Annotated in this window: 50 protein-coding genes (2 of these 50 running past the window's edge); 7 read left to right on the forward strand and 43 right to left on the reverse strand. The window is 56.9% G+C overall.

The window, feature by feature from the left end; all coding sequences use genetic code 11:
• The 19 genes from smc to ttcA form a co-directional block, all read right to left on the reverse strand.
• Nucleotides 1-2126, reverse strand: the 5' portion of a protein-coding gene (gene smc, locus G411_RS0101870) for a chromosome segregation protein SMC (RefSeq protein ID WP_022957469.1). 1372 nt of this gene lie to the left of the window's left edge; only the first 2126 of its 3498 coding nucleotides appear in the window; the start codon lies at nt 2124-2126; its stop codon lies beyond the left edge, outside the window.
• A 109-nt stretch (nt 2127-2235) separates the two neighbouring features.
• Nucleotides 2236-3465, reverse strand: coding sequence for a c-type cytochrome biogenesis protein CcmI (gene ccmI, locus G411_RS0101875; protein ID WP_022957470.1), 1230 nt, complete (start codon nt 3463-3465; stop codon nt 2236-2238).
• On the reverse strand, nt 3462-3953 hold the full coding sequence (locus G411_RS0101880) for a cytochrome c-type biogenesis protein (RefSeq protein ID WP_022957471.1): 492 nt from the start codon (nt 3951-3953) through the stop codon (nt 3462-3464). Before G411_RS0101880 ends, ccmI begins: the two co-directional genes overlap by 4 nt.
• Nucleotides 3953-4504 carry a DsbE family thiol:disulfide interchange protein gene (locus G411_RS0101885; RefSeq protein ID WP_022957472.1) on the reverse strand — a complete coding sequence of 184 codons (552 nt, stop codon included), beginning with the start codon at nt 4502-4504 and terminating at the stop codon, nt 3953-3955. Before G411_RS0101885 ends, G411_RS0101880 begins: the two co-directional genes overlap by 1 nt.
• Nucleotides 4491-6476, reverse strand: a complete 1986-nt coding sequence (locus tag G411_RS0101890) for a heme lyase CcmF/NrfE family subunit (protein ID WP_022957473.1) — start codon at nt 6474-6476, stop codon at nt 4491-4493. Before G411_RS0101890 ends, G411_RS0101885 begins: the two co-directional genes overlap by 14 nt.
• The gene (gene ccmE / locus G411_RS0101895; protein ID WP_028968052.1) at nt 6473-6943 is read right to left on the reverse strand and encodes a cytochrome c maturation protein CcmE; all 471 of its coding nucleotides are present in this window, start codon (nt 6941-6943) and stop codon (nt 6473-6475) included. The genes G411_RS0101890 and ccmE overlap by 4 nt, the downstream gene beginning before the upstream one ends.
• Before the next feature lie 17 nt (nt 6944-6960).
• Entirely contained in the window at nt 6961-7152 is a 192-nt protein-coding gene (gene ccmD, locus G411_RS0101900) for a heme exporter protein CcmD (protein ID WP_022957475.1), read from the reverse strand.
• Nucleotides 7142-7906, reverse strand: a complete 765-nt coding sequence (gene ccmC / locus G411_RS0101905; protein WP_022957476.1) for a heme ABC transporter permease CcmC — start codon at nt 7904-7906, stop codon at nt 7142-7144. Before ccmC ends, ccmD begins: the two co-directional genes overlap by 11 nt.
• Nucleotides 7907-7940: 34 nt before the next feature.
• Nucleotides 7941-8630, reverse strand: coding sequence for a heme exporter protein CcmB (gene ccmB, locus G411_RS0101910; RefSeq protein ID WP_051151229.1), 690 nt, complete (start codon nt 8628-8630; stop codon nt 7941-7943).
• Nucleotides 8627-9256, reverse strand: a complete 630-nt coding sequence (gene ccmA, locus G411_RS0101915; RefSeq protein WP_022957478.1) for a cytochrome c biogenesis heme-transporting ATPase CcmA — start codon at nt 9254-9256, stop codon at nt 8627-8629. The genes ccmB and ccmA overlap by 4 nt, the downstream gene beginning before the upstream one ends.
• Nucleotides 9257-9388: 132 nt before the next feature.
• Nucleotides 9389-10144, reverse strand: coding sequence for an Hpt domain-containing protein (locus G411_RS0101920; protein WP_022957479.1), 756 nt, complete (start codon nt 10142-10144; stop codon nt 9389-9391).
• Between the two features lie 113 nt (nt 10145-10257).
• Complete coding sequence (locus G411_RS0101925; protein WP_028968054.1) at nt 10258-10650, reverse strand: response regulator; 393 nt, start codon at nt 10648-10650, stop codon at nt 10258-10260.
• 80 nt (nt 10651-10730) lie between these two features.
• Nucleotides 10731-11555: a MinD/ParA family protein gene (locus G411_RS0101930; protein ID WP_022957481.1), complete on the reverse strand. Its 825-nt coding sequence runs from the start codon at nt 11553-11555 to the stop codon at nt 10731-10733.
• Entirely contained in the window at nt 11552-12094 is a 543-nt protein-coding gene (locus G411_RS0101935; protein WP_022957482.1) for a hypothetical protein, read from the reverse strand. The genes G411_RS0101930 and G411_RS0101935 overlap by 4 nt, the downstream gene beginning before the upstream one ends.
• Nucleotides 12095-12103: 9 nt before the next feature.
• A complete protein-coding gene (fliN, locus tag G411_RS22495; protein WP_022957483.1) occupies nt 12104-12511 on the reverse strand; it encodes a flagellar motor switch protein FliN in 408 nt (135 codons plus the stop codon).
• Nucleotides 12508-13470, reverse strand: a complete 963-nt coding sequence (gene fliM, locus G411_RS18970; RefSeq protein ID WP_022957484.1) for a flagellar motor switch protein FliM — start codon at nt 13468-13470, stop codon at nt 12508-12510. Before fliM ends, fliN begins: the two co-directional genes overlap by 4 nt.
• A gap of 15 nt (nt 13471-13485) precedes the next feature.
• Nucleotides 13486-13866 carry an Hpt domain-containing protein gene (locus G411_RS0101950; RefSeq protein WP_022957485.1) on the reverse strand — a complete coding sequence of 127 codons (381 nt, stop codon included), beginning with the start codon at nt 13864-13866 and terminating at the stop codon, nt 13486-13488.
• Nucleotides 13863-15200: a flagellar motor switch protein FliG gene (locus G411_RS0101955; protein ID WP_211218286.1), complete on the reverse strand. Its 1338-nt coding sequence runs from the start codon at nt 15198-15200 to the stop codon at nt 13863-13865. The genes G411_RS0101950 and G411_RS0101955 overlap by 4 nt, the downstream gene beginning before the upstream one ends.
• A gap of 125 nt (nt 15201-15325) precedes the next feature.
• On the reverse strand, nt 15326-16225 hold the full coding sequence (gene ttcA / locus G411_RS0101960) for a tRNA 2-thiocytidine(32) synthetase TtcA (protein WP_022957487.1): 900 nt from the start codon (nt 16223-16225) through the stop codon (nt 15326-15328).
• 288 nt (nt 16226-16513) lie between these two features.
• Between ttcA and G411_RS0101965 the strand changes: the two genes are divergently transcribed.
• Nucleotides 16514-17494 (forward strand): malate dehydrogenase, encoded by a 981-nt coding sequence (locus G411_RS0101965; RefSeq protein WP_022957488.1) that lies wholly within the window; start codon nt 16514-16516, stop codon nt 17492-17494.
• Nucleotides 17495-17585: 91 nt separating this feature from the next.
• Here the strand turns inward: G411_RS0101965 and rpoS are convergent, their stop codons facing one another.
• The 11 genes from rpoS to G411_RS0102020 all read right to left on the reverse strand — a co-directional run bounded on the left by rpoS (nt 17586) and on the right by G411_RS0102020 (nt 27648).
• Entirely contained in the window at nt 17586-18554 is a 969-nt protein-coding gene (gene rpoS, locus G411_RS18975; RefSeq protein ID WP_022957489.1) for an RNA polymerase sigma factor RpoS, read from the reverse strand.
• Between the two features lie 72 nt (nt 18555-18626).
• The gene (locus tag G411_RS0101975) at nt 18627-19409 is read right to left on the reverse strand and encodes a peptidoglycan DD-metalloendopeptidase family protein (RefSeq protein WP_022957490.1); all 783 of its coding nucleotides are present in this window, start codon (nt 19407-19409) and stop codon (nt 18627-18629) included.
• A 168-nt stretch (nt 19410-19577) separates the two neighbouring features.
• Entirely contained in the window at nt 19578-20507 is a 930-nt protein-coding gene (locus tag G411_RS0101980) for a DUF368 domain-containing protein (protein WP_245542362.1), read from the reverse strand.
• Entirely contained in the window at nt 20500-21138 is a 639-nt protein-coding gene (locus tag G411_RS0101985; RefSeq protein WP_022957492.1) for a protein-L-isoaspartate(D-aspartate) O-methyltransferase, read from the reverse strand. Before G411_RS0101985 ends, G411_RS0101980 begins: the two co-directional genes overlap by 8 nt.
• Nucleotides 21139-21194: 56 nt before the next feature.
• The gene (gene truD, locus G411_RS18980; protein WP_022957493.1) at nt 21195-22217 is read right to left on the reverse strand and encodes a tRNA pseudouridine(13) synthase TruD; all 1023 of its coding nucleotides are present in this window, start codon (nt 22215-22217) and stop codon (nt 21195-21197) included.
• Nucleotides 22207-22692, reverse strand: a complete 486-nt coding sequence (gene ispF, locus G411_RS0101995) for a 2-C-methyl-D-erythritol 2,4-cyclodiphosphate synthase (protein ID WP_028968058.1) — start codon at nt 22690-22692, stop codon at nt 22207-22209. The genes truD and ispF overlap by 11 nt, the downstream gene beginning before the upstream one ends.
• 5 nt (nt 22693-22697) lie before the next feature.
• The gene (gene ispD / locus G411_RS0102000) at nt 22698-23420 is read right to left on the reverse strand and encodes a 2-C-methyl-D-erythritol 4-phosphate cytidylyltransferase (RefSeq protein WP_022957495.1); all 723 of its coding nucleotides are present in this window, start codon (nt 23418-23420) and stop codon (nt 22698-22700) included.
• Between the two features lie 4 nt (nt 23421-23424).
• The gene (gene ftsB / locus G411_RS0102005; RefSeq protein WP_022957496.1) at nt 23425-23703 is read right to left on the reverse strand and encodes a cell division protein FtsB; all 279 of its coding nucleotides are present in this window, start codon (nt 23701-23703) and stop codon (nt 23425-23427) included.
• Nucleotides 23704-23759: 56 nt separating this feature from the next.
• Complete coding sequence (eno, locus tag G411_RS0102010) at nt 23760-25043, reverse strand: phosphopyruvate hydratase (protein WP_022957497.1); 1284 nt, start codon at nt 25041-25043, stop codon at nt 23760-23762.
• Nucleotides 25044-25107: 64 nt separating this feature from the next.
• Nucleotides 25108-25959, reverse strand: a complete 852-nt coding sequence (kdsA, locus tag G411_RS0102015) for a 3-deoxy-8-phosphooctulonate synthase (protein ID WP_022957498.1) — start codon at nt 25957-25959, stop codon at nt 25108-25110.
• A 63-nt stretch (nt 25960-26022) separates the two neighbouring features.
• Nucleotides 26023-27648 (reverse strand): CTP synthase, encoded by a 1626-nt coding sequence (locus G411_RS0102020; RefSeq protein ID WP_022957499.1) that lies wholly within the window; start codon nt 27646-27648, stop codon nt 26023-26025.
• Between the two features lie 187 nt (nt 27649-27835).
• On the opposite strand from G411_RS0102020, the gene suhB reads away from it, so the two are divergent.
• A complete protein-coding gene (suhB, locus tag G411_RS0102025) occupies nt 27836-28639 on the forward strand; it encodes an inositol-1-monophosphatase (protein ID WP_022957500.1) in 804 nt (267 codons plus the stop codon).
• A 75-nt stretch (nt 28640-28714) separates the two neighbouring features.
• Here the strand turns inward: suhB and secF are convergent, their stop codons facing one another.
• The 3 genes from secF to purL all read right to left on the reverse strand — a co-directional run bounded on the left by secF (nt 28715) and on the right by purL (nt 35459).
• Nucleotides 28715-29638 (reverse strand): protein translocase subunit SecF, encoded by a 924-nt coding sequence (secF, locus tag G411_RS0102030; RefSeq protein ID WP_022957501.1) that lies wholly within the window; start codon nt 29636-29638, stop codon nt 28715-28717.
• Nucleotides 29639-29651: 13 nt separating this feature from the next.
• On the reverse strand, nt 29652-31523 hold the full coding sequence (secD, locus tag G411_RS0102035; protein WP_022957502.1) for a protein translocase subunit SecD: 1872 nt from the start codon (nt 31521-31523) through the stop codon (nt 29652-29654).
• A gap of 63 nt (nt 31524-31586) precedes the next feature.
• Entirely contained in the window at nt 31587-35459 is a 3873-nt protein-coding gene (gene purL / locus G411_RS0102040) for a phosphoribosylformylglycinamidine synthase (RefSeq protein ID WP_022957503.1), read from the reverse strand.
• Nucleotides 35460-35637: 178 nt separating this feature from the next.
• On the opposite strand from purL, the gene mltF reads away from it, so the two are divergent.
• On the forward strand, nt 35638-37041 hold the full coding sequence (gene mltF / locus G411_RS0102045) for a membrane-bound lytic murein transglycosylase MltF (RefSeq protein WP_084495201.1): 1404 nt from the start codon (nt 35638-35640) through the stop codon (nt 37039-37041).
• Nucleotides 37042-37161: 120 nt separating this feature from the next.
• Here mltF and G411_RS0102050 read toward each other — a convergent pair whose 3' ends face one another.
• The 6 genes from G411_RS0102050 to G411_RS0102075 form a co-directional block, all read right to left on the reverse strand.
• Nucleotides 37162-40077, reverse strand: a complete 2916-nt coding sequence (locus tag G411_RS0102050; RefSeq protein WP_022957505.1) for a hypothetical protein — start codon at nt 40075-40077, stop codon at nt 37162-37164.
• 341 nt (nt 40078-40418) lie between these two features.
• The gene (locus G411_RS0102055) at nt 40419-41183 is read right to left on the reverse strand and encodes a crotonase/enoyl-CoA hydratase family protein (RefSeq protein WP_022957506.1); all 765 of its coding nucleotides are present in this window, start codon (nt 41181-41183) and stop codon (nt 40419-40421) included.
• A 45-nt stretch (nt 41184-41228) separates the two neighbouring features.
• Nucleotides 41229-42011, reverse strand: coding sequence for an enoyl-CoA hydratase/isomerase family protein (locus G411_RS0102060; RefSeq protein ID WP_022957507.1), 783 nt, complete (start codon nt 42009-42011; stop codon nt 41229-41231).
• 63 nt (nt 42012-42074) lie between these two features.
• Nucleotides 42075-43100, reverse strand: a complete 1026-nt coding sequence (locus G411_RS0102065) for a phosphotransferase family protein (RefSeq protein WP_022957508.1) — start codon at nt 43098-43100, stop codon at nt 42075-42077.
• A gap of 13 nt (nt 43101-43113) precedes the next feature.
• Nucleotides 43114-44340, reverse strand: coding sequence for an acyl-CoA dehydrogenase family protein (locus tag G411_RS0102070; protein ID WP_022957509.1), 1227 nt, complete (start codon nt 44338-44340; stop codon nt 43114-43116).
• Nucleotides 44341-44378: 38 nt separating this feature from the next.
• Complete coding sequence (locus G411_RS0102075; RefSeq protein WP_022957510.1) at nt 44379-45038, reverse strand: histidine phosphatase family protein; 660 nt, start codon at nt 45036-45038, stop codon at nt 44379-44381.
• A 98-nt stretch (nt 45039-45136) separates the two neighbouring features.
• Between G411_RS0102075 and G411_RS0102080 the strand changes: the two genes are divergently transcribed.
• Nucleotides 45137-46036, forward strand: coding sequence for a LysR family transcriptional regulator (locus G411_RS0102080; RefSeq protein WP_022957511.1), 900 nt, complete (start codon nt 45137-45139; stop codon nt 46034-46036).
• A 26-nt stretch (nt 46037-46062) separates the two neighbouring features.
• Here the strand turns inward: G411_RS0102080 and G411_RS0102085 are convergent, their stop codons facing one another.
• Together G411_RS0102085 and G411_RS0102090 are read right to left on the reverse strand one after the other, a co-directional pair.
• Entirely contained in the window at nt 46063-48210 is a 2148-nt protein-coding gene (locus G411_RS0102085; RefSeq protein ID WP_022957512.1) for a 3-hydroxyacyl-CoA dehydrogenase NAD-binding domain-containing protein, read from the reverse strand.
• 53 nt (nt 48211-48263) lie between these two features.
• Nucleotides 48264-49472, reverse strand: coding sequence for an acetyl-CoA C-acetyltransferase (locus G411_RS0102090; RefSeq protein WP_022957513.1), 1209 nt, complete (start codon nt 49470-49472; stop codon nt 48264-48266).
• A gap of 156 nt (nt 49473-49628) precedes the next feature.
• Between G411_RS0102090 and G411_RS18985 the strand changes: the two genes are divergently transcribed.
• The 3 genes from G411_RS18985 to G411_RS0102105 all read left to right on the forward strand — a co-directional run bounded on the left by G411_RS18985 (nt 49629) and on the right by G411_RS0102105 (nt 55049).
• Nucleotides 49629-50663, forward strand: a complete 1035-nt coding sequence (locus G411_RS18985) for an AraC family transcriptional regulator (RefSeq protein WP_022957514.1) — start codon at nt 49629-49631, stop codon at nt 50661-50663.
• Nucleotides 50664-50764: 101 nt separating this feature from the next.
• Complete coding sequence (locus G411_RS0102100) at nt 50765-52306, forward strand: long-chain-fatty-acid--CoA ligase (protein WP_022957515.1); 1542 nt, start codon at nt 50765-50767, stop codon at nt 52304-52306.
• Nucleotides 52307-52961: 655 nt separating this feature from the next.
• On the forward strand, nt 52962-55049 hold the full coding sequence (locus G411_RS0102105; RefSeq protein WP_022957516.1) for a putative bifunctional diguanylate cyclase/phosphodiesterase: 2088 nt from the start codon (nt 52962-52964) through the stop codon (nt 55047-55049).
• Between the two features lie 67 nt (nt 55050-55116).
• On the opposite strand, the gene G411_RS0102110 is transcribed toward G411_RS0102105, so the two are convergent.
• Nucleotides 55117-55521, reverse strand: coding sequence for a nuclear transport factor 2 family protein (locus tag G411_RS0102110; RefSeq protein ID WP_022957517.1), 405 nt, complete (start codon nt 55519-55521; stop codon nt 55117-55119).
• Between the two features lie 49 nt (nt 55522-55570).
• Nucleotides 55571-57671, reverse strand: partial view of a TonB-dependent receptor gene (locus G411_RS0102115; protein ID WP_022957518.1) — the 3' portion only. Its footprint extends 89 nt past the window's final position; only the last 2101 of its 2190 coding nucleotides appear in the window; its start codon lies beyond the right edge, outside the window; it ends in the stop codon at nt 55571-55573.

The following is a 57671-nucleotide window of genomic DNA, read 5'->3' on the forward strand; positions in this document are numbered from 1 at the left end:
CTCTGACGACGACCGTGAGCCTGAATTTCCCGCTGGGCGGCATCGCGCTCGTCCTCCCATTGACGAAGCTGTTCACGTCGGGTTTCCAACTGTTCGCCCAAGGCTTCAACCTGGGCTTCGCCGTCATCCAGCGCCGCCTTCAACTCCTGCAATTCCTCCTGACGCTGCAATACACCGCCCTGAGCGGTGTCACCGCGCCGCACGCGCAGCCAATCTTTGCCCAGCCACAATCCTTCCGGTGTCACTAATGACTCGCCAGTAGCCAGATCACTGCGGCGAGACAGCGCATCCGTCAGGTCTTCAGCCAACTTCACGCGGCTCAACACATCTTGTAGTGCTGCTGACCCACTGACTTTGCTCGCCAGAGAGTTGTCACTCACGGCGTTGCCGGCATCGGCCTGCACAAAGCAGAGCTGACCCTGATTCAGCTCCGCCAGCAGTGGAGCCAGACTATCAAGGCTGTCGATATTCAGGGCCTGCAACTGTTCGCCCAGCACGGTTTCAACGGCCGTCTGCCAGCGCTCTTCTACCTGCAGCGACTCCGCCACGCGGCTCGCCGAGGCCAGACCGTGACGTTCAAGCAATTCGCTCAGTACCTTGTCACCGTCGCCGAGTGCTGCCTGTTGCAGCGCTTCCAGTGACGCCATGCGACCGCGCATGCGTTGCATGTCACTGCGGCGCTGGTCCAGTTCTTCCGACAGCCGATTGATCTGCTCGCGACAGTCACTGATCTGCGGCAGCAACTGCTCGTGTTTCTCTTCCAGCGCCTCTCCTTCCAGCTCCAGCACGGCCGCCTGCTCCTGCAAGCCGTCGACATCCCCCTCGTCACCGTCGGGCTGCAGCTCGCGACGTTCCGCTTCAGCCTTTTCAATACGCTCTTTCAAGCGTTGCAGGCTCAGCTCCAAGTGCTGAATCCGCGACTGCTCTACTTCGGCACGCTGACGTGGTCCCGCTGCAGTCTGGTTGAATTCGTCCCAGCGCTGCTGCCAGCTCTGCATGGCCTCTTCCGCCACCATCAGCGATTCGGCGGCACTCTCTTCCTCAGCCTGAGTGATTTCCAAATCCGGCTCGATACCGCCAATCTCCTCCTCCCAGAGACGAATTTTTTCACGATCGCTGTCGAGGTGGCGGGCGGTTTCCTGAATATTGACTTCGAGACGCTGCAAGTCCGAATCGAGCTGCTGACGGCGCTCCTGCTGGTGGGAAATACTTTGCTCGACGCGAGCGATATCAGCGCCAATGCTGTAGTAACGCCCCTGAATCTCATTAAACTCGTCGTTGAGCTGGGTATGCTGATCTCGCGCCTGTTCGATATTCGTACCCAGCGATACCTGCTCGGTAACGATGCTCTCGCGCTCCAGTTCAAGTTCGCGAATCTGCGCATCTTTTTCTGACACCTGACCGTCCAGCGCCTTCCATTGCAGAACCTGGAGCTGCGCTTTCAGCAGTCGCTCTTCTTTCTTGTATTCGGTGTATTTCTCTGCAGCGGCGGCCTGACGCTGCAGATGCTGTAACTGACGTTCCAGTTCATCTCGCAGATCGGTCAGGCGCTCCAGGTTTTCCAGAGTGCGGCGCATGCGGTTTTCAGTTTCGCGGCGGCGCTCCTTGTATTTGGAGATACCCGCCGCTTCCTCGATAAACACCCGCAGCTCTTCCGGTTTGGACTCGATGAGCCGGGAAATCATCCCCTGCTCGATAATCGCGTAGCTGCGCGGGCCGAGGCCAGTACCAAGAAAGATATCGGTGATATCGCGGCGGCGACATTTAGTGCCGTTGAGGTAATATTCAGAGGTGCCCTCTCGGGTCACTTTGCGACGAATGGCAATCTCGTTGAATCGCGCATACTCCCCGCCCAGCTTACCGGCGGTATTGTCGAAAACCAGCTCGATAGAGGCTTGTCCGACCGGCTTGCGGTTCACCGAGCCATTAAAAATGACGTCGGTCATCGATTCGCCACGCAGGTTCTTGGCTGAGCTCTCACCCATTACCCAGCGTACCGCATCAATAATATTCGATTTTCCACAGCCATTGGGCCCAACCACCGCAGACAAATTGCTGGGGAAATGAGCGGTGGTGGGGTCAACAAAAGATTTGAAACCCGCCAATTTTATACTTTTCAGACGCATAGAAACCGTAACCAAGCCTGGTGGGCAGCCCGCGAAGTTATTGCCTGCGGGCGCCAGAGTGCGCAAAGCGCCGATTATAGCCTGTGAATACGGTTACATCAGCAGAAAATCAGCGAGGGCCCAGAGGGGCTGATGAGAGTTTGTGGTCGATCACCAACTGCGCAGCCGAATCAAGCTGATCGGCCGTCACATTCACCGACGAGGAAACCAGGTCATCCTGGCGTCGCATCGCGGTGCCAGACAGGCTGATATGCGCGGACAATTGCAGATTGTCGAAATCAGTCAGTTGCTGCCCCTGGCGAATCACATCGCTATCGGTCAGATAAAGACGCTGAGGCAGACTCTGCACCCCGTCTATCAGCGGTAAGCGAAGTGCTGCGACCGGCATAGGATTGCCATCACCGGCTCGCGCTACGACAAACAGTACCGCCTGTGGCGGTGCTGTCATCGTCTCGGCGAGACTGACATCTACCGCAAGGCCAGACAGGCTGCCCGCCTCCAGCGCCCGCTTCTTGGCTTCATTGAGCCCTGAGGCGATCACCATGGCCTCGCTGGAATCGCCCGGCAAGCTGCTGAGCAGTCGTTGCCAAATAGCAACCGCATTGGCATATTCGCCAGCGGCAAAGGCATCGATGCCCACCACGCCCAGCGCCGTTGCCTGGCGTGGATTAATCGACAATGCCTTATCCAGCAAACGCCGGGTTTCTTCATCCACTTGCCGCTGCGCGGCCAAATACCGTGCCTGGGCCAGCTGGGCCAGCACATCCGCATCATCTGGGTACAGGTCTACCAGGCGCTGGTAATAGGGAATCGCACCGGCATAGTCGCCCTGCTGACGACGGATAGATGCCATCATCACCAGCAACTCGGCGGTATCCGGGCGTCGCTGGAGGATATCTTCGACCAGCGATTCGAAGGCCTCGATATCGCCCTGCTGAGGCTGCTCGCTGGTAAACAGCTTTTGCTGCAGGGCGCGCAGCGCCAGCTCCTGATGATAACCCTGTGCGTGATACAGCCCGACAGATGCCAACACCAACAGCACCAGCGAGGCGATCAACGGCCAGGATTGACGGCGGCCGGGCGCCCCGGAAAACTCGCTGTTTTCCTCCAATAGCTGCTTGTCCAGCTCTGCGCGAAGCTCACTCAACTGCTGGTCATCAATCAACCCCATATCGGCATCGGCCTGCAGTTCGCGCTGTCGCTGCTGATAAAAATCGCGCTGCGCAGCCCGGTGACGCTGCTGGTCATCATCGTCAACTCGGCGCGAACGAAACGCCAGTACACAGAGCCCCAGAGCGATTGCCAGCAATAGCGCCAGACCAATATACAGAGCGCTCACTGATCACCTCCGCGGGACGTATCTTCCTCCGACAACAAACGCTGCAAGCGCTGACGATCCTGTTCACTCAAGACGTCACCGTCGCCATTCTCGGGTACCGCGCTTTTGCGCCGTCGGGAAAGCATGGCCCAGATCCCCAAGCCAAGTACCAACAAGACGACGGGGCCCAGCCATAGCACCGCTGTCGCGGCATTAAAACGAGGACGGTATAAAACAAAATCACCGTAGCGGTCGACCATATACTGGGTAATTTCGATATCGGACTTACCCGCCATGATCATCTGGTGAATCTGGCGGCGCAGATCCTGAGCAATAGCCGAATCAGAACCGGAGAGATTTTGGTTCTGGCATTTCGGGCAGCGCAACTCCTCAATGAACGCATTGTAGCGCTGGCGCTGAAGCTCCGTGTCGAACTGATAGGTCTCAATTACCGCCATCGCTGGCAGCGCCAACACTAACAGCATCAGCAAGCTCAAACGACGCAACATCAAGGCGTGCCTCCCAGATCCAGCTCCGCAATCAGTGGTTGAAACTCTTTCTCCCAGACGCGCTCATCCAGCGCACCCTGGTAGCGGAATCGAACAATACCTTCTGCATCGATCAGGTAGGTTTCGGGAGCGCCAGTCACCCCCAGATCCAGACCGAGCGTGCCTTCGACATCGAATACGGTCGCAAAGTAGGGATTGCCCTTTTCGGCCAGCCAGCGCAACGCCGGATCGCGCTTGTCCTTGTAGTCCACGCCGAGAATCGGCACGCCGCGCTTTGACAGCTCAACAAGAAAAGGGTGCTCGTAATGACAGGTCGGACACCACGTCGCCCAGACATTGACCAGCAACCACTGTTTGGGCAAGTCAACATGACTGAGCTGCCCGCCCTCCAAGGTGGGCAGATCAAACGCCGGCATCGGGCGATTGAGTAACGCCGAAGGCAATGCCGTGGGACTGTACTCCCCCTCCTGCACGCGGCGCTGAACACCAAAAAACATCGCCGCCAACAGCACAAAAATAATCAGCGGCAAAAACAACTTAAGCCTGCCCATAATGACCTCCCTGGGTGTTCCTCGCCTTGGATGAGGCCCCGCGCCGATAGCGCTTATCCAGAATCGCCAGCAAACCACCGGCCGCCATCAGAATGCCGCCCAACCAGATCCAGCGTACAAAGGGCTTAATGTGCACACGAACAGCCCAGGCGTCTTCGCCTACTGGCTCGCCCAGCGCAATATAAACGTCCCGCCAAAGGCTGGCATCGATGGCCGCTTCAGTCATCACCTGACCGGAGCGAGCATGATAGCGGCGTTTCTCCGGATGCAGCTTGGCGATCAACTGCTCGCCCTCGTATAGGCTGAAGTGCCCCTGTTGTCCCTGATAATTAGGCCCGGTCACCGCCTCGATGGCATCGAAACGCACGTGATAGCCAAATTCGGTGTCGACGCTCTCGCCCACGGCCATACGCATGTCACGCTCGTCTTCAAAGCTGGTCACCATGGCCACACCGAGAATCGCCGCTGCCAATCCGAGGTGGGCCAGCAGCATCCCGTAGTACGAAGGCGTCAGGCGACGAAGACCGGCAATTACCGTGCGGGCATTGCGGGTCTTGTCGCGAAGATTGACCAGCGTGGTCGCGACAATCCACACAAACAGCACCGCACCCACGCTGGCACCGAGGTGCAGACTGCCACCATACAGCCAGGGGAATATCAGACCCAGCAACAGCGACACCAGCAGTGCGCCTATCATCGCGGACAACCAACGATGGGTATTGCTGGTCTTCCACTGAGAACTGGGACCAATACCCACCAGCAATGCAATCATCGCGCTGATCGGAACAAACAGTGCATTAAAATAGGGCGGCCCCACGGAATATTTTCCGCCACCGGCAAAGTCCATAATCAGCGGGAACAGCGTGCCCAGCAACACGGTCAGCGCCGCCACAATCAGCAGAATATTGTTGGCGAGCAACAGTGCTTCACGGGACAGCAGGCCGAAGCCCTTGTTTCGGCTCTGCTCCGGGGCTTTCAGCGCATACAGCGTGAGTGAACCGCCGACAATCAGCACCAGGAAGCCGAGAATAAACATGCCCCGAGTAGGGTCAGCCGCAAAGGCGTGTACCGAGGTCAACACACCGGAGCGCACCAGGAAGGTTCCGAGCAGGCTGAGTGAAAAAGCGAAGATCGCAAGCAGCAATGTCCAGGACTTAAACGTGCCTCGCTTCTCTGTCACCGCCAGTGAGTGAATCAGCGCGGTACCCACCAGCCAGGGCATAAACGAGGCATTTTCCACCGGATCCCAGAACCACCAGCCACCCCAGCCAAGCTCGTAGTACGCCCACCAGCTGCCCAGCGTGATACCGATGGTCAAAAACAACCAGGCGATATTCGTCCAGGGACGCGACCAGCGTGCCCAACTGGCGTCCATTCGGCCACTTAACAGGGCCGCAATCGCAAAGGCGAAGGCGACGGAAAAACCCACGTAGCCGACGTAGAGCATCGGCGGATGTATCACCATACCCGGATCTTGTAACAAGGGGTTCAGGTCCTGCCCCTCGGCTGGCGGATTAATAATATTCTGTTCAAAGGGGTTAGAGGTGAAGAGCGCAAAGCTGAAAAAACCAATCGCGACAACGCCCATCACCGACAGCACACGCGCGAGGATATCCAGCGGCAGCTGACGTGAGAAAACCGCAACCGCCACCGTCCACAACGTCAGAATTTCCAGCCAAAGCAGCAGCGACCCCTCGTGACCGCCCCAAAGTGCACTGAACTTATACGCCATGGGCAGGGCTGTATTGGACTGCATGGCAACGATATTGACAGTAAAGTCATCGGTCAGAAAAGCGTAGAAAAGGCAGGTAATAGAGATTGTGGTAAACAGGCACTGGGCAATCGCCAGGGTGCCACCCGCCACCATGGATCGCCGGTCACCACGCCACACACCGTACATGGGAACCACGGCCAGCAACAGTGCGAAGCACAGGCCGAGAATCAGCGAGAAATGTCCCAGTTCAACAATCACGAGCCTGTTTTCTCCCCATCATATGCTGCACCGGCACGAGCCTCTTCAGACTTTTTCAACGCCTCGCTCACCTCCGGCGGCATATAGTTTTCATCGTGTTTGGCCAGTACCTCTGAGGCCTGGAAAACACCGTCCTGACCCAACGTGCCAGTCACGACAACCCCCTCACCCTCGGCAAACAGGTCAGGCAATATACCTTCGTAAGCCACCTCAACGCTGGCTGAGTAGTCAGTCACCTTAAAACGTACCTTCAGGCTGTCGCTGGCGCGCTGCACAGAGCCCTCTTCCACCATACCGCCCGCACGAATCTTGCGATCCAGCGGCGCCTTGCCAGCCGCAATGTCAGCGGGTGGATAGAACAGATTGATATTCTCGCGCAGCGCAAAGCCCAGAAACGCGGCCGCGGCCGCACTGGCCAACAAGATAAATACTACGATGCCTAAGCGCTGCTTGCGCACTGGGTGCATGGCCATACTGCCTCCGATTAACCGGCTTTCTGTTGTTCCGCACGACGACGGCGCGCGGCCGCCGCAACCATCTGCCGGGCAGCGCGGTTGCGGCGGCGGGATTCAACGACTAACAGCGCGAGCACTGCCGCACTGATACCAAAGCTGAACCATACATACGGCCCGTGGCCGTGCATCTGCCAGAATTCAGCCAGCGAATTAAACGCCATGTCGGCCTCCTGTCTTTGCCTCGACCAGCGTCTGAACCCACCGGGTGTTACGCTCACGTTCAAGAATCTCAGCGCGGGTGTAAAGCAATACCAGCCAGCCGAAAAACAGATACATGCCCGAGAGGGTCGCCATCAGGGGCCTGAGCATTACCGGGTGAATAGTCGATTCCCCGATAAACTTGATACTGGCGGGCTGGTGCAGGCTGTACCACCACTCCACCGACCAGTAAATGATTGGAATATTCACCGCGCCAACCACCGCCAGTACAGCACAGGCCTTGGCGGCAGCGTCCTGATTCTCAAACGCACTGTACAGCGCCATCAACCCTAAATAGAGAAAGAACAACACCAACACCGAGGTAATACGCGCATCCCATACCCACCAGGTTCCCCAGGTCGGCTTGCCCCAGACCGCACCGGTAATCAGCGCCAGAAAGGTCAGTGCGGCGCCGATCGGAGCAATGGATTTCATGACCATGGCCGCCAGCTTCATGCGCCAGATCAGATGAATGGCTGCCGCCGTCGCCATCATCATATATGCGCCCATAGACACGGCCGCCGCAGGCACATGAATATAGATGATGCGGAAGCTGTTCCCCTGCTTGAAGTCCTCGGGTACAAATGCCAAGCCCCAGATACAGCCGCCGATTAGCAGCAGCACACCGGGCACCGCCAGCCAGGGCATGAGCCGCCCGCTGAAGTCATAAAACCAGCGCGGCGAACCCCACTTGTGAAACCATTGCCATTTCGACAAAACCTAGCCTTCCTTCCAATTCATCAGATGCATCTTACTGGTCCACACTGATCCGCAATGCGCCGCCAATCGCCAATGGCGCGAGCGCCAGTGCTGCCATCAACAGCGCCGCCAATATTGCCAGCGGCGCCTGGTAAGACAAGCCCTCAACAGCATTGCTGACCGCCGCACTGCCGAAAATCAGCACCGGAATATACAGAGGCAAAACGATCAACGATAGTAACAAGCCGCCACGTCTTAGCCCCACCGTCAGCGCTGCACCAATCGCGCCGATCATGCTCAGCACAACACTGCCCAGCAGCAGGCTCAGCATGAGCACGCCATACCCTGCTGGGGGCAGTTGCAACAACATGCCCAAGAGCGGCGACAGCAGGCTGAGCGGTAATCCGCTGAGCATCCAGTGAGTCAGCGTCTTTGCCAATACCAGCGGATACAATGGCGCCGGGCTGAGCAACAGTTGCTCCAACGTGGCATCGTCGTGGTCACCGCGAAACAGACTGTCTGTTGCCATCATCGATGCCAACAGGGCTACCACCCATATGACCCCGGGCGCCAGCGCCGCAAGCTGCTCGCGTTCGGGACCAACACCCAGCGGAAACAGGGTGCAGACCATAACGAAAAATAACAGTGGGTTACTCCACTCGCTGCCGCGACGCAGGGCGGACTGAAGGTCCCTGCGAACCATCGCCGCCATCATGGAGAAGGTCGACAGACGCTGCATCATCCCTCCCCCAGTTCAATACGGCGCAAGGGGCGCGGCAGTTTAAGCACATGGTGCGTCGTCAGTACCACGCTGCCACCCGCATCGGCGAAGTCGCCAATCCACTGTTCAATTTCCGCGACACCGCGCTGATCGATCGCCGTAAACGGCTCATCTAGCAACCACAGAGAAACACTGCTGCAAAACAGTCTGGCGAGATTCACCCGGCGCTGCTGGCCCGCCGACAGGCCATAGCAAGGCTGCTGCTCAAAGCCCGTCAGCCCCACCCGCGCCAGCGCAGTAAAAAGCCGCTCGTCATCCACGGCGTCACCGCGAAGCGCACAGCTCCAGCGCAGGTTTTCAAGGGGAGTAAGTTGGGGTTTGATACCGGCGCCATGGCCGAGATAAAGGACCTGCTGGCGAAAATCACTCAGGGTTTCAGCCAGAGGGTGGCCCTGCCAGAAAATATCGCCTTCGTAGCGCGTAGAGAGACCCGCCAAAATGCGCAGCAAGCTGGTTTTTCCGCTGCCGTTCGCGCCAGCCAATTGCACGATTTCTCCGGCCCCGACAGACAGAGACAGTCCAGCAAACAGCACGCGCTCATTGCGCTCGCTGTATAACTGCCGTACTTCTAGGCCCTGAGTCGCCAACTGCCGCTCCTGAAATCATACGGCCCACACACGAAGGGGCCACAGCCAAAAATGCGGCCAAGTATATACGATTTACGGGTAAATTCGTGGACTGCCGGACACTGCGACAATGTGTCGCAGCCCGGAGTGATATCAGGACGTCTTGCCGTCCGGGCGATTGGCGACCCAGCGCTCCATATCCTGAGTCACCAGGTCAAGGTAGGCGAGCGCTTTGTTGAGCTTTTCATCGTGCTGTTCACCACGAAGCCCCATGAGCCGGTTGCGGACCCAGGACAATTCACTGACCAATTCGGTGATAGTCGGGGACGGCGCAGTGACCGCTGCCGGGCGAACTGCCGTCAAGGTCTGCGTGTCACTGGCAATCGGTTGTCTTCCCGGGGGCTGCCCCTTGCCGTAGAGGCTGTCGAGCAGGTTTTCAAATTCGCGATCGGTCATTTCATCGCTGTCCGGTGTTTTTGCCACCGCTTGCGCTGGCAGCGACTTGCCCAGCGATCCCGTCTCCTGCCCCATTGCGCGCGTGAGGCGAAGACGCAAATCCTCCGGAATAGCCCGCACACTTTGGTGGTTCATCATCCGGCTCAGCATCACCTCAAGCGCACTGGTGGCACCGACAATCAAGGACACCAGACTCGGACTCAAGGATAATCGACGAGTACGCAGGCGCTCCAATACGCGTTCGGCCAGTCTCGCGCACTCGCTCAACTCCTCGAGCTTCAGTACCGACGCGCCGCCGTACAAAGTATGAAAACCCCGGTGGATATCATCGAGGATGCGTTGCCCGTCATAGCCGTACTGCAATTCTTCCAGCTGGACAAACAGACCTCGCACAATTTCCTCTGCCTCTGAAAGGAAAATGGCGAGTATGCCTTCATGCTCGTTCGCGTCCACGGACTGTCAGCCCTCCGTCAGCACTCAAAAATGAAATCATTTACATCCTCAATGACAATGATTATCAAACAAACTTCCGCTGGTCACTGCCACGCGGTTCACAAAGTGGAGGTTTAATCCTGGGTTTCCAGCTGAGAATTCAAACGCCGGAATATCTGACGAATCTTGCTGTCGAGTACCGCCGCGGTGAATGGTTTGACGATATAGGCGTTGACGCCGGCATGCGCCGCTTCAATGATTCGCTCTCGTTTGGCGTCTGCGGTCACCATCAACACGGGCGTTGAACAGAGCTGGCGGTCTGCTCGAACCGCACGCAACAGCTCCATGCCGCCCATGGTCGGCATGAGTAAATCGGTAATCACCAGATCGACCCGCTGATTGTGCAAGAGCGTCAACGCCGCCATCCCGTCATCGGCTTCGCAGATATTGCCGTAACCGAGATCCTGAAGCAGGTTGCGAATAACTCGCCGCATTGTCGCAAAGTCCTCAACAATGAGGATGCGCATGTCACGCGGCGATGGCAGCGAAGCTGAAGTCTTTTCGAGAGGCTCATAGCCTGCAAAAGGGTCTGGAGAGTACTCGTCGCTCATGCCGTCTGTTCTCCAACACGCGCCGCGACCAGGCTTTCCACAAAGAACTGAAGATGCCCATCGGCTCCCTGAGCAACAGGCCAGCTTAGCAGCTCGTCAGCCAGTCGATGAAAGGCCAGGGACGACGGTGCACTTGGCGCGTATTCGCTCACTGCCCGCTGCGCTTTGACGGCCTCTCTCAGGCGATGATCAAAGGGAATGGCACCGGCATAGCGCAAGCTCACATCGAGAAACTGGTCGCAGACACTGGCCAGCCTCTCAAGCAGTTGCCGCCCCTCCTCGTCATCGGCAACCATGTTGGCTACCACGCGAAAACGTCGTCGAGCAAAGTCCCGGTTCATCAACTTAATCAGGGCGTAAGCATCTGTGAGTGAGGACGGCTCGTTGCATAACACCAGCAATAATTCCTGCGAGGCATTCGCAAAGGTCAAGACGGTGTCGGCGATCCCCGCAGCGGTATCGACCAGCAACACGTCAATCTGCGATGAAAGCTCACTGAACGCTCGAATCAAGCCCGCTTGTTCCAATGAGGTCAGTCGGGTAAGTCTGCGTGCACCTGACGAGGCCGGAATAATGCGAATACCATGAGGTCCGGTCAGTAGAATATCGCTGAGCAGGCACTCTCCATCTAACAGTTGCTCAATCGTCTTGTTCGCTGACAACGACAGCAATACGTCGACGTTGGCCAGGCCAAAATCCGCATCGAGGATAGCAACCCGCTTCCCGCGACTCGCGAGCGCTACGGCCGTGTTAATCGCCACATTGGTCTTACCCACACCACCTTTGCCCCCGGTAACGGCGACAACCTGAACCGGCCTCATATCGCCCCGACCTCCAAGCGATTCTGAGGAAAGCGGTAGCTTCCCGCATATCGCAGGGTTTGAGAAAGATACTGCCAGCCACAATCAGCCATCTGACGCCGCAGCATGCGCTCGCACTCGGGCGGCACGGCAACAGCCACCAATCGTGCACCCAGCTCCAATTGGTCCTGCCAGGCTTGATATTCCGGATTGATACGCATCAGTCCCAGCAGACCTCCAAGCCAGGCACCAAATGCCACGCCAAACACCGGTAATCCGTAAAGCACTGGAGCGCGCATAGGACTGCTGCCAAGCAACGGCAGCAAGACCGCCAAACACAGGAGTACAAAGAACACCGACCACAGTCCCGCCCGCCAAGACAGCCCGACGATATCGCTGCGAGTCATGATTCCTGTCGCGGCCAGTCGCGGATGGCGCTGATCTTCAGCATGCTCGCTAAGCAGGGTGTAGCGCCCCAGGGACGCTACCGGCGACGACAGAACCGCACGCAGTTGAGCAAGTGGTTCGCGATCGTGTGCCAGAAAATACAGTTTCTTCACGGACGATCCTCAACGCAGTGACTGCAAACGCTCGGTGGCACTCACCACCTCTGTCAGGCGGATTCCCAGTTTGTCTTCGACCACCACCACTTCACCGCGGGCGATTAATTTGCCATTTACCAACACATCCAGCGGCTCACCGGCGTGGCGATCCAGCTCAATAACGGCGCCTTGCTGCAATTGCAGCAGGTCGCGAATCGGCATTTCACGGCCACCGACTTCCAGCGTGACACGCACCGGGATGTCCATGACCATTTCCAGGTCGGGAGACGGTGTATCCCGCTGTCGCAAACGCGCCGCATGTGCACCGGCATTGGCCTGCTGCCCCGCATCCTCGGCTTCAATTTGTTGGCGAAGCCTTTCCCGCTCGCGTCGCAAATCGTCTCTCTCGGTCACATCGCCTCCTCTGGCATTCATTTACGCCCCTTGACGGTAAACCGCATGACATCTCCTTCAAGCTGCAACACCGCGCGCAACAACGGCAGTCCGGCAACCCGGATTTCTGCCAGATCAGCCGAGCCAAGGGGAATAACATCACCGACCTCCAGCGCAGCGAGTTCGCCTAAACGCAGGGTTTTCTCGGCGAGAACATAGCGCGTCGCCACCGGGGCATTCAAACTCGCATCCACCATCGCCTGCTGCCACTGGGGGTCAGGCGCGCGAGTCTCAGCAAGTTCACTGCGCGACAGACTCTCCCGAATCGGCTCCAGCATGGCTGCCGGGCAACAGATATGGAATTCACCGCCACCGCCGCCCTCTGCATCAATCTGAAAACGGCAGACCACGACCGGGTCCGCCGCTCCGACAATGGTTGCCAGCGATGGATTGAGTTCGCTGCCCAAGGCCTGGCAGTGCAGCTCGCAAACCGGTTGCCAGGCCTCAGCCAGGTCCGCCTGCGCCCGAGCAATCAGTTTGTCGACAAGGCGCCGCTCTGCAGAACTGAAGTCGCGACCATCAGGCACGCCCGCCGCATGACTGCCACCAAAGAAAACTTCGACAAGGCGAAATACCAGGCGGGCATCAAATACCATCATCGCCGTCCCCTCAAGTGGAGCCAAGCGCATTAAATTCAGACTGGTTGGCAGGTACAGCGAATGCAAATAATTGGCGTAGGGCGTGAATTGAATTTCCAGCAGACTGATATCCACATCGTGGCCGAGCACGGTATTCAGACTTTGGCGAAAATGCTCGGCAAAGCGTCTGCTAAGCTGTTCCAGTCCCGGCAAACGCTTGCGAGTGACCGGATTGCGACGGGCGAGATCAAACTGAGCCGCCTCCGCTTGCGGCGCCACCTTGGCGGCTTTAGGCGGGGCATCGCTCTGCTGCACGGCAAGCAACAGGGCATCAATTTCTGCCTGCGAAAGCACGTTATTCATTGCCAATTCCTGCCATCACATCACGCTCCGCGCGGCGTACCACTGCTCAAGTGCCGCCACAACACCGCGGAGGTCACTCTTTAAACTGACAAGCAGGCTCGGCGCCAAAGCCAGGTCGTCATTTCGACCCAGCTCTTCCATCGCCCGGCACTGCGCTGCGTAGCCACCCGCGCCGACCCCCAGCGCACCGCCTTTCAGGGTATGAGCAGAGCGCCGCAGCTCCTCAGCATCTCCCGCGTCAATAGCGTCATTAATCCGCTGCAGGCGCAGCTCTGCATCCTGCTGAAAACTCGAAAATAAAATCTGCATATCGTCAGGCATAATGCTGAATATCTCTTCCAGCACCGCTTCGTCCAGCACCTCGACCGGCAACCGCGCCGTCGTATGATCATTCACTGTGCCACCACCTTTGCGGCCGGTGAGAGCGGACGCCGCTCCAATACAATTTCACCTACCTGAGCCAGACGCTTGGTTGCCACCAGCAACTCCTGCTGCGCCCGCTTGATCTGCGCCAAATCAGCTCTTCCGGCCACCGCTCGGTAATCCGGATAAACCTCCTGTAACACCGCCAACATCCTCTCACGCAATTCACCGCTACTGCCTTGTACAGCGAAGTGGATCGTCTCCGCCTCGAACTGTTCCAACACGGTTCTCAGGTCGTCGTCACTGAGACGCGTAAGTTGGTCAAAGCTGAACATCCGCTCTTCAACGCGCTCGGCCAATGCCGGGCGCCGCTGGCGAAGTCCCTCAAGCAGCTGGCTTTCACTGCCCATATCCAGTTCATTGAGCAGCGCAGCAGCCAGACTCTCACCTGCCATGGGCTGTCGTCCGCGCCCTACATTCTGCAGGTGTTCTTCGATCAGGTAATCCAGCTCTTCCAGTGCTGCGGGCGACAGCGACTCCAGCGCAGCCAGCCGCGCCAGCAAGTCCTCCCGCTTTTCACCGGTAAAAGACATCAACACTTCCGCCGCCTGCGATGACTCCAGGCAAGCGATCAGCACCGCCTGAATCTGCGGGTGTTCACGACGCAGCATGTCAACAATCGCCTGGGCACTTAACCACTTAAGCTTTCCAATTTGCCCGGACTGCCCGTGCGGCGCCAACTGACGACGCAGCAATGCGGCCTTGTCCTCACCCAACGCGTCTGACAGCAGATCCCGAACCTGATCGGCCCTGCCGTTTGCGACCAGCGATACCTGTAAACTGTCCCGCTCAAACCGCTGCAATATCTGCGTGAGGCGCGATGCATCAGGAGCGTTGAGGCGAGACATCAATTCTGCAGCGCGCTGGACATGCTGCGGGCGCAGCTCCCGCAACACTGCGGCCGCCCGCTCCGATGACAAGGCGGTTAACAATACCGCCGCCTGTTCCGCGTCGCCGCTATCGGCCTCGTTATCGGCAATCAGGGTCCCCTCGGTCAGCCATGCCCCCAGAACCGCAGCCACCCTTCCAGGTTCTTCATCCGCACTGCGCTGAAGATGATGCAGCAAGGAGCGATAATCGGCCGGAGCAGACACTGCTTCGGGTCGCTGCCGGGAGCCAAGCTGCTGAAGAAACAATGACAATCCCAGGCCAGCGGCAATGCACAAGGCCGCAATGCCCAACTCCGAGGATATCGGCAGGAGAAGGCAAAACAATGCACACAGAATCAATGCCAGCAGCAGTAAAAGCTGCCAGGCAATGCCCTGAGAAAAACTGTCATTTTTTTGACTATCTACCACAATGCTCACAAAATTTGTCACTTTTTTGACAAAAGCCCCTCAAAAAGCTCTGCTTATACGCGCTATCGAGCCCACAGTGAGGAATGTAGCAGGATACGGGCCAGCTCCTGACAAGCCGACACGCAAGAAGGAGGTTAGCGTTTCAGCTCGACAAAGGGCAATGCTGTTGGCCCGCCCACATCCACGGTTTGGGAGGCATCAAAAGGATGGGGTTCTCGATCCAGACTTCGGTCGATATCCAGGTTGGCAAAATCGAATAAGGCCGTATCTGCCAACTGCGATGGCGCAATGTTCTGCATGGACGAGAAGATTTTTTCAATGCGGCTGCCGTCCTGCTTTTCCCACTCCAGCAGCATCTTGCGGATATTTTGTCGCTGCAGATTTTCCTGCGAACCGCAGAGATTGCAGGGAATGATCGGGAACTGTTTATAGGCCGAAAACTTCTCGATATCCGCCTCGCGACAATAGGCCAGCGGGCGGATGATGATATTGCGTTTGTCGTCAGACAGCAGTTTGGGTGGCATCGCCGCCATACGCGAACCGTAAAACATATTCAAAAACAGCGTTTGCACCATGTCGTCTTTATGGTGACCCAGCGCGATTTTATTGGCCCCGATCTGCTCTGCAAAACCGTAGAGCGTCCCCCTTCGCAGGCGGGAACACAGGCCGCAGGTGGTTTTTCCTTCGGGGATTTTTTCCTTAACAATGGAATAGGTGTCGCGGTTGACGATGTAATACTCAATACCCAGCCCATCGAGGTATTCTGGCAGCACATGCTCTGGAAAACCCGGCTGCTTTTGATCCATGTTGACGGCTACCAACTCAAATCGAACCGGCGCACTTTTTTGCAGGTTCATCAGGATATCGAGCATCGTGTAACTGTCTTTCCCACCTGACAGACAGACCATGACGCGATCGCCGTCTTCAATCATGCGATAGTCTTCAATCGCCTTACCGGTATGACGCCGCAGCCGCTTTTGCAGCTTGTTGAATTCAAGCTTGGGCATTGCCTGATTGTCGGAAGCGGGAAACATATCGCCTACCTGCCTGTCGTCGGGATTACGGAAGCGCCGCATTATATAGAGTTGACCAAATCTCAGCCAGCGACGGTAAAAAATCCGGCAAATCCTGCTGAAAGCGACGCCCTGACTGGTAATCCGGCGCCCAGCTGTCTATCATTAGCGCGCCAAAATCTGCTGGCATGAGGTGTTATCTACACGGCCAGACCCCGGCACGGGTGCATGCCGGATTGTGTAATCCACATCCGGTCGCACCCGCTCACAAAGGCTTACACCAAACAATCACCAGAAAGGGAACGCTCCATGAAACAACCCGTTCGTGTCACCGTTACCGGTGCAGCAGGCCAGATCGGCTACGCACTGCTTTTCCGCATCGCCTCAGGCGCCATGCTGGGCGACGACCAGCCCGTCATTCTGCAACTGCTGGACATTACTCCTGCTCTGGACGCGCTTGAAGGCGTCAAGATGGAACTTGAAGACTGTGCCTTCCCGCTGCTGAGCGGCGTGGTGTGCACTGACGACCCGAACGTCGGCTTCAAAGACGCCGATTACGCCCTGCTGGTTGGCGCGCGCCCCCGCGGTCCCGGCATGGAGCGCAAAGACTTGCTGGAAGCCAATGCGGCAATCTTCTCCGTTCAAGGTAAAGCCATTGACGAGAACGCCAGCAAAAACATCAAAGTCCTGGTCGTTGGCAACCCCGCTAACACTAACGCTCTGATCACTCAGCGCAACGCGCCGTCAATCAGCCCCCGCAACTTCACTGCGATGACTCGTCTGGACCACAACCGTGCCATGACACAAATCGCGCAGAAGACCGGCAAGACGGTTAACGACGTGACCAACATGACCATCTGGGGTAACCACTCAGCGACTCAGTACCCTGACCTGTTCAATGCCAAAGTCGACGGCAAAACAGCGTCAGACCTGGTTGACCAGGACTGGCTGGAAAATGACTTTATCCCGACCGTGCAACAGCGCGGCGCCGCCATCATTAAAGCCCGCGGCGCGTCTTCTGCCGCCTCTGCGGCCAACGCGGCTATCGACCATGTACGCAGCTGGGCGCTGGGCACTGACGGCGACGACTGGGTATCTATGGGCGTATACAGCGACGGCAGCTACGGCATTCAGGAAGGCCTGATCTACTCCTTCCCCTGCCGCTGCAAAGATGGCGAGTGGGAAATTGTGCAAGGCGTTGACGTTAACGACTTCAGCCGCGCCAAAATGGAAGCCACTGAGCAAGAACTGGCGGAAGAGCGCGACGGCGTTAAGCACCTGCTGCCGTAAGTACTATTTTGCGTACTATCTTGCTATAGCAAAAAGGCGACCCCAGGGTCGCCTTTTTTATTGCCCGTCTGTTACGCGTGACAGCAAACCGTCAGTTGTTTTCCTCTGCAAACAAGGCCTGCGCACTCAAGCCGTTGCTTTCAAACATGCCACGCAGACTTTTCAGTGCCTCGACCTGAATTTGCCTCACGCGCTCCCGGGTAAGACCGATCTCGCGCCCGACCTCTTCCAGCGTCGAGGGTTCGTGCCCGCGCAGACCAAAGCGCCGCAATACCACCTCGCACTGCTTCTCTGTCAGCTCATCCAGCCAATGGTCAATACAGTCAGAGATATCTTCGTTTTGAAGAATCTCGCTGGGATTCAGCGCCTGATTATCGGCAATGGTATCAAGCAGAACTTGATCAGAGTCCTGAGCAAGGGGCACATCGACGGACCCTACCCGCTCTTTCAGGCTGCACAGACGCTTGGCCTCGGCTACGGGCCGGTCTAGCTCTCGAGCCATTTCCTCAGGAGAAGGCATGTGGTCGAGCTTCTGACTCAGCTCGCGCTCGGCGCGCAAATAACTGTTCAGCTCTTTGACCACATGTATCGGCAGACGAATGGTGCGGGTCTGATTCATAATTGCCCGCTCAATGGTCTGGCGAATCCACCACGTCGCATAGGTAGAAAAACGAAAGCCTCGCTCTGGATCAAATTTTTCAACCGCTCTAATCAGGCCGAGGTTCCCCTCTTCCACCAGATCCAAAAGAGTCAGCCCGCGATTGAGATAGCGTCGGGCGATTTTCACCACCAAGCGCAAGTTGCTCTCAATCATGCGCTTGCGTCCCGCCTCGTCACCCTTGCGCGCCAGACGGGCAAAGTGGACCTCTTCTTCAGCAGTTAATAGCGGAGAGTAGCCAATTTCGTTTAGATACAGCTGGGTTACATCCAGCTCGGTTTGATGCCGACTGCGCTTCAGTCGACTGATTCCGGGTTCCACGCCTTCCTTTGCGTCGATATCTGTGCCCGCGAGAGGTTTTACGGAACGCTGTTTCTGCTTGTTCGATTGATCTAACCGCATCGTCGAATCCTTATCACTAGGTTTGTTATTTTTTTCGACTTTGGCGGGCCTGCCCTGCTTGCGCTCCGGCAATCAACGCTGAGGCAATAATTTAAGCGGGTCCACCGGTTTTCCGTTTACTCGAACTTCAAAATGTAATTTCGCCGAGTCAGTGCCGCTGTCGCCCAATTCGGCGATCGTCTGACCCGCTTTGACTTGCTCTCCCTCTTTGACCAATAAACGTCGATTGTGCCCGTAGGCACTCAAGTAACGCTCGGAGTGTTTCAGTATCAGCAGATTGCCGTAGCCCACCAGCCCACTGCCTGCATACACCACCACTCCACTGCGCGATGCTTTTACAGGCTCACCCATTTTGCCTTTGATATCAATACCCTTGTGGGCCTGACCAGAGGCAACGAAACGTCTAACCAGCGGACCGTGTACCGGCCAACGCCAGGATTCGCTACTGAAGGCGGGAGTGGTCGGCTTAGGCTTGGGTTTGGGCACAGCCGGAACGGGTGCCTTGGCAACATTGGCAGAAGGTTTTGCTGACGGAGTCGTCACAGCCTTTGCGGGCGACGCCGGTTTCGGCTTCGCAGCCACCGATGCCGAGCTCTCTTTCAGCTCAATGGCCTGACCCGGAAAAATGGTATAGGGCGGTGCGATGTTGTTAGCGTTCGCTAACCGCTTAACGTCGAAACCGTAGCGCCAGGCTATAGAAAACAGCGTATCGCCGCGGCTGACAACGTAGTATGGAGGCGCCTTCTCGGCAGGGTTATAACGGTCATAGACAGGCGCAGGACGATGAGGCCCGGCACAGCCAACCAAGGCAGCCAGGAGCACGAGGAGCCAGGCTCTGTGTCCGAACGGCTTCACGTGGTGCGCACCTGCACGCGTTAAAACTCCCTTTCTGGATGAATGGACGTCGCGGAAACTCCTTGCATCACGACGTAGGCCGAACTGTCACCGCTTATTGATTACTTTATGTACTTTACAGACTAACCGTTTAGATAAAAATAATCTTAAAAAATCAGCAAATATCGACTAATCACGACGGGCTACCGTCTCAATGAAGAGTACCAGCACAAAGCCAACGACCATCAAGCCCAGACAAAACAGCCACTGCGGATCAGCCTGAACAGCGTAGTCTCCCGGCAGTACATTATGCCAATCAAGGCTGTGCTCATCGCTGAGCAACTGCCCGCTTCCGGTCAGTTTCCAAGGCCAGATAATGGACAACGACCCGAGCAGCACCCCAGTCAACACGGCCAACAAGGGGCCGCGATGTTGATGCATCAGGTAGCTGAGCAATCGAACAAAGGCCATCAGCCCTGTCGCACAACCCAGCATGAACAGCGCAATCATCCCAACATCCAGCGATTTAATCGCCTGAATGACCGGCTCGTACATGCCGAGCAGCAGCAGAATAAAACTGCCTGAAATACCCGGTAAAATCATCGCGCAAATTGCCAGCGCACCCGCGCCAAAAACGGTCAACGCATTGACAGGCATTTCACCCGGTCTGACGACGGAAATCAGCAAGGCAAAGCCCACTCCTGCGAGCAAATACAGCCAGGCCCCTCGCGCATGAGGAATCTGCCGGTAAACCAGCAGCGCCGACGCCAGAATCAAACCAAAGAAAAAGGATGCCATCAGCAGCGGATGGTGGTGCAGCGCCCAGGAAATCCCACGCGCCAGAGACAATACGCTCAAGCCAATCCCCAACAAGAGGCTGAGCAGGAAACCACCATTCACGTATTGCCAAGCGGCCGCTGGGCCGTTGCTGAACAGCAATTTCAGCGCTGCGAGGTTGCAGGCCTTCAGGCTATCGATCAGCTGATCATAGATGCCGGTGATGAATGCGATGGTGCCGCCAGACACGCCGGGGACAATATCTGCCGCCCCCATTGCCACGCCCCGCAGGAAAATACCGCCGCGCAAACCACCTGAACTCTTGTTCTGCGAATCAGGCAACGACACCACCTACCATCGGCACAAACATAACCGGCTCAATACACTGTTCTTCAAAACCGTCTTCGTGCCGGTCGTAAACATACAGACTCTGCTGCTGCCCCTGTTTGCCGACGGGGATCACCAGGCGGCCTCCCACGGCCAACTGGTCCAGCAACTCCTGAGGCACGACTTCCGGCGCCGCCGCTGACAGGATCGCATCGAACGGTCCACGTTGAGGCCAGCCCATGCCGCCATCAGCGTGACGCAGATGTACATTGTGCAATTTAAGATGACGCAGACGCTGCCGGGCTTTCTCCTGAAGTGGCCGGATACGCTCAACGCTGAACACCCGGTCCACCAGCTGCGCGAGTATGGCCGTTTGGTAGCCCGACCCAGCGCCAACCTCCAACACGCGTTCACGCGGCCCAAGCGCAAGCAACAACTCCGTCATGCGAGCGACAATATAAGGCTGGGAGAGGGTTTGCTGAAAGCCGATGGGCAACGCGCTGTCTTCGTAGGCGCGGTGAGAAAGAGCTTCGTCGAGGAAGATATGTCGGGGCGTCGCGCGAATGGTGTCCAGCACCTTGCTGTCGTTAATACCCTGCGAGCGCAGCCGCTCAATCAGGCGGTCCCGGGTGCGCTGGGAGGTCATCCCAATGCCCTGAAGATTAATGCTACTCACCTATGCTCTTCTCTACGTTATGGCCTTCAGGCGTTAATCAATTCTCGCACAAGCGCCGTGGCGAAACAGCCCCTCGGAAGTGTGAATAACAGCCTTAACATCTGCGGCTCTTCCCACTCCCAAACAAGGTCGCCGGGCACCACTCGCAAACTGCGGCGCTCCATTTTCATTCCGTGTCTGCGCAAGCCATCGCAAAGTTCAGGCTCTGCCGCAAATACCTGTGATTCCAATTCAGCCACGTCAGCGTCAACCCGATGGCGTCCCTCGCTTCCGTACAACGGCCCGCTTGGATGAATATCCCCCGCCTGCATACGGTGACGAATCTCGTCGTCCACTTCAGCGGCAAAAACGCTGCCGCTGTCACGCAAGCTGAACAGTTCGCCATCCAATGGCTGCTGCCAATTCCCCTGCGCAATTCGCCGAGCCAGGACCGTATTGAACAGATAGGCCCTCGCCGACGACAGATAAATACCCCGTTGAAAACGGCCCGGCCTGAGCTCTCCTGCCAGCCAGCGGCGACAGGCGTCCACGTTGTCACCCGCTCGGCCAAAGCGCTGCTCACCAAAGTAATTAGGGAAGCCACCGCGCAACTGTTCAAGACGCTTTTCTATGCCGGCCGTATCACCACGAATATCCCGCAGACGTAATTCAAAGCGGTTAGCCCGGTGGCTGCCAATACGTAATTTCTGGCGATGCCGTCCGAATCGCAAAACCTGCCAGCCGCCTTCGTCTCCCTGTTCGGCCACTCCCGACCAATCGCGCCCCTGCTTGCCCGGCAAATGAATGCAGAACCACTGCTGCGTTACCGCCTGACGGTCCTTTAAACCCGAATAGGTGACCGCTTTCGCTGGCACGCCGGCGATGGTCGCCAAGCGTTTGGCTACATATTCAGTGCTGTCACCACGCTTTTGTACCCACAGCCAATCAAACTCACCATCGTGACTGAAGTCGACCTCAAAGCACTCTTCAACGCTGAAGTCCTCGGGACTCTGCTTCAGTATGCCTTCGGCGTCAACGCCACCCAGTGCGCGAGGCCAGTCAGGCAGCATGGTCGATACGCTCCAGCAGAACAACGGCATCGACGGCGATCCCTTCCTGGCGACCGACAAAACCCAGTTTTTCGGTTGTTGTCGCCTTCACGCTGACCTGTGTCAGGTCGACCTGCAATATTCCCGCCAGCCGTTCACGCATCGCAACAATATAGGGAGAGAGTTTTGGCGCCTGCGCGGCGATGGTGAGGTCCGCATTCGCTAACTGATAACCCGCTTCGCGCAGCAAATCATAACAACGCGCCAAAAGTACTGCGCTATCTGCCCCTTGGTAGGCCGAATCAGTATCGGGAAAGTGCTTGCCGATGTCCCCCAGCGCTAAGGCACCTAGCAGGGCGTCACACAGGGCGTGAATCGCCACATCGCCATCAGAATGGGCCAGCAACGCATGGCTATGGGGAATGCGGACACCACAGAGCACGATGCTGTCGCCCTCACCAAAACGGTGGACATCATAGCCGTGGCCGATACGCATATTGCTCATGACCTGTCCTCATTGTCCGATGCCCCGTCGCGCTGCTGCAGAAAAAACGCCGCCAGCGGCAGGTCTTCCGGGTAGGTAATTTTGATATTGCGGGCACTGCCATTCACCAACGACACTTCGCCACCACAGTGTTCGATGGCCGACGCCTCGTCCGTGACCAGCAAGCCCTGTTGACGGCAATGCTGCAAAGCATCAAGCAATTGCCGATAGCGAAAGATCTGGGGCGTCAGAGCCCGCCAAAGGTCTCGCCGATCTACGGTGGTAATGGCGTTTTCTGCTCGATGCTTTAGCGTATCCACCACTGGCGTCGCCAACAGCCCGCCGCACCCGGTATTCAAGGTGGCATCCAACAGGCGCAGCAAATCCTCTTCACTCAGGCAGGGGCGCGCCGCATCGTGTACCAGCACCCAGTCGTCGTCGCCCGCCTGACCGGCTAATGCCAACAGCGCCTGTTCGACGGAATCCGCACGGCTGCTGCCACCTTCAACCGTCCTCACCCTGTGGAGCCTACTGCACGATAACGCAGCAAACTCACTGTCTTCTGGGTGCAGTGCAACCAGTACCTGACGAACACGGTCGTCGCTGAGTACGCGATCAATACTGTGCTCCAGCACCGTGCGATCATTGAGGGGGAGATATTGCTTGGGGCGCGACGCGCCAAACCGGCTGCCGAGGCCTGCGGCGGGGATAATGGCCCAGATGGCGGGAGAACAGCTCACGGCCTTACTCTTCAATGATCAGGTAGAAGCTTTCGCCTTCCTTGATCATGCCCATGTCATTACGCGCACGTTCCTCAATACTGTCGAGATCGTGCTTCAAACTGTAGACCTCTCCCAGCAAGCGCTCATTGCGATTGCGCAGCTCGGCGTTGTGGGAAGTCTGTGTCGCGATGTCCCGGCGCAGACTGACGATCTGTTCCCAACTGCCACTACCCACCCACAGCCGGAACTGCAGAGCAACCAGCATGACAAGGAGCAAAATCAACAGGCGGCGACGGGTCATTGTGCGTCCTGAATTAACAAGGGGCAGACGATGCTGCCCCTTTATCACCTTGCTGTTCAGGCGCGGAACTCGTCGCGACCGCGGTAAGCGGCGCCCAGCTCGGCCTCAATACGCAGCAGGCGGTTGTATTTGGCAACGCGGTCTGAACGACACAGCGAACCGGTTTTAATCTGACCAGCAGACGTTGCCACGGCCAGGTCGGCGATGGTGGTGTCTTCGGTCTCACCGCTGCGGTGAGAAATCACCGCCGTGTAGCCAGCATCTTTGGCCATTTTGATCGCGTCCAGCGTCTCGCTCAACGAGCCGATCTGATTGAACTTGATCAGAATCGAATTGGCGATATTGTTGTCGATACCGCGCTTCAGGATTGCAGTATTGGTCACGAACAGGTCGTCGCCCACCAACTGTACACGGTCACCAACCAGTTCGGTCAGGGCCGCCCAGCCGTCCCAGTCGCTCTCGTCCATACCATCTTCAATCGAGATGATCGGGTAGCGCTGAGCCAGGCCATCCAGATAGGCGGCAAAGCCCGCCGCATCAAATTCTTTGCCTTCACCGCTGAGCTTGTATTTGCCGTCTTTGTAAAACTCCGACGACGCGCAATCCAGCGCCAGCGTCACGTCTTCACCCAGCTTGTAACCCGCATTGGCAACCGCTTCAGCAATCACTTCCAGTGCCGCTTCATTGGAAGGCAGATTGGGCGCAAAACCGCCCTCATCCCCGACCGCCGTGTTCAGGCCGCGACCTACCAAAACCTTTTTCAGCGAGTGGAAAATCTCCGCACCGACTCGCAGCGCTTCTGCAAAGGTTTCTGCAGCAACCGGCTGAATCATGAACTCTTGGATGTCCACGTTATTGTCGGCGTGCTCACCACCGTTGAGAATATTCATCATTGGCACGGGCATGGTGTACTGGCCTTCAGTGCCGTTGATTTGTGCAATGCGCTGATACAGGGGAATACCCTTCTCATTGGCGACAGCTTTCGCCGCTGCCAGAGAAACCGCCAGAATGGCATTGGCGCCGAACTTGGCCTTGTTCTCGGTGCCGTCGGCGTCGATCATGGCCTGATCGAGGGCACGCTGGTCTTCCGCATCCATGCCGATCAACAGGTCGCGGATAGATGTGTTGACGTTGGCAACCGCCTGAGTGACGCCCTTGCCCAAGTAACGGGATTTATCGCCATCGCGCAGCTCCAGTGCTTCGCGTGAACCTGTCGATGCGCCCGAGGGTGCACAGGCTGTTCCCACAGCGCCGGAAGCCAGTACCACATCGGCCTCTACGGTTGGGTTGCCGCGTGAATCCAGCACCTCAAAGGCTTTAATATCGACGATTTCTGCCATGTCTCATCTCCTAAGTCAGTTCCCCGCAGCCTGCGGCGCCGGGGCGGCATGTCTGTTTATAGTGTTAACGAATATCCAAGGGCGGCAGCGATTTAATCAGATCGTCTACGGCCTTCATCTGCGCGAGGAACGGCTTCAAGGCTGACAGCGGCAATGCGCTGGGTCCGTCGCAAAGTGCTTTATCCGGATCGGGATGCGCCTCGAGGAACAAGCCCGCCAATCCCTGTGTCATTCCCGCGCGACCAAGCTCGGCAACCTGATGACGCCGGCCGCCTGAAGCCGCCCCCATGGGATCGCGGCATTGCAGGGCGTGGGTCACGTCGAAAATCAGAGGCGCCCCGCCGCTGACTTCACGCATGGTGCGAAAGCCCAGCATATCGACAACCAGATTGTCGTAGCCGAAATTGCTGCCGCGTTCGCAAAGCATCACCTGCTCATTACCGCACTCAGCAAATTTCTCGACAATATTTTTCATTTGCGCCGGACTGAGAAACTGGGGTTTCTTGACGTTGATCACAGCGCCGGTGGCCGCCATCGCCGCCACCAGGTCAGTCTGTCGTGCCAGAAAGGCGGGAAGCTGGATCACATCGCAGACTTCCGCTACGGGGCCTGCCTGGTGAACTTCGTGAACGTCGGTAATCACCGGAACATTAAAGGTCTGTTTGATTTCCTGAAAAATCTTCAGCCCTTCTTCCATGCCCGGGCCGCGGTAAGAATGGATTGATGAACGATTGGCCTTATCAAAAGACGCCTTGAACACGTAGGGAATACCCAGCTCGGCACACACCTCGACATAGCTTTCCGCAACCTGCATCGCCAGATCACGCGATTCCAGTACATTCATGCCACCAAAGAGGACAAAGGGCAGATCGTTGCCTACTTTCAAGCCCGCCACGTCGAGATGTTTATTCTGCATGTTTTCCTCCACAGACACTGCACAGCAGCGCCTGATTGTTATTGTGTCGGCGCTGCCAGACGATCAGGCCTGCTGGTGTTGCAGTGCGGCCTTAATGAATCCGGTAAACAGCGGGTGGCCATCGCGCGGCGTTGACGTGAACTCCGGGTGGAACTGACAGGCGACAAACCAAGGGTGGTTTTCCACCTCGACCACTTCAACCAAGCTTTTGTCTGCCGACCAGCCGCCAATGCGCAGGCCTTTCTCTTGTAGTTCGGCTACGTAGTGATTATTCACCTCGTAACGGTGACGGTGACGCTCGGTAATCTGGTCAGCACCATAAATATCCCGGGCCAACGAGCCTTCACTCAAATGACAGAGCTGGGCACCCAGGCGCATCGTGCCGCCGAGATCTGATGCGGCATCACGCTGCTCAGTAGCTCCCTCCGCGGTCACCCATTCAGTAATCAAGCCGACCACCGGGTGCTCACTACTCTCGGTGAACTCGCTGCTGTTGGCATCGCTGAGACCCAATACATTGCGGGCAAATTCGATAACCGCTACCTGCATCCCCAGGCAAATCCCCAAATAGGGAATGTTATTCTCACGGGCATGTTGAACCGTCCGAATCTTGCCTTCCACCCCGCGGTTGCCAAAACCACCGGGCACCAGAATGCCGTCGACACCATCCAAAACGCCAACACCATCAGTCTCGATAGTTTCCGAGTCGATATAACGCACGTGAACTTTAGTGTGAGTATGAATACCCGCGTGTTTAAGCGCTTCATTCAGCGACTTATAGGCGTCCAGCAGCTCCATGTACTTGCCGACCATCGCGATGGTCAACTCGCGATCCTGATTCAGGTCGCCGTCGATAACCGGATCCCACTCAGACAGGTCAGCGGGCGGACAGTCCAATCCAAAGCGCTCGACAATCAACTCGTCCAGCCCCTCTCCCGCCAGCAGCGAAGGAATGCGATAGATCGAATCCACATCACGCAGGGGAATAACTGCGCGGGATTCCACATTGGTGAACAGTGCAATTTTCTGGCGGCTGCTCATATCAATTTCGTGATCAGAGCGGCACAACAGTACATCGGGTTGCAGGCCGATAGAGCGCAGCTCTTTTACCGAGTGCTGAGTCGGTTTGGTTTTGGTTTCGCCTGCGGTGGCTATATAGGGCACTAAGGTCAGATGCATAAGCATGGCGCGCTTGGCACCCAGCTCCACCTTCAGTTGGCGAGCGGCTTCGAAGAACGGCAGCCCTTCGATGTCGCCCACAGTACCGCCAATTTCAACAATTGCGACATCGGCATCACCCGCGCCGGCAATCACCCGGCGCTTGATTTCATCAGTAACGTGGGGAATAACCTGTACGGTGCCCCCCAGATAATCACCGCGACGTTCCTTGCGCAGCACAGTCTCGTATACACGACCGGTGGTGAAGTTGTTGCGCTTATTCATTTTGGCACGCACAAAACGCTCGTAGTGCCCCAGATCCAAGTCTGTCTCAGCGCCGTCCTCGGTCACAAACACCTCACCGTGCTGGAAGGGGCTCATGGTGCCTGGGTCGACGTTGATATAGGGGTCGAGCTTGAGCAGGGTCACCTTCAGGCCACGCGCTTCGAGGATGGCCCCCAGGGAGGCCGAGGCGATGCCCTTGCCAAGAGAAGAAACAACGCCGCCAGTGACGAATATAAAACGCGCCATGTAATGCCTATATATCGAGCTGATGAGGGTGCAGGGCGGCAAAACGTCGAGTTTCACGGCCCCTGTAAGATGGGGGCTCAGTTTACCAGCATGACCGGAGCGAGACAATGAAATTAGCCCTCTGAGCCACGCGGCAGCTCTGTTATACTGCGCGCCTAATTGCTTGCACATTCAAGGTCTTAGTTCTATGCAACCCATGCTGAATATCGCCCTGCGCGCCGCGCGCAAGGCCGGTGATCTGGTCGCCCGCGCCTCGGAGCAACTGGATCGCGTTAAAATCGAGTCCAAGGGCGAAAACGATTTCGTCACGGAAATCGACCGCAAATCCGAGCAGGAAATCATCTACCACCTGCAAAAGGCCTACCCTGACCACGGCTTTCTCGGCGAGGAAACCGGCCAAAGTGGCAATGCCGACAGCGAATACCAATGGGTAATCGACCCGATCGACGGCACCACTAACTTTGTTCGCGGCATCCCTCACTTCTGCATTTCCATCGCCTGCCTTCACCAGGGCCAAATCGAGCATGCGGTCGTGCTGGACCCTATCCGTCGAGAAGAATTCACCGCCAGTCGCGGCCGGGGTGCCCAACTTAATGGCCGCCGGGTACGCGTTACCATGGCAAGCAGCCTAGAAGGCACGCTAATTGGCACGGGCATCCCCTTTAAATCCCGCAGCGAACAGCACATTTCCGCTTATATGAAGAGCCTTGAAGCCGTTGCCCGCGAGACCGCGGGGATTCGTCGCGCGGGCTCTGCCGCGCTGGACCTGGCTTATGTTGCCGCCGGTCGCCTGGACGGTTTCTGGGAAATCGGTCTGAGCAAATGGGATATCGCGGCGGGCGTGCTGCTGGTTCGCGAAGCGGGTGGCCTGATCAGCGACTTTCAGGGTGGCGGCAGCTATCTTGAAAGCGGCAACATTGTGGCCGCTAACCCAAAATGCCTGAAGAGCCTGCTGCAAGCCGTAAAACCTCAGCTGGATCATATCCGCTGACATCGGCGCTCGAACTGAAATAAAAAAGGCGTCCGAGCTGGACGCCTTTTTTATGCTGGGAGGAAAGAAAAACAATCAGGGCAGATCGTCCATTTCTGCCGCTTCTTTCTCTGGCACAATCAAATCTTCCGCAGAAATCTTCATCGCAACCAGCAGACTTGCCACCACAAAGATGGACGAGTAGGTGCCCACACCGATACCGACCAATAGCGCGAGTGCAAAACTGTGGATCATCTCACCGCCAACCAGCGCCAGCGCCACCAGCACCATCAATGTCGTGCCTGAGGTAATCAAGGTTCGGCTCAAGGTGTCCGTCAGCGAGATATTAATGATGTCTTCAGGACTGTAACCACGCATTCCCCGCAGATTCTCACGAATACGGTCTGCAACCACAATGGAGTCGTTCAACGAGTAACCGATTACCGCCAGAATGGCAGCCAGCACCGTCAGATCAAAATCCCAGCCCACCAGGGCAAACGCGCCGAGCGTAATGATGACATCGTGGGCCAGCGCCAAAACCGACCCAAACGCAAACTTCACCTGAAAGCGCATGGCGACGTAAATCAGCACCACCACCAACGCCATCAATACAGCCAGACCGCCCTGCTCGCGAAGTTCTTCGCCGACCTGCGGCCCCACAAATTCAATGCGGCGCAATTCGACATCACCGGCACTGCCCGCGCGCAGCACCGACAGCACCTTGTCACCCAGTTCCGGGCTCAGGCCTTGGGGCAGGCGGACCAGCACATCGGTATCGGCACCAAAGTTAACGACAATGGCATTTTCGAAACCTTCATCGGCCAGCGAATCGCGCACCTCCTGAAGCACCGGCGACTCTTCGTAAATCACTTCAATCAGGGTGCCACCGGTAAAATCCAGACCGAAGTTAAGCCCCTTGACCGACAGAATCAGAATGGATGCGACCACTGCAAGGGCTGACACAACAGCCGCCAGCTTGCGCACGCTCATAAAGCGAATAAATTTCTTTTCCTCTGACATTGGCGCGCCCTCCTTATATCGACAATTTGCTGACACGGCGGCGACCGTAAATCAGATTAACCAATGCCCGCGTGCCCATAATGGCCGTGAACATTGAGGTGATAATCCCCAGCGACAGGGTAACTGCGAAGCCGCGCACCGGGCCTGTGCCCACTGCATAGAGAATCACCGCCACCAGCAAGGTGGTGATATTCGCATCCATGATCGTGACAAAGGCTCGGCCATAACCGGAGTTGATAGCGTGCTGAGGCGAGGCCCCCTCGGCGATTTCCTCTCGTATTCGCGAGAAAATCAGCACATTGGCATCCACCGCCATCCCCACTGTCAATACGATACCGGCGATACCCGGCAAGGTCAGCGTGGCACCCAACAGCGACATGGCGCCGACCAGCAAGACAATATTGAAGCCTAGCGCCATGACCGCAATCACACCGAATACGCGGTAGTAAACGAGCATGAACAAGGCCACCGCCGCCAAACCGATCTGCACCGAGAGCAAGCCTTTGGCAATGTTTTCCGCCCCCAACGAAGGCCCGACCGTGCGCTCCTCGACAAAGTCGATGGGCGCTGCCAGAGCACCGGCACGCAGCAGCAGCGCCAGCTCGTTGGACTCGCCCGGCGCATCGAGCCCGGTAATACGGAACTGCACGCCCAGCGCGTCACGAATAGTGGCCAGGCTGATAATCTTCTTCTCGTCGTAGGGAACGCGAATCACCTGCTCCTGGCCATTCTCGTCCATTTCATAGCGAGTGCGGCTCTTACGCTCGATAAACAAAACACCCAGACGACGATTGATATTGTGACGCGTCACCCGGTGCATCATGGTGCCGCCCTCACTGTCGAGGGTGATATTCACCTGCGGACGACCGTTCTCGTCAAAACTGGCCTGGGCATTGGCAACCCGCTCACCGGTAATCACCACTTCTCGCTCCAACCAGGCCGTGGGCTCACCGCGCTGAGGGTTACGGAAGGAAAATTGTTCACGATCTCCCGCATCAGCGTCGTAGCGGGCTTCAAGACGAAATTCCAGGTTGGCGGTTTTACCCAGAATCCGCTTGGCTTCTGCAGTGTCCTGAATACCCGGCAGTTCCACCACAATGCGATTGCGCCCCTGACGCTGAACCAGCGGCTCAGAAACCCCCAGCTCGTTAACACGGTTGCGCAGTGTCGTCAGGTTCTGGCCTACCGCATAGTCTTCAATTTCCTTGCGTTTGGTTTCCGACAGAATCGCCTGAAGATAAAACGCCTCTTCATCATCGCTGTCGCTGCGCTGAGCAGTAAGCTCGGTGTAATTGCTGCGAATCACCGAAAGCGCCTCATCGCGCGCCTCTTCACTGCCGAACTTGCCACTGATCACACCGTCACTGTTCAGATTGACAAAGCCCCGTATACGCTCTTCCCGCAGCGCTTTTTTAATGCCGGTCGTGTAGTGCTCAAGACGGGTCTGGATCGCCGAATCGGTATCCACCTCCAGCAGGAAGTGCACGCCGCCACTGAGGTCAAGGCCGAGCTTCATCGCATCGGCACCCAGCGAGCTGAGCCAGTCGGGGGTGTTTGAGGCCATGTTCAGGGCGACGACATAGCCATCGCCCAGCGCCCGCTGAATCACTTTCTGTGCGCGCAACTGATCGTCGCTGTGAGCCAGCCGGACGAGGCCATTCTTGCCATCACTGCTGGCCTCGGCACCGAAGTAATCAATATTGGCCGCTGATAGTGCCTCGGAAATCGTCTCGACTTGCCGACTGCTGATTTCCGTACCGCTGCTGGCACCGGAAATCTGTACAGCCGGATCAGGGCGATACAGATTGGGCGCTGCATACAGCAGGCCTATCCCCAGTACGGCCAGAATCAGCAGGTTCTTCCATAGGGGGTATTTGTTGAGCATCAGTAACCACCAAAACCGCGCTTACGCGCGGTGTCTGTTTTTATAAATTTCGCGCCGTCGGCCTTAGCCAACCCACACCCGGGCATTTCTGAAAATTCGCATCCAACCGCTGTCCTCGCCCTGCTCTGCCGGTGACCAGCTATTGGTCACACTGCGGAACACGCGCTCGGGGTGCGGCATCATAATGGTCACACGCCCATCGGCACTGCTGAGGCCGGTAATCCCCTGAGGTGAACCGTTGGGATTCGCCGGATAATGCTCGGTTGGTGCACCACCATTATCCACGTAGCGCAGCGCCACATTGCCGGATGACGCCAGCGCCTGAAGCTGCGCAGCATCGCGGAACTCCGCCCGCCCTTCACCGTGGGCAACCGCTACCGGCAAGCGAGAACCCGCCATGCCAGACAACAATATGGAGGGCGATTCGGGGATTTCAACCATTGAGAAGCGCGCTTCGAACTGTTCCGAGCGATTTCGTACAAATCGCGGCCAGTGTTCGGCCCCGGGAACCAGACTGTGCAGATTGGACATCATCTGACAGCCATTACAGACCCCCAGTGCAAAGCTGTCTTCGCGATGGAAGAAGGCCTCAAACGCTTCCCGAGCGCGAGGATTGAAGAGAATGCTCTTCGCCCAGCCCTCACCGGCGCCCAACACGTCCCCGTAGGAAAAGCCCCCGCAGGCAGCCAGGCCCTTGAACTCAGCCAGATCGATACGGCCGCCCAGAATGTCGCTCATGTGGACATCGACGGTATTGAAACCGGCGCGATGGAACGCGGCCGCCATTTCCATTTGACCGTTGACGCCCTGCTCTCGCAGTACCGCCAGTTTCGGACGCACGCCGCTATTGATGAACGGCGCGGCCACATCCTGCTGGGCATCAAAGCTCAGGGCCACCGTCAAACCGGGGTCCTCCTCACGCAACGAGGCGAATTCCTGCTCGGCACACTCGGGGTTGTCACGCAGGGCCTGCATACGATAGCTCAGCTCGGTCCAGCGACGTTGCAGGCTGAGACGGTCGGCGGCCAACACCGGCTCGCCGTTGTAGCTGACGCGAACGTCACTGCCCGGCACAGCCTGCCCCAGCTCCACCAGCGCATCGCTCAAACCCTGCTCGGCAAACACGGCTTTAGCGGCGGCCAGCTCACTGCGCGGCAACTGCACCACCGCACCGGCTTCCTCGGCAAACAGCGCGGCCAGCGCCGAGGCGTCGCCGCTCAGGGAAACGTCCAGACCACAGTGGCCGGCAAAAGCCATTTCCAACAGGGCCACCAGCACACCGCCGTCGGCACAGTCGTGATAGGCGAGCAAGCTACCCTGCGCAGAAAGCTGCTGCACCGCGTTAAAGAAACCTTTCAGCAGCGCGGGGTCGTCAATATCCGGCGCACTGTCGGCCAGTTGATTACACACCTGCGCCAAACAGGACCCACCCAGACGACGCTTACCCAGGCCCAGGTCGACCCACAGCAATACGGCATCCTCACTGGCCTGCAATTGCGGCGTCAGGGTTTTACGTACATCACTGACCGGCGCAAAGGCGGAGATCACCAACGACATCGGCGCTGTTACTGCCTTGTCATCACCGTCTTGCTGCCAGGCGGTGCGCATCGACATGCTGTCTTTGCCCACCGGAATGGTAATCCCCAGCGCCGGGCAGAATTCCATGCCCACCGCTTTTACCGTGTCGTACAGGCGGGCATCTTCGTCGCTGTATCCGGCCGCACACATCCAGTTGGCTGAGAGTTTGATATCTGAAAGATTTTCAATACGTGCTGCGGCAATATTCGTAATGGCTTCGGCGACCGCCATGCGGCCGGAAGCGGGTGCATCCAGCAGCGCCAGTGGTGTGCGCTCGCCCATCGACATCGCTTCACCGGCCGTGCTGTCGTAGCTCACGGTGGTCACGGCGCAGTCGGCTACCGGCACCTGCCAGGGGCCGACAAACTGGTCGCGATGCACCATGCCCGTTACCGAGCGGTCGCCGATGGTAATCAGGAAGTTCTTGGACGCGATAGCGGGTAAACACAGCAGGCGATCCAGCGCTTCTTCAACAGAGACGGTTTCAACATTAAAGGCATCGCCCTGACGCGGCTGACGCTGTGCCTCGCGGTGCATCTTCGGCGGCTTACCGAACAATACCGACATGGGCAGATCGACCGGATTGTTGTCGAAATGACGGTCACCAACGCGCAGGATTTTCTCTTCTGTGGACTCCCCGACCACCGCGTATGGCGCACGCTCACGTTCGCAGATAGCCTCAAAGCGCGGCAGGTTCTCTGGCGCAATGGCGATAACATAGCGCTCCTGAGACTCGTTGCACCAGATTTCCAACGGCGACATACCGGGCTCGTCATTGGGCACTTCGCGCAGTTCAAAGTCACCGCCACAACCGCCGTCTTTCACCAGCTCGGGGAAGGCATTGGACAAGCCGCCTGCCCCCACATCGTGAATAAAGGCAATGGGGTTGGCCTCGCCCAGTGCCCAGCAGCGGTCAATGACCTCCTGACAACGGCGTTCAATTTCCGGGTTCTGACGTTGTACCGAGGCAAAGTCGAGATCGGCGCTGGAAGCGCCGCTGCTCATCGATGATGCCGCGCCGCCGCCCAGACCAATCAGCATCGCTGGGCCACCCAGGGCGATCAGCTTATATCCGGCAGGAAACTCCCCCTTATCGATATGCTCAGCTTTGATGTTGCCGTAGCCGCCCGCCAGCATAATGGGCTTGTGGTAACCGCGGCGCTCACCATCGATGGTTTCTTCATAGCTGCGGAAATAACCGCAGAGGTTGGGTCGACCGAACTCATTGTTGAACGCCGCGCCGCCAATCGGGCCTTCCAACATAATGTCCAAGGCCGAGACAATCCGCTCGGGTTTGCCGTAATCCTGCTCCCAGGGCTGAACAAAGCCCGGCACCTGCAGGTTAGAGACGGTAAAGCCGGTCAGCCCCACTTTGGGCTTGGAGCCGCGCCCCACTGCACCCTCGTCGCGAATCTCGCCACCCGCGCCAGTCCCCGCACCGGAAAACGGCGCTATGGCCGTGGGATGATTGTGGGTTTCCACCTTCATCAGCAGGTGAATATCTTCTTCTGTATAGCCGTATTCCGACGACTCAGGATCGGGGTAAAAACGCCCTGCGCGGTGCCCCGCCACCACAGCAGCGTTGTCGGAATAAGCGCTGAGCACGTTCTCGCCACCCAGCTCATTGGTGTTCTTGATCATCGCAAACAGCGATTTATCCTGATCTTCCCCGTCCAGAGTCCAACTGGCGTTGAAGATTTTGTGACGGCAGTGCTCCGAGTTCGCCTGGGCAAACATCATCAATTCAACATCACTGGGGTTACGCTGCAGCTCTTGAAAGCTGGCAACCAGGTAGTCGATTTCGTCTTCCGCCAGAGCCAGACCCAGCTCGGTGTTCGCCGCCACCAGAGCCTCTCGACCGCCGTTCAGCACGTCAACCCGGCTCATCGGTCGCGGTTCGTGTTGCTCGAACAGACATTCTGCGGCGTCGACGCTGTCCAGAACCGCCTCGACCATCCGGTCGTGAATGGCCGCGCGCACCGCGTTCAGCTCTTCACCGGACAGAGGAGCGACACTCGCCACCCGATACAACACACCACGCTCCAGGCGACGAATCTGCGTCAGGCCACTGATATGCGCGATATCACTGGCCTTGCTCGACCACGGGGAAATCGTTCCGGGACGCGGCACGACAAAAAAATGTTGCCCCTCAACCGCCGCCAGCGCCGAGCTGGGGCCATACTCCAGGAGTTTTTCCAGCACAGCCTGCTGTTCACCGCTCAGTGGCGCTGCAGTATCAGCCAGATGAACAAACTGCGCGCTCAGCGCTTGAACGCCCGGCACACGGGCTTGCAGCGTCGCCAGCAGTTTTTCAATACGGAATTCGGAAAGCGCCGCAGCGCCGGGGATGATCAGCATGCAGGTTTACAACCTCGGTCGACGGGAAGAAAAACCGGCATTGTACAGCAATCCCCCGCGAAAATTCAGACTTATGGTCGCCGTCGGGCAAGCCCGATACAATAAAGCCTAGAAACCCTGAAAGTAAGGATTGCGCATCAGCCAGCACGCCCGACATCGCCTCCCCGGCCGTCTCCTGATGGTAGCTTTGCTATGGCTTCTCAGCGCCTGTACCGAGCCACCCGACAGCCTTGATGAGATCCGCAAAGACGGCGTACTCCGTGTCGTCACCCGCAATGGTCCTACTACGTTCTACGAAAGTCAGGGCAGTCCAACCGGGTTTGAATACTATCTGGCCAGAGAATTTGCCGACTATCTTGGCGTTGATCTGGAAATAGAACCCGTCGTCGGCCTTGAAGAGCTGTTCGAGCGCCTGGAAAAGGGTCAGGCCGACATTGCCGCAGCAGGCCTGACCATCACCCCTGAACGGCAGCAAACCTTCAGCTTTGGCCCCAGCTACATGACGGTCAAGCAGCTGTTTATCTACAACCGGGAGAAACTGGATAAGCCCGAGGACGAAACGGCGCTGCAAAACCTTCGTATCCGCGTACTCAGCAACAGCTACCACGCCGAAATTCTGCAACAACTCCGCGAGGAGTATCCGGACCTGCGCTGGAGCGAGAGCCGGGACCAGGAAACGATCGACCTGCTGCAAATGCTTAATGATGGTGAAATCGACATTACCATGGTCGATTCAAACGAGTTTCACGCCAACCGCGCGTTCTATCCTGAGTTTCGTATCGCCATGAGTGCCGGCACCCCAGGCAAGCTAGCCTGGGCAGTGAGTAACCGTCGGCAACATGCCCGCCTGCTCGAAGAGATGAACCTGTTCTACAAAAAGATCGAGGAAAACGGCGAGCTGGGGCGACTTGTCGATCGCTTCTTCACATTTAATGAGCGCCAGCCCTTCCTGCGCACACAGACGTTTCTGCAGATGAAAGATGAACGCCTGCCCAACTACAAGGGCCTTATTGAGCAGGTGGCCATCGAATACGATATGGACTGGCGCTTCCTGGCCGCCATCAGCTACCAGGAGTCCTACTGGAATCCCAAGGCCAAATCTCCCACCGGGGTGCGCGGCATGATGATGCTCACCTTACCCACGGCCAAGGAGCTGGGCGTTGCCAACCGGCTCGATCCACTGCAAAGCCTGCGCGGTGGTGCCCGCTACTACAAAAAGCTCTACGCCAGACTGCCCGGCGGCATCGAAGCACCGGATCGCGCCTGGTTTGCCCTCGCCGCCTACAACATCGGTCTGGGACACCTCGAAGATGCTCGGGTTATTACCGAGAAGCGAGGCGGAAACCCCAATTTGTGGAAAGACGTGAAAGAGTCTCTGCCGCTGTTGCGACAACGCAAATGGTACAAACAAACGCGCTACGGCTATGCCCGAGGCGATGAGCCGGTTCGCTACGTTGAGAACATTCGCAGCTACTATTCACTGCTGACCTGGGATGAACTCAACCGCTATCGCGTCCCACCGCCGCGAATCGTATCGGACTACCTTCCCGAAGCACTGAACCGAGGTCTGAACGCGCTGTAACGCGGCATTGTCACCCTTGGCCAACGTCACCCATCAACAAGGTCATCGATAAATAAGGTCGCTATAAACAAAAAAGGCACAGCCTGGGCTGTGCCTTTCGCGACTAAACAATCGCTGCGTTCAGTCAACGAGCACTTGAATAGTCCCTGTCACCTCGCCGGTCGCGGTCAACACCTGCTCCTGCACTTCCTCACCGGTAGCCGGTGGTACCGCGTGTACAGAATCAGTGAAGTTAGCCTGAATCAACACCTTCGAACCTTGCGTCATTTCCGGTACGACCCATACCGCGCCATCAGGCTGAACGCCATTCCGGCAGGTAGTCAGCTTGGTGGGAATCACACCGAGCGGCAACACATTCACCTGTTGCCCTGAAGGGTCAATAGTCTGTATCGACAAGATCAGATTATTGTCAGCAGGAAGCCCCGCTACCGGCTCGGCAGAACAAAGCAGATCAAGCGCTACCTCGTAACTTGTCTCCGCCTGATGCTCAAACACCCAGGCGATGAGGTAGTTGTTGATATTACTGGCGGTAACACACTCGGTCACCTGATCGCCATCATCATCCTCGTTCACGCAGTGACCTTGAGCATCGAGTCGGCTGCCAAAGGCCACCGTATTGTCACCCTGATTTTCAACCGAGCCGACGCTGTCTGCGACCATATCTAAGGTCTGGGTCACACACTGCTCGCCCTGCTGGTCAGAAAACACCAGAAGCTCTGAGTCAGATTGGTCAAAGTTGAAGGGGAATCCTTCAGACAACGAGCCCATCTTCTGACGGATATTGCTGGGCGACAGCCCCTCGTAATCCGGATCGATAACACCAAAGTGCGTTTCTACCGCAGTGTCTTCAGGGTTGCTCGACGTACATTCCTCGTCGGGCGTTTGCGCGTTGCTGATGATTTTCGCATTCATGAAGACATTACCGGCGCAATCCAGGGTATTGATCGTCACGCTCTCGGTAATGCTGCTGTCCTCATTGCTTGTTGCGGTCAGTACAAAGGTGCCCACCTCGTCGCTGGTAAAGCGCACACCGTTGTCAGCCAGCTCGGTAATGCTGCCGCCATCGACACTCCAAGTCACGCTGTCATCATCTTTGAAGCCCGTAACCACGGCGCGATTTTCTTCGGTATAGGTTTTCTCATCGCAGCTGCCCGCCACGGTTTCCTCAATGCGAATTTTCAGATCTTCCAACTTCACCTGAACACGCGTTTCTCTGTCGCGCGTTGGCTCCAGGCTTTTTGACGTGGACTTGAGCGAAATCCATTGGGGATATTTTTCGGGACCCGAAGGTGTTGCCACCTCGAGGTAAAGCATTTTATCTGCGCGGGTTTTCGACACACCCAGCTCTGCCGAGGTCTGCATTTCGTGCTTTTCGGGAAACACCGAGTTGCGAATAAGCACATCGACATCGGCTGTCTCCCCGGCAGTTTTCACCACAATCGGGTTGGAGGAGAAAATAAAGGCCTTTTGCAGGTTTTCCATCACAATGGTATCGCGCTCGTTCTCGACCACCGTGGTGTACGAGGGAAACTCATTGGTCTTCAGACGCGCTTCCAATTCGGCCGCACCGATACGCAAGGGTTTTATCTTGCGCTGGCTGCCACCAAGAAGTTCAAAGGCATTGCCCTCAATAAACTCCGCATCCGCGTAATCAGCGCCAATCGTCACGTTAAACCAGCTGATCGGCGGCACCACCAGCTCACAATCACCGGCCTTGGCCTTGGTCGTCACGCGGGTGGCCACTTCACTCGCACCGAAAAGTGAATTCGGGTCAACGGGGCTGTTGGGAGCACCCAGCGCGGCAAATCCCGTATCCGCCACCAATTTGGAGAAGTCGTATTCCTTGCTGCGTGCGTTCACCCGGAACAACCAGCTCGGGTCGGCAAATTTATCTGTGTAATCTTCCTCAAGCCGCGCTTTCGGAATAATCGTCAATTCGGCCTTGGTAATCTCAGATGGCAGCAGTGCCGCCACCATATCGACTTCCATACTCTTGGTGATATTGCTGACCGCCCACAATGTGGTGACCGCCGCATAGGCACTGGCAGAGGCGCCTTTGACGGCCTGCCCGGCGATCGTGATCACCGCATTTTTCATCGTGTTCTTTGCCTGCTCGCTCTCGGCAAAGACTTGGGCATTTTTCTGTTTGGTTTGCGCCTCGTAAGACAGTTTCATTCCCCGAGACAGGGTTTCACCATTATAAATATCGACTTTATGCTTGCTGTTATCCGCGTAGGTGCCAGAACACTGGGCATAGGTCATGCGAGGTTCGGCCATGGCCGCAACAACCGGGGCCGGCGTCGGTGATACCAGCTCCAACAGCGGAGACTGGAACGTGTCGCCCAGTGCATTCAACAGCGTGATGAAATCAATCTTCTCAATAATTTGAGCGAGGAAGGCTTTATCCTCGTCAGTCATCGACGCCAATACGTCACGCTGGTAGGCAAAGCTGATTTCACTGGAAGGGTCGTTAAAGATTTCATGGATGTAGTGTGCCGTCAGCAAGAACGGATCGCTCTGCAGGTCCTCATCGCTCACGGCGTCGGGATCATAGCCAAAGGCCGCCTCAAAGCGCTGCAGGGCCTGTTCAAAGGTATCCAGCACATCGGCATAGCTGTCTGTGTTTGAGGGGGCTGGGAGGGGTTCCAGCTCGACGGTCGGCAATGGACAGCGCTCGCCATCCAGCTCGACAATCAGCTCGACGTCGCCGCCATTTTCTGCCAAATCGAGCGTAATCGGCGCGCTGACAACATAGCCCATATCACTGGTGATGCTGTCGAGTACCAGCTCAGTATCGTCGACAAGGAGCAGGACGTTTCCAAGCGGTTGCTGGGTTTTAAATTCGATCGGGTCACCGGGCAGTATCGCGCCGCTTGTCAGCAGACTCAGATCATTACAGGCCGCACTCGAACCGGAAGAGGAGCTACCGCCTCCCCCTCCACCACAGGCCACAAGGAACAGTGACGCCACCAAGGCAACACCATAGCGCGACAATAAAGAGAAACCGCTCGCCAGTAACCGATCGACAGTTATCATACAAAATCCATATGCAAAGCTTATATTCTGTTACGCAGGCAGGTATTAACGCTCGCAACGCAACGCTCTCGACAAGGCACCCACGGCGTTATTTTTATTCGCCGATCAGTGCCGCACCCACCGTGGATTTTCCCACGGCATCAGCGGATTTGGCGTGTTTCTACCATTTTTTACCATCGCCAACGCAGGCCCCGTCGCATCTGGGTTCGGTGAGAACCGAGCAAAGATGTGCAGGCAGTGGGTGGTGTCGGGAGAGGAACGGGAGCGCGGCCAGCCCCTTTAAAAAACCTTGGAGCTGACCGCAAACAGACGGGATTACAACATCAGAAGGACAACGAGGCTCAACGCCCCTTCCATTGCGGTGGACGCTTTTCAGCAAATGCGGTCGCCCCTTCAATCGCGTCTTCGCTGGTGAAGACCGGATTCGCAATAGCATTCTGCTTGCCAAACATCTCATCCTGACGCCAATCTTGCGATTCACGAATGATCTGTTTGCTGGCAATCAACGCCAGTGGGCCATTGGCGGCGATGGCCGTCGCCAGGGCCCGCGCGCCACCAAGCGCGTTGCCGGGCTCCACAACGCGGTTAATCATCCCCAGTTCGTAGGCACGTTCGGCAGAGATAAAATCGCCGGTCAGCGCCAACTCCATGGCAATGCGACTGGGAATCTGTCGCGGCAGGCGAAGTAGACCGCCGGCCCCGGCCACCAGGCCGCGCTTCACCTCAGGGATACCGAATTTGGCGTCACTGGCAGCAACGACCAGATCGCAGGCAATGGCCAGCTCAAAACCACCGGCCAGCGCATAGCCTTCCACCGCGGCGATCAGCGGCTTGCGAGGGGGCGCTTCCGCCACACCGGCAAAGCCGCGACCGGGAATCACCGGCAACTCACCGCTCACAAAGGCTTTCAAGTCCATGCCGCTGCAGAACGTGCCTTCCGCGCCACACAGTATTGCAGCGCGAATATCGTCATTGCGATCGAGCTCTTCCATGGCCTCGGCAATGCCCGTTGCCACGGCGAGATTAATGGAGTTCTTGGCCTTGGGCCGGTTAATGGTCACCAACATCACGCCATTGTCGACCGAGACCAACACTGCTTCTGTCATTGGGTACTCCTTATCATTGTTATTCTACAACGCCGAGAAGCCGGCTTACTTGCCACTGAATACCGGCTGACGCTTTTCCATGAACGCGGTAATCGCTTCGGCCGCATCGGCGCTGCCCAAACACACATTCTGCGCCTTTGCTTCTGCCTGAAAAGTTTCTGCGAAGGTTTGTGTGCCGGCATTGCGCAGCAGCTGTTTAACCTGCTGCAGAGCAATAGGCGCGCGCTGCGACAACTGACCTGCCCAGGCTTGAGCGGTACTCATTACCTCGTCCGCTGGGACCAGCTTATTCACCAAGCCCAACGCCTGGCACTCCGCTGCGGGAAGCTTTCCGCCCTCAGCAATAAAAGCATAGGCGCGCTGATAACCCATATTTCGCAGCAGATTCCAGGACGCGCCCCCATCGGGCACCAGTGCCACGTTGGTAAACGCCATGATCATGTTGGCGTTGTCGGCCATTACTGACAAGTCACAATGCATACACAGCGCCGCGCCAATACCTGCAACGACACCGGGGACCGCCGCAATCACGGTCTGTTCCATGCTGGCGATCTGGGTAAAAATCGGCAGGTACTCATCCAGCAACTGGCGCTCGACACTCTGCCCAGCCTCCGGCCCCTCGGTCAGATCAGCGCCCGAGGAAAAGCCCCGACCTTCAGCGCCGAGCACCACAACGCGGATCTCGGGCATTCTGCTGACCGCCAACAGCGCCTGATGCAAGTCGCGACGCATCTGACGGGTAAAGGCATTGAGCGACTCCGGGCGATTCAGGCGAATCGTCGCCACATGTTGCTCGGTGCTGAGCAGTACCGTTTCAAATTCCAGCATGATTTCATCCTCTTGGGTCGTCCCGGCTGAGCCGGGATCATTGTCGTTATAAAGGCTGCGGGGTCAGGCGCCGTGTTCCGCCACGGCGACACCCATCGAGGCCAGGGGGTCGGTCATCGCCCCCAGAGATTTCGCGGCGGTGTTAGACGCGTTTCCGTCGAGAGCCCGTTTATAAACTCCCTGCAGAATCGCCGCCAGTCGGAAAAAGGAAAAGGCCAGATAAAACTCCCAGCCGGGAATCGCGTCGATACCCCGTCGCTCGCAGTAGCGGCGAACGTACTCCGCCTCACTGGGAATGCCCAATGCCTCACGATCGACATCGCCCAATCCGGGAATGGCGGCGCTGCTGGGCAATCGCCATTGCATACACTGGTAAGCCAGGTCGGCATAGGGATGCCCGAGTGTCGACAGCTCCCAGTCCAGCAGTGCAATAATCTCCTCACCGCCCTTGGCGAACATCATATTGTCCAACCGGAAGTCGCCGTGCACGAGGCAGCTTTGCCCATCGTCCTCAGGAAGCTTTTCTTCGAGATAGGCGATCAGCTTCTCCACCGATTCCAGGCGCGAGGTTTCGCTGGCGCGGTACTGCTGGGTCCAGCGGTTAAGCTGCCGGGCAAAGTAGTTACCGGGCTTACCATAATCACTCAGGCCAACCACCTCGACATCCACATTGTGCAGATCGGCCAGCAACTGGTTCATACGGTCGTACATCGCCGTCCGCTGCGCGGGCTGGTGATCGGGCAAGGCCGCATTCCAGTGAATGTCCCCATCGAGAAAATCCATCACGTAGAACATGGAACCGATCACACTGTCGTCTTCGCACAGCACGCGCATCGTCGGCACCGGCACAGCACTGTCTGCCAGCGCAGACATCACCTTGAACTCGCGATCAACCGCATGTGCCGACTTAAGCAGTTTGCCCGGTGGCTTGCGCCGCAGCACATAACGACCGCTGGCGGCATCGAGCCGGTACGTCGGATTGGACTGGCCGCCGGGAAATTTCTCAGCGCTGACCGGCCCCTGAAAACCCGGAACGTGATCTTGCAGATACGCACTCAGCGCATCGGTATCCAATTCAAATGCAGACATGCTCTCCCCCGTGTTACTCGCCGCTGTAGCGGTTGATGATTTGTTTGCCCAGTGCCATCTGGTGCACCTGGTCCGGACCGTCGGCCTGACGGCACCAACGCGCATAGTTGAACGCTTCGGCCATCATATAGTCTTCCGTGAAGCCCCCCGCCCCGTGCAACTGCATACAGCGATCAATAACGTTTTGTACCAGCAATGGGATGGTAGTTTTGGTCGCCGCAATCATATCGGTTGTCGCCAGCGGCCCCTGCTCATCAATTAATTTGCAGGTTTTCAGAACCAGCAGGCGCGCCATCTCGATTTCAGAGAAACTCCGGGAGATTTCCTCGCGCACTGACTGATGACGGCTGAGCGGCCGACCAAAGGTTGTGCGCGATACCGCGCGCTGGCAGGCCAGCTCCAGCGAACGCTGGGCGGCGCCGATCAGGCGCATGCAGTGATGCATGCGTCCCGGTGCGAGACGACCCTGCGCAATTTCAAAGCCCCGCCCTTCACCCAGCAGTACATTTTCCAAGGGCACCCGCACATTCTCAAAGACCATCTCAGCGTGTCCAATGGGCGCATCGTCGTAACCAAAGGTGGTCAGCGGCCGCAACAGTTTTACACCGGGCGTCCCCTTGGGAACCAGTACCTGCGTCTGCTGCAGATGGCGATTGGGGTTTTCGGGATCGCTTTTCCCCATCACAATAAAAATCTCGGTGCGGGCATTCATCGCGCCGGTAATAAACCACTTGCGCCCATTCAACACCCAGTCATTGCCGTCTTTTTCAATACGCAACTCGATATTCGTTGCATCACTGGAAGCGACCTGGGGCTCGGTCATTGCGTAAGAGGAGCGAATATCACCACTGAGAAGCGGCGTCAGCCACTGCTCCCGCTGTGCATCGGTCGCGTACTTCATCAGCACTTCCATGTTGCCGGTATCCGGAGCGTTACAATTAAACACCTCGGGCGACCATAATACGCGGCCCATCTCCTCGCATAGCGGCGCGTAATCCAGAAAGCTCAGGCCGCCCACATCGCTGTATTGACCATACTCCTCCGGCACAAACAAATTCCACAAACCCGCCGCTTTAGCTTTGGACTTGAGTTCGTCCATCAGTGGCATAACGGCAAAGCGGTCATCGGCAGCGGCTAATTGCTCAGCATAGGCATGCTCATTGGGATATATATGCTCGTTCATGAACTGCTGCAGTCGCAGCAGGAGTTCCTGCGCCTTGGCTGAAGGGCTTAAATCCATGATGTTCTCCTCGCAATAGACTGAGATCGCCACGCGACTCAGGTGTAGGTAATCAGATGACGATCCTGGGGTTGTTCAAGGTGGGGCACGGTATTGAAACTGTTCAGCAGGTAGGCACCGCGCTTGCAGTAATACTGGCTGACCCCGGTATTTCTGGCCTGAAGATTCAGGTCGATCATGGTGTCTACAGTCAGCCCAAGAATATTGCGCAGCATCGCGCTACTGGCGCCGCCGGAGGTAATCACCAGAACGGGCCCGTCGACCTCAGCGATGCGCTGCAAGGTGCCACCGACGCGGCGCTCAAAATCCTGCCAGGTTTCCTCGGCTCCCTGCAGGCCTCCTTCACTCCAGTCCTTGAGCGCCTCTCTGAGCAGGCGGTAAAACTGTTTGGCATCTTTCAGTTCTTCAGCGCGCTCCAGCGCCGGTGGATAGACTTTCAACATACTGTGAAAATCGTACTCATTCAGTCCCGGCAGTACCTCGGCATCGGGGGTGCCCGGCAGACTGTCGCGCAATCCCGCCAGCGTTTCGCGGTGGCGGCGCATATCGCCGGTAAACACTGAAGCAAAACGCATTTCACGTCCGCGAAAATACTCGCCCAACAGCCGGGATTGCTCCCAGCCTACGTCCGTCAGCCGATCGTAATCATCGGTGCCGAATGCCGCCTGACCGTGGCGCACAACATAGATTTCGCTCATGAGTCCTCCTGTTTGTGCAAGCAGTCTACGCAGGCGCTATTAATTACTTAAATTTATTTTTATTATTCATATAAATAAATATCAGTGATGACGATACCGTGAACCTTTCCCGCATAGACCTGAACCTCTTCGTTGTCTTTGACGCGATCTACAGCCACCAAAGCCTGACCCGGGCCGCAGGCGTCCTCCATGTCACCCAGCCCGCGGTCAGCAATGCGCTGGCCAGATTGCGCAATACCCTCGACGACCCGCTGTTTGTCCGCGGCCCGTCAGGGATGAGCCCGACGCCACTGGCACGCCAACTCATTACACCGGTTCGCGAAGCACTGCGCGAGCTGGATCAATGCGTGCGCACACGCATGGAATTTAACGCCGCCGAGGCCCGTCAGACCTTTCGCATTCATGCCACTGAGCACGCCGAGATATTTCTGCTGCCGTCGCTGTTGAAACATCTTCAGGACCACGCACCGGGCATTGATCTGGAGGTGGTGTTCATGCGCCGCAAGGAAATTCCCCTGGCGCTGGCCAGCGGTGAACTGCAACTGGCCATCGACGCACCACTGATAAACAGCAGTGAACTGCTGTATCGCTCGCTGCGCAGCGATCACTATGTTTGTGTTATGCGCAACGGGCACCCACTCACCGAAGGAGAGCTGACGCTGGAGCGCTTTCTCAGCGCACGACACATCCACATTTCCAGTCGCAGCCGAGGTTCGGGCCATGTTGATCTGGCGCTTCGCAGCATTGGACAACAGCGCCGCATCGCCCTGCGCCTGCAACATCATTCCGGTCTTCCCGGCCTGCTGCACAACAGCGACTATATTGCCGCCGTCCCTAAAACCCAGGCACTGCGCATGGGCTGGCAGCAACGCCCCCTGCCCTTCGACTGTCCACCGCTCGAATTAAATATCTACTGGCATAAAAATGCCGATCACGAACCCAGCATTCACTGGTTACGTGATCGGCTTGAGGCATGCGTAGACGCAGATAGTCAGTAAAGCCGGGGAGCCCCCGGCTCAACCGCTCAGGCGAACAGTTCGCCTTTCTCGGCTTTGTCCTTCAGCACCTGCGGTACGGCAAAACGCTCACCATAGCGGTCCTCAAGCTCAGCCAGACGCTGGGCGAAGGCCTTCACACCATATGTGTTTACGTACTGCAGCACACCGCCAGTGTGGGGCGGGAAGCCAATGCCCATAATGGAGCCGATATTTGCGTCAGCCACATTATTCAACACACCTTCTTCGTAACAGCGCAGCGACTCAACGACCTGACGGAACAACAGGCGGTCTTTTACATCCTCCACCGGCAGATTCACTTCCGGGTTATAGAACCAGTTGTAAATTTCCGGCCACAGCGCTTTTTCGCCGCCCGCAGGGTAATCGTAGTAACCACCGCCGTGGAAACGACCACCACGACCATGCTCGTCGATCAAGCGTTTGGACAAACGGTAGCTGGCGGTTTCCCGTGAGAAGTTATCCCCCAGACGCGCATCCAGCGCCATATTGGTTTCGGTGGCTTTTACGCCCAGTTGCTGACTGACCTCATCCTGCACGGCCAGCGGTCCAACCGGCATACCAATGGCTCGACCGAGGTTTTCAACCAGTACCGGATCGACGCCCTCTTCCAGCAGCAAGGCACCTTCATCCAGATAGGTGGCAAATACGCGAGAGGTAAAGAAACCGCGTGAGTCGTTAACCACGATCGGCGTTTTGCGGATTTGCTGGGAATAGTCAAACGCCTTGGCCAGTGTCTCATCGGATGTTTGCTCACCGACAATGATTTCCACCAGCGGCATCTTATCGACGGGTGAGAAGAAGTGGATACCAATGAAGTTCTCGGGCTTCTTAGACGGCTCAGCCAGCAGGGTGATCGGCAGGGTCGAGGTGTTTGAGCCCCATACGCCGTTCTCGGCCAGCTTGCCTTCCAGTTCTTGCGTAATCTGGTGTTTCAGGTCGACATTCTCAAACACGGCTTCGATAATCAGATCGCAGCCCTGCAGATCATCAGCATCGGCGGTAGCCTTGATAAGCCCCAGCACCTGCGCTTTTTTCTCTTCTGTCATACGGCCTTTGGCAACGCGTTTATCAAGCAGACCTTCGCTGTAGGCCTTGCCCTTGTCTGCCGCATCCTGGCTGATGTCTTTCAGGACGACTTCAATGCCAGCCATCGCCGAGACATAGGCGATGCCCTGGCCCATCATACCTGCGCCGAGTACGCCTACTTTTTTAGTTTGATACTTATCGAAGCCTTTCGGACGGCTGCCGCCACCGTTCACCTGATTCATCTGCAGGAAGAAGTTCATCAGATTTTTGGCAACAGGTGTTGTCACCAGGCTGACGAAGACACGCGCTTCAATTTCCAGAGCGGTGTCGAAATCCACCCGCAAGGTATCGGCGATGACATCCAGGATTTTCACCGGCGCGGGAACCAGACCACGTGTCTTCTTGTACAACATGGGGTTGCCGCCCTGGAGCATCTGGGCAATCTTGGGGTTTTTCGCATCGCCACCAGGGATTTTAAAGCCTTTCACATCCCAGGGGTTTTGGGCTTCAGGATTTGCTTTCACCCAGGCTTTGGCTTTGGCAATCATGTCTTCCGGACTGTCGGCCAGCTCTTCAACCAGACCGGCGGCATGGGCCTTGTCGGCAGAGAAGCGCGTGCCTTCCAGCAGTGGCATGATCGCGCGCTCGGCGCCAAATTTATTCACCATGCGAACAATACCGCCACCGCCAGGCAGCAGGCCGAGGCTCACTTCAGGGAGACCAATTTGTACCGCTTTGCTGTTCAGGGCCACACGGTGGTGACAGCACAAACAGATTTCGTAGCCACCGCCCAGCGCGGCACCATTAATGGCCGCAACAACCGGCTTGCCCAGCTTTTCCAGGCGGCGCAACACAGACTTGATTTCCATGTTCATTTTGAACATTTCGGCTTCGCCTTTACCGGGCTCGAGCGTCAACATGCTCTTGATATCGCCGCCGGCAAAGAAGGTCTTCTTGGCTGAGGTCAGAACCACGCCCGCAATACTGTCGCGCTCGGCCTCAAGGCGCTCTACAGTGGAGCCCATCAGCGCCATGTACTCATCGTTCATCGCATTTACCGGGCCACTCATATCCATAGTGACGGTTACGATATTGTCGCTGTCTTTTTCGTAGTTAAATGTTCCAGTCATTGGACTTACCTATATTCTGTTATGTCGTTGTGGACATCGCGTGTTGCGACGGCTTACAGGCGTTCGATAATCGTGGCGATACCCATGCCACCGCCCACACAGAGCGTGATCAGGCCAAAGCGCTGGTCGCGACGCTCAAGCTCGTCAAGAATGGTGCCGACGAGCATGCCACCGGTTGCGCCGAGAGGGTGCCCCATCGCAATGGCGCCGCCATTGACGTTAATTTTTTCCCAGGGTGCCTGGGTATCTTTCTGGAAGCGCATCGCCACCGACGCAAAAGCTTCGTTAATCTCAAACAGGTCAATGTCTTCGATTTTCATGCCGGCCTTTTCGAGGACTTTCCAGGTCGCCGGTGCCGGCCCTGTCAGCATGATGGTGGGCTCGGTACCCGTCACCGCGGTCGCGACTACACGGCCACGTGCTTTCAGGCCGATTTTCTCGCCAGCAGCCTTGCTGCCAATCAATACGGCAGATGCGCCATCGACAATACCCGATGAGTTACCGGCGTGATGGACGTGATTGATCTTGGCAACCTGGGGGTATTTGCTCAGAGCGATATCATCGAAACCGAGCCCGCCCAGCATTTCAAAAGACGGACGCAGCTTGCTCAGGCTTTCTACCGTTGTACCCGGCTTGATGAAGTCATCCTTCTCAAGGATGGTCATGCCGTTGACGTCTTTCACCGGCAATACAGAGCGGTCGAAGTATCCCGCTTCTCTGGCGCGAGCCGCATATTCCTGCGAGCGCGCAGCGAAGCCGTCGAGATCTGCCCGTGAGAAACCTTCCATCGTGGCAATCAGGTCAGCACCGATACCCTGAGGAACAAAAGCGGTGTCGAAGGCCGTTTGCGGATCTTCGCCCCAGGCGCCACCATTCGAGCCCATGGGGACACGAGACATGCTTTCTACACCGCCCGCAACCACCAGCTCTTCCCAGCCGGAGGCGATCTTCATCGCGGCCAGGTTGACGGCCTCAAGGCCCGAGGCACAGAAGCGATCCAACTGAACGCCAGCTACTGACTCATCCCAGCCTGCCTTCATGGCCGCCGTTTTCGCGACGCACGCGCCTTGCTCTCCGACCGGCATGACGCAGCCCATGACGACGTCGTCGACCAGTGCGGTATCCAGATTGTGACGGTCGCGCAGACCATTCAGCAGACCGGCCAGCAGGTCCACCGGCTTCACCTGGCTCAGTGGCGAGCCCATTTTGCCCTTGGCCCGGGGGGTCCGGACGGCATCATAGATAAAAGCGCTGTTGCTCATGGTTTGTTTCACCCTTGCTTGGATTTTATGTGCAGCAAAGAGTGGCGCTCAGCGAAAGCACAGACAATGATCGACCGTGACATACAATAGACATTTTCTTACAGCCCGGCGTAGACTGCTGAGCTTCTCACCCTCTCAGCGAAGGATCGGCAAGCCGTGAGCAGCAGCCACAACCGCACCATTTCATCATCGTTTGTGCAGGCCGTTGTCGCAAAACTGGCGCTGCCGCATCGGCAATTGAGCGACTTGCTGCAGCACTGCGATATCAGCGAATCGGTACTCAACAGCAATCGTGCCAGGGTGCGCCCCGCGCAATTTGCCCGCCTGCTGGACGCCGCCACCCAACTGTCGAATGATGAATCGCTCGGTTACAACAAAACACCGCAGCGCATTGGCACCATGGCTGCGCTGGTTCGCTACTGTCACCACAGTGACGATCTGGGGCAGGCACTGAGTCGGCATAGGGAGCTATTCAATCTGTTTGACAGCGGCTATCGCGTCAGCCTCATTGAACGCGATGCCTATGCTTTTTTTCGCCTCGAGGCCGACCCTGAATATGAACTGACGCCCTGGGTGTGTGAGCAGCATATGATGATGTTTCACCGCCTGTTCTGCTGGCTGTGCGGGACACCATTACCGCTGCTGCGGGTGAATCTTCACTACCCCGTTCCGGCGCATCGCGACGAATACCACTACCTCTTTCACAGCGAAACCCGCTTCAAGCAGCCCCATACCGAGTTTGTGATCGAGCGCCGCCTGCTGTCACTGCCCATCGTCCGCAGCGAGGCTGAACTCGATGATTACCTACAGCGTGTCCCTTTTGAGTTTCTCCATGTGCCAGGCCAGGACGGCACCTACACAGAACAGATTCGTCGTTACCTGAAAAAATCTCTCCCCAAATTGCCGAACTACGAGCACATTGCCGACGCGCTGGGCCTTGGCACGCAAACACTGCGGCGCCGACTGGCGCAAGAGGGATGTGATTACCGCCAGATCAAACACGAACTGCTGCGAGACCTGGCCATTGAATTACTGGCCGAGCCGGAGCTGGATATCAAGCAGATTGCCTATCAGCTGGGCTTTTCTGAACCCAGCGCCTTCATCCGCTCATTCAAGAAATGGACAGGCAGCAGCCCCGGCGAATACCGTCGGCACAATACCGTGAACACCGACACAGCCCGACGCACCTGACGACAGCAACTGGCACCTGCCGACTTGGCAAGCAGGCATAGCTCGTTCTAAAGTGAAACCGGCCGCATTCAATAATACCCATAATATGCCAAGGAGCCGTGATGAAAATTCATCAGTTCGTCGACTACCATGCTCGGATAACCCCAGAGAATGCCTGCCTGATCTTCGCTGATCAGCCCATAAGCTATGCGGAAATCCAGCGCCAATCCGAGTCGATTGCCGCTGGTCTGCTGGAACGGGGGATAGAGGCCGGCGATCGCATCGCCTGCCTGTGTCAGAACTGCCCGGAATTTCTTACGCTCCTGGTCGCCTGCAGTCGCGTCGAAGCCGTGCTCTGCGCCGTGAACTACCGACTCGCACCGGAAGAAGTGCAATATGTACTGGACGACAGTAATGCGCGGATGCTGGCGGCCCCCGATACCGATATGGCGCCCCTCATTGCCGCACTGAAGACGAGCGTACCCATCCTCTCCTCCCACGATGGCAGCTGGGAAGCCTGGTGTCGCAGCTTACCCGACGCAGCCGGTATCGACCGCAGCCGCGGCAGCGATGCCGCAATCATGCAGTTGTACACCAGCGGCACTACGGGCCGCCCCAAAGGGGTCGTACTCAGCCAGCGAAACATATTTTCTCTCTATGCCTCGGCAGCCGCGTCATGGTCTGTAAAAGCCTGTCCGGGCAGCCGTGATCTCGTCAGCGCACCTAACTTCCATATCGGCGGCGCTGGCACGCTGATTCTCCCGATTCTGTCTGGGGGGACGGTTGTACTTCACAAGACTTTCGACCCCTTCAAGGTGGCCGAAGATCTGGAGCGCTACCAAATAGAAAACACCTTTGTCGTTCCCGCGATGATTATGGCAATGATCCACATGGTGCCTGATCTTGGCGAGCGGAATTTCAGCCATCTCAGACAGATCGTCTACGGCGCCTCGCCAATCAACAGTGCCCTGCTGCAAAGTGCGCTGAAAGTATTCGACTGCGATTTCTATCAGGTCTACGGCATGACAGAAACCTGCGGCGCAGTGGTCTCACTGTCTGCAGAAGATCATCGCCGGGCGGGTCAAGATCGTCCGGAACTGCTCGCCTCCTGCGGCCGCCCTCAGGCCGGTATCGATGTAAAAGTCGTTAACGACCAGGGAGAGCAACTCGGCGTCGGAGAAACCGGCGAGCTACTGGTTCGCTGTGACGCCAACATGATGGGCTACTATCGACGCACAGAGGCAACCGAGGAAACCCTGCGCGACGGCTGGATACACACAGGCGATTCTGCGTTTATTGACGACGAGGGCTATATTTTCCTTCGTGATCGTATCAAAGACATGATTATCAGCGGCGGCGAGAATATTTATCCCATAGAAATCGAAAACGCCTTGAGCCAACACCCGGCCGTTGCGGATGTGGCCGTTGTCGGAATTCCCTGCGAGAACTATGGCGAAGCCCCGCTCGCCTGTGTGGTTTTAAAAGAAGGCCAATCGCTGGATGCGGATGAAATGGTCGCATTTTTGCGAGACAGCCTCGCGGGCTACAAAATTCCAAGACAGATTGCCCACCATGCCGAGCTGCCGCGCAACCCCTCCGGAAAAATTCTCAAAAAGCACCTTCGCGAGCCCTATTGGCAAGGCCATGAGCGAGCGATCGGTTAAGATACGGAAAGGCGTTGCGCTGGCAGCATCAGCGCAACGCTTGGATATACACCGAAACGCGACGTCCCCAGGTCAGTTTGAGTCAGCGAAGCCCTGACATACCCCCTTTCAAGCACCAACCGGACGACCATTACGCGATACCAGCGCGAGCCTAACTAGGCACGATAGTCTCTGTCACGATCTCGTCGCGGGGTAATGTGAATGCTCTCGGGTGCACCACAATGTGGGCACTCCCAGTGGGTATGGCCCTCTCGATTGAGCTTTGGCTGGGGATATTCCTTTCCGCAACGCCGACAACGGTAGTCACTGATTTCCATCGACATTTTGATCACTCCCTCTGCTTACGCGTTTAAAATGGGGCTTCGTCATTGCTGAGCCCCGAATTTACGGATACTCCGGCGTATGCGCCATCACGAGCATTCCGGAAAACGGCACTTCATGTTCACGCTTTTATTCACAGCTGTGCACCAGGCATCATATTCAGGAATTTGCCCGGTGCGAATCCAAATCCGGCTTTCTCCCGTACAACTCCTTTGCTATACCCATTATGGGTGCTCCCTTACGCTGATGAACGATTGCTCAACGACTTGGCCACCGCGCATCTCTTTGCAAACAAGCCCCCCGTAAACGAGATTCAAGAACAAGTGATCCAGACATGAATTTTTGGCGATTTGATGCTGATTCAGCGGTATTGGGACATCCGCTGATGGGAAGCTACGATCCACTGCTGGTAGGCCTCTCTGTTGTCATCTCCTGCTTTGCAGGCATTACCGCGCTGGCGCTGGCAGACAGGATGACGGCAAGCCCCTCCAGGTCAGCCAAGGCCTGGTGGCAGCTTGGCGGTGCTGCCGCGCTGGGCTTTGGCATCTGGTCTATGCATTTCACCGGCATGCTTGCCTTCAAGCTGCCTGAGCATGCTGACATGCAGTATGACGCAGGTTTGACCCTGATTTCCCTGCTACCTGCAATGGCTGGTAGTGTTGCCGCGCTCTACTTCATATCCCAAGCTAATTTCAGCGGTCTGCATCTGCAGCTATGTTCTATCGCGCTGGCCGGTGGCATTGGCGTGATGCACTACACCGGCATGGAGGCCATGCAAATGCCGGGGCTGCGGTATGACCTGCCCCTGTTTATTGCCTCATTCGGTATCGCCTATCTGCTGGCGCTGACCGCCCTCAGCATCAGGCGCTATCTTCGCGCCCAGAAACAACTGCCGGAAAATGCGGTGAGTTACATCTCGGGCACGATTATCGGGATTTCCGTATCCGGCATGCATTACACCGCCATGGAAGCATCGCGTTTCTATGCCATTGGCGAGGGACATGCCATTCAATCTGTTGTCTCCAGCGCGAATCTGGCCTCTGGAATTGGTCTGTTTGCCGCACTGATCCTGGGGTTGAGTATTGTTGCCGCCTGGATTGACCGTCAGGTGGGCTTCCAACGCCTGCTCAACCTGGAAAAAATGGCACACACCGATGCACTGACCGGGCTTCCCAACCGGGTGCTCTACGAAAGCCAATTGGAAGACGCCTTGGAAAAGAACCAGCGCCAGGGAGACAATCTGGCACTGATGTATTTTGACCTCAATAAATTCAAGCCGATCAATGACACCTATGGCCACGCGGCGGGAGACCTGCTGCTTCGGGAATTTGCTTCGCGCTTAAAACACAGTCTGCGCGAGCACGACCTCGCCGCGAGGCTCGGGGGTGACGAGTTTGCCGCCCTGCTGCGGGGGTTTTCAAAAGTGGAAGACGTGGCAATGATTGCCGAGCGGATTCTCGACTCACTTGCCACGCCCGTGCGCCTGGACCGTCTGGAGTTGTACCTGAGCACCAGTATCGGCATCAGCATTTGCCCCGACGATGCACAAAGCAAAGATGAGCTGATACAGCTTGCTGACGAGGCAATGTATCGCGCCAAAGCGGGAAAACTGGGTTACTGCTTTGCCGGATACCAGCTCGGCAGACTATCCGAGGAGTATCAACTGGCTACCGATGCCATCACCCGGGCGCTTGATCGCTCTGAAATCAGCCTTCTGTACCAACCAATTATTGATCTGCAGACCCGCCAGATTATCGCCGTAGAAGCCTTCGCCCGCTTTCCGAATCAAAACTCGCAATCACCACTGGAGTTTTATGAGCTGGCAGAACGGCGCGGCAAAACCCGAGAGCTGAGCGATTTGGTCCTGCGGGCGGTCTGTCGTCAAGCCAGTCAGTGGCTGAAAGACGGTATTGAATTTGGCCGAATCGCTGTGAATATCAGCGACATGCAAACCCGGCATCCGGACTTCTCCAAATGCCTGCTGGGGATTATGCAGCAGTTCTCAGTTCCCGGTGAGCGCTTGGAGTTGGAGCTGAGTGCCTCCTGCTTTAAATCTCCCAACGACGGAATCAAGTCACAAATCATCTCCGCGAAAGCCCGAGGCGTTACCATCACCCTCGACGACGCCGATGCTAACGCCTTACAGGCGATTAGCGAATGCCCGGTTCAGAAGGTAAAAATCTCCCGTAACCTGGTCGCCGACAGCGTTCACTCCACGAAAGCCCGAGCGCTGATCAAAACCATTGCCACGCTCAGTCTCGAACTGGGTTACGAATTGAGCTGCGGGGGAATAGAAACTGAAGAACAACTGAAGCGCGTCACCGATGCCGGCTGCCGCAGTGGTCAGGGCTACCTCTTCTACCACCCGATGACCGCGGATCTCTTCGCCTCAAAAATCGCCTCACTGACCGGCGCTCAATAAACTCCGTCCGTAAAAAAGGCCTTCTACTGAAGGCCTTTTTCGATTTACAAACTACTGCGGCAGCACCCTACGTCAGTTGCGACATCACAGAGTCATAATCCCAATACGCCTTGAGCGACGTCAGTTTACCGTCGGCGTTCGCGGCGTACACTACAACCATATCGACGACAATTTTCATGTCGCCCGGCATTGCATTAACCATGTGAACCACATTGGCACATTCGTCACCCGCCGGATGCGAACTGACAATGGTGAAATCGATACTGCCCGGCGCAATGACCATATCCCAAAAGGCGGCAATGGCCTCTTTACCTTTGTGCCCCTCTCCCGTGGGGTCAAGCGGTGACACCCCAACCGGATCTTGCACCACCGCTTCGTCGGCAAACAGCGATAACCACGCCTCGCGATTTCCGGCACTGACATATTGCCCCGAGCGCTCGCTGGCCTGCTGCGCTAACTTTCCGTAAGCCATAGTACTCTCCTGAGTTAAGCCGCCCTTACGGGCGGCTTAGTGACGGGGATCAAAAGCTGAGTTTTACGTCGAAACCAAAGCTCTTGGGCTCACCGAATACCGCTGCGTGATAAACTCCCAAGCTGATTGAATGCACCTTGTAGTCCTCATCGTTCAAGTTTCGGCCCCAGAAGGCAACCTCAAGCTCACCGTCGCCCACACTCATTTCCGACAATGCGAGCCGGGCATTAACAATGCCGTAGTCATCGAGGAAAAAACCCTCGATATCGTCATTCACGGCAGTGCCATAACGCTCGTCGGTCCAGCTGTAGTCCAACGATGCTGTTAACAGGGCTGTGTTTGCGCCGCTGCCAATTCCTCGCTGATAGTCAAGTCCTACCGAGTAGTTATTCTCAGGGGCATAAGGCATTTTTGCGCCCGCGGAAATATCCTGACCAAAGGTCGGGCTACCGCCTCGCTGATCGATATACTCCACGAAATCAGCGTCGGTATAGCCGTAGGAAAGCTGCAAGGTAAGGCCGCGCAGCAGCACCGCCATCATATCGATTTCGAAACCATCAATCTGCGCCTCGCCCACGTTGTAAACGTCAGTCAGGAAGATGGTGCTGTTATCGGTGATCTGCTGCGTTTGCATATCGGTGTAATCCGCACGGAACACCGCCGCGTTAACGCTCACACGATTGTTCAACCAGCTAGACTTGAGCCCCACCTCATACGAAGTCATCTCTTCTTCATCGAAAGGAGGCTGGAACCCGGCTTCGGTACTACGCGTGTTAAAACCACCGGCTTTGTAGGCGGTTACGACTTTGGCATAGGTGCTCAGCTCATCAGTCCAGTTGTAGTCCACGGTGATACTGGGGTTGAAATTGCTCCACTCATCGCTGCCGGATTGCTCGCCACCTACGAAATAGATGCTGTTCTTGCGTGCAGAGCGCTTATCGACGGTATAGCGGGCGCCCAAGGTTACGTCCAATTTGCTTTCCAGTGCTTCCGGCGTCCAGGTAGCTTGACCGTAAACCGCGTACGCTTTGGCATCAGAGTCGATCTGACGGCCTTCGCTTTGCGGATACGTTGGGGGAAATACAGTGGGATTCAGACTGAAGTCTACTTCACTCTCGTACGACTCTTCTTCAAAGTAATACAGGCCTGCCACATAGCGGACGCTGGTGCCGATATCCCCAACCAGCTGGAACTCCTGCGAGAACTGGTCCTGTTCAACTTCAACATTCGCCTCAAAAAATTGGTCACCACCACCGTAATCTTGGTGGGTAGTCTCTTCCAACTCGCGATAACCCGTGATCGACTTAAACTCACCCAATGGTGAATCCCAAGTCACAATCAAGGTGTGTCCGCTGATTTCTGTGCTGCTTGGCTCAACAGGCTTCCACCAGGTGCCACTTTCCTGACGTTCCTCAGAGGCAGGAACCGTCAAGCTGGGAAGAGGAATCAAAGTGCGGGTTTTCTGATAGAAATGCTGCGGACCGTCAATCTCAGAAAAATCGTAAGCATAGTCAACGGTGACGCTGTCACTGGCATCCCAGCGCAGGGCTACCCGGCCGGCCTTTTTCTTCTCTTCACCGAAATTATCGCCAGCACCGGTATTTTTTACCCAGCCTTCGTGACTGGATTCCATGTACGTCACTTTTGCGGCGACACCCTGATGTTTTCCGGTTTCAAGCTTGGTCAGCGACTGCCAGAAATCCCGGTTGCCGAAGCTGAGTTTCTGACTGACGCCGAATTCATCACTGGGTTTTGCGGTAATCATGTTGATCGCACCACCGGTGGTGTTGCGGCCATAGAGCGTGCCCTGGGGACCACGCAAAATTTCAATACGCTCCAGGTCGGCAACATCACCTGTCAAACCGACTGAACGCGCAATGTAAACGCCATCGACATAGACGCCGATCGCCGGGTCCTGGGTCGTCTGGCTGTCGTTATTTCCCACACCGCGCATAAACACGACCATTGAACTGCGGCTGTTTGGGAACGGCGACATGGTCACGTTGGGCGCCAGGCCCGCCAGATCGCCGAGATCACCAATACCGAAGCGTTCGAGCCGCTCACTCGAGAACGCCAACAGCGAGATAGGGGTTTCCTGAAGTGAACTCTCGCGCTTTTCCGCAGTCACGAGTACTTCTTCGAGCGCCAGC

Source organism: Spongiibacter tropicus DSM 19543, from assembly GCF_000420325.1.
In the GTDB taxonomy this organism is placed as follows: Bacteria; Pseudomonadota; Gammaproteobacteria; order Pseudomonadales; family Spongiibacteraceae; genus Spongiibacter; species Spongiibacter tropicus.

What these genes read in the sequence shown, in the direction of transcription:
- G411_RS0101880 (WP_022957471.1), bottom strand. Translation starts at nt 3,953, where the DNA reads ATGTTGCGTCGTTTGAGCTTGCTGATGCTGTTAGTGTTGGCGCTGCCA.
- G411_RS0101885 (WP_022957472.1), bottom strand. Translation starts at nt 4,504, where the DNA reads ATGGGCAGGCTTAAGTTGTTTTTGCCGCTGATTATTTTTGTGCTGTTG.
- ccmE (WP_028968052.1), bottom strand. Translation starts at nt 6,943, where the DNA reads ATGCACCCAGTGCGCAAGCAGCGCTTAGGCATCGTAGTATTTATCTTG.
- ccmD (WP_022957475.1), bottom strand. Translation starts at nt 7,152, where the DNA reads ATGGCGTTTAATTCGCTGGCTGAATTCTGGCAGATGCACGGCCACGGG.
- ccmB (WP_051151229.1), bottom strand. Translation starts at nt 8,630, where the DNA reads ATGATGCAGCGTCTGTCGACCTTCTCCATGATGGCGGCGATGGTTCGC.
- G411_RS0101925 (WP_028968054.1), bottom strand. Translation starts at nt 10,650, where the DNA reads ATGCGCATCCTCATTGTTGAGGACTTTGCGACAATGCGGCGAGTTATT.
- G411_RS0101930 (WP_022957481.1), bottom strand. Translation starts at nt 11,555, where the DNA reads ATGAGGCCGGTTCAGGTTGTCGCCGTTACCGGGGGCAAAGGTGGTGTG.
- fliN (WP_022957483.1), bottom strand. Translation starts at nt 12,511, where the DNA reads ATGAATGCCAGAGGAGGCGATGTGACCGAGAGAGACGATTTGCGACGC.
- fliM (WP_022957484.1), bottom strand. Translation starts at nt 13,470, where the DNA reads ATGAATAACGTGCTTTCGCAGGCAGAAATTGATGCCCTGTTGCTTGCC.
- ttcA (WP_022957487.1), bottom strand. Translation starts at nt 16,225, where the DNA reads ATGTTTCCCGCTTCCGACAATCAGGCAATGCCCAAGCTTGAATTCAAC.
- G411_RS0101965 (WP_022957488.1), top strand. Translation starts at nt 16,514, where the DNA reads ATGAAACAACCCGTTCGTGTCACCGTTACCGGTGCAGCAGGCCAGATC.
- rpoS (WP_022957489.1), bottom strand. Translation starts at nt 18,554, where the DNA reads ATGCGGTTAGATCAATCGAACAAGCAGAAACAGCGTTCCGTAAAACCT.
- G411_RS0101985 (WP_022957492.1), bottom strand. Translation starts at nt 21,138, where the DNA reads ATGACCTCCCAGCGCACCCGGGACCGCCTGATTGAGCGGCTGCGCTCG.
- truD (WP_022957493.1), bottom strand. Translation starts at nt 22,217, where the DNA reads ATGCTGCCTGACTGGCCTCGCGCACTGGGTGGCGTTGACGCCGAAGGC.
- ispF (WP_028968058.1), bottom strand. Translation starts at nt 22,692, where the DNA reads ATGCGTATCGGCCACGGCTATGATGTCCACCGTTTTGGTGAGGGCGAC.
- ftsB (WP_022957496.1), bottom strand. Translation starts at nt 23,703, where the DNA reads ATGACCCGTCGCCGCCTGTTGATTTTGCTCCTTGTCATGCTGGTTGCT.
- eno (WP_022957497.1), bottom strand. Translation starts at nt 25,043, where the DNA reads ATGGCAGAAATCGTCGATATTAAAGCCTTTGAGGTGCTGGATTCACGC.
- kdsA (WP_022957498.1), bottom strand. Translation starts at nt 25,959, where the DNA reads ATGCAGAATAAACATCTCGACGTGGCGGGCTTGAAAGTAGGCAACGAT.
- G411_RS0102020 (WP_022957499.1), bottom strand. Translation starts at nt 27,648, where the DNA reads ATGGCGCGTTTTATATTCGTCACTGGCGGCGTTGTTTCTTCTCTTGGC.
- suhB (WP_022957500.1), top strand. Translation starts at nt 27,836, where the DNA reads ATGCAACCCATGCTGAATATCGCCCTGCGCGCCGCGCGCAAGGCCGGT.
- secF (WP_022957501.1), bottom strand. Translation starts at nt 29,638, where the DNA reads ATGTCAGAGGAAAAGAAATTTATTCGCTTTATGAGCGTGCGCAAGCTG.
- secD (WP_022957502.1), bottom strand. Translation starts at nt 31,523, where the DNA reads ATGCTCAACAAATACCCCCTATGGAAGAACCTGCTGATTCTGGCCGTA.
- purL (WP_022957503.1), bottom strand. Translation starts at nt 35,459, where the DNA reads ATGCTGATCATCCCCGGCGCTGCGGCGCTTTCCGAATTCCGTATTGAA.
- mltF (WP_084495201.1), top strand. Translation starts at nt 35,638, where the DNA reads ATGGTAGCTTTGCTATGGCTTCTCAGCGCCTGTACCGAGCCACCCGAC.
- G411_RS0102050 (WP_022957505.1), bottom strand. Translation starts at nt 40,077, where the DNA reads ATGATAACTGTCGATCGGTTACTGGCGAGCGGTTTCTCTTTATTGTCG.
- G411_RS0102055 (WP_022957506.1), bottom strand. Translation starts at nt 41,183, where the DNA reads ATGACAGAAGCAGTGTTGGTCTCGGTCGACAATGGCGTGATGTTGGTG.
- G411_RS0102060 (WP_022957507.1), bottom strand. Translation starts at nt 42,011, where the DNA reads ATGCTGGAATTTGAAACGGTACTGCTCAGCACCGAGCAACATGTGGCG.
- G411_RS0102065 (WP_022957508.1), bottom strand. Translation starts at nt 43,100, where the DNA reads ATGTCTGCATTTGAATTGGATACCGATGCGCTGAGTGCGTATCTGCAA.
- G411_RS0102070 (WP_022957509.1), bottom strand. Translation starts at nt 44,340, where the DNA reads ATGGATTTAAGCCCTTCAGCCAAGGCGCAGGAACTCCTGCTGCGACTG.
- G411_RS0102075 (WP_022957510.1), bottom strand. Translation starts at nt 45,038, where the DNA reads ATGAGCGAAATCTATGTTGTGCGCCACGGTCAGGCGGCATTCGGCACC.
- G411_RS0102085 (WP_022957512.1), bottom strand. Translation starts at nt 48,210, where the DNA reads ATGACTGGAACATTTAACTACGAAAAAGACAGCGACAATATCGTAACC.
- G411_RS0102090 (WP_022957513.1), bottom strand. Translation starts at nt 49,472, where the DNA reads ATGAGCAACAGCGCTTTTATCTATGATGCCGTCCGGACCCCCCGGGCC.
- G411_RS0102100 (WP_022957515.1), top strand. Translation starts at nt 50,765, where the DNA reads ATGAAAATTCATCAGTTCGTCGACTACCATGCTCGGATAACCCCAGAG.
- G411_RS0102105 (WP_022957516.1), top strand. Translation starts at nt 52,962, where the DNA reads ATGAATTTTTGGCGATTTGATGCTGATTCAGCGGTATTGGGACATCCG.
- G411_RS0102110 (WP_022957517.1), bottom strand. Translation starts at nt 55,521, where the DNA reads ATGGCTTACGGAAAGTTAGCGCAGCAGGCCAGCGAGCGCTCGGGGCAA.